Source organism: Klebsiella sp. CN_Kp066, assembly GCF_040065135.1.
Lineage (GTDB): Bacteria > Pseudomonadota > Gammaproteobacteria > Enterobacterales > Enterobacteriaceae > Klebsiella > Klebsiella oxytoca.
This window is the reverse complement of the sequence record NZ_JBEAIU010000001.1, coordinates 114,705-172,375: the sequence shown is the minus strand read 5'-3', so window position 1 is coordinate 172,375 and position 57,671 is coordinate 114,705. Positions and strand designations below refer to the sequence as shown.

The window sequence follows — 57,671 nt, the reverse complement described above, 5'->3', positions numbered from 1 at the left end:
CGGCGCCGTTGAACATATCCCGGCGTACCGGGTCGATGCCGTGGATACCACCGGCTGCGGCGACAGCTACTGCGGCGGCTTTATTGCCGCGCTGGCCCGCGGGCTAAGCGTCAGACAGGCATGCGAGGTGGCTTCCGCCGTCGCCGCGCTGGTGGCGACCGGGATGGGGTCGGATGCCGGGGTAGTGGACTGGCCGCATACCCGACAGTTTATGGCGGCAAACCGGCGCGGTTAACAAGCTTCGCCGCCGCATCGCGCGGCGGCAAAAGCCGGTTAACGCCACTGATAGAGCAGCGGCTCGCCGGCGACATAGCGCTGAAGGTCGGCGGCAATCATCGCCGTATGCTTAGCGATGCTCTCCCGCGTCGCCCCGGCAATATGCGGGGTGATAATGACGTTATTCAACTCGGTGACAAACGGATGATCGCGCCACAGCGGCTCGCGATGGTAGACATCCAGCGCCGCGCCGCCCAGCGGGCCGTGGCGCAGCGCATGAATCAGCGCCTCTTCATCCACGACCGCCGCGCGCGAGGTATTAATCAGCAGCGCGCCCGGCTTCATGCTATTCAACAACGCCGCGTTCACCAGGCCATCGCTGTGCGGGCCGCTGCTCAGATGCAGACTTACGATATCCGCCTCGCGGAACAGTCCCTCAAGGGTCGTTTTTTGCAGCCCCGGCTCGTTAATCTCTTCGGCGGCGACAAACGGGTCCACCACCAGCACCGCCATGCCAAAGGCGCGAGCGATGCGCGCCACGCGGCGGCCAATATTACCGTAGCCAATCAGCCCCAGGGTTTTGTTACGCAGCTCGCTGCCTTTAAACACTTCATAAGGGCTTTGCGGACTGACGTCCCACACCACATCGCGGCGCAGTCCGCTCTGGGTGGCCTGCGCCGCGTTTTCGGCGTGGGTGAATTCGCCGCGCTTCAGCGCCGCGTGCGATTGCGGAATATGCCGCGCCAGGCTCAGCATCAGCCCCAGCGTCAGCTCGGCGGCGGCGTCCGCGTTACGCCCCGGCGTATAGAGCACGCGGATACCGCGCGCCAGGGCGGCTTTGGTATCGATGTTCACCGGATTGGCGCGCGTGCAGGCGATCACCTGCAGACGCGGACAGGCGGCGATCACCGCTTCCGTCACCTCATCGTAGCTGGTCACCAACACCTCGGCGTCGTGGGCCAGCTCGATCAATTGGTCTGCGCTCAGCTTTGGCTTGCCCAGCGCCCAGCCTTCCACCCGCAGTTCGCCCAGTTGCTGAAAAGCGCTGAGGTCGCCGGCGTGTTCGGCGGTAAAAACAATTTTCATATGCGTTGTTCCTGAGAAATACGTTGAAGCGCCTCGCGGCGGGCGTGCCACACCGGCAGCATCTGCTCGCGCAGCAGGCGATAAACCGGATAGAGCGCGACGTAGCGGCTGTGCGCCTGTGGATTGGGCCGATAGCGGGTCTGCTCCAGCGCCGGATAGCGGCTGAGGGCATCAACGCTGCGCGCCGCCAGAATCGCCGCACCGCGCGCGCTAAGCTCGTTGAAAGTACTGGAAACCACCGTTCTGCCGGTACAGTCGGCAATAATTTGCAACCAGGTCGCTGAAGCCGCGCCGCCGCCGGTCAGGTACAGTTCGCCGCCCTGCGGGTAGCCCTGAAGCGAGTCGACGATAGCGTAAGCCAGACCTTCAAATACCGCCCGCTGCAGTTCTGCGCGGGTTGTGTGCTGGCTAATGCCGAAATAGCCTGCCCGCGCCTCGGGGCTGAAGAACGGCGCGCGTTCGCCGTTGAGATAAGGCTGCCAGAAGACGCCGCCGCTGCCCGGTTCAACGCTGGCGATATGCTGTTCCAGCTGCTGTAAATCCGGATCCAGCGAAATCTGCTGCTGGAGCCAGTCGATGTTCGGCGTCCCGGCCTGCATCGGAAAAAGGTTAATAAAGCTGCCCGCTTCGGTGTGGGTAACGTAGCGCGTCCCCTCATTGACCGTCTGGCGACCGTGACAGACGATGCCGGTGCAGCAGGTGGTGCCGAGAATAGTATAAATGTCGCCATCGTTGACCGCGCCGCAGCCCAGCGCCGCGCTGCAGACATCCAGCGCGCCGGCCGCTACCGGTGTGGCAGCGGGAAGCCCGGTCAGCGCCGCGACCTCTTCACGCAGCGCGCCAGCCTGCGCGTCCGGCGCCAGCAGCGGCGGAAACAGAGGTTGTAAATCTGCCAGCCCCATCTCGTTGAGCACCACCGCGGATAGCTTCCCGCTCTGCTGATTCAGCAAAGAGGTGCTGGCATCGGTGAGATCCAGTGCCGCGACGCCGGTGAGGCGAAAGCGGATCCAATCCTTGGCGAAGAACAGATAGCGGGCCGCCGCCAGCCGCTCCGGCTGATGATGCTTGAGCCAGCACAGCTGCATGCTGGTGTTGCAGGGCTGAAGATGGGTACCGGTATCGTCAAAGAAACGGCGGTCAAAACCGGGGCGGCTGAGGAGTTCGTTCATCAGTTCCCGGCTGCGGGTGTCGCTCCACAGGATACCCGGCCCGACCGGTTCGCCCTCGGCGTCGCAGAGCCAGACGCCCTCCCCCTGCCCGGCGAGGCCAATGGCGCGTAAACGCCCGTTTTGCAGCGCCGGATGCCGCGCGATATCGCGCAAAATCGCCACCACCGACTGCCACAGCTGGGCCATATCCTGTTCGGCTTCACCGTTGGCCGACAGGCGCGGGCCGGTGTTCTGCGCCGCGCTGGCGCACGCCTGAAAATGTTGATCAAACAGCACCGCCTTCACGCGCGAAGTGCCGATATCAATTCCGAGATAAAAATCCATGCCTGACCCGTTGATGGAGGGAAATTTAGTCGCGCTCGTAGCGGCGGCGCATCAGCTCGCATTCGAAAAGAAACTCCAGTCCTTCCAGCTGGCGACGGGCTTCGGGAATATCTTTGCCCCAGCAGGTCAGGCCGTGGCCGCGCAGCAGGAAGCCGTAGCGCAGCGGGTGGGTCTGCGCATAATCTTCAATGCGCGCCGCCAGGGCGTCGATATCCTGGTCGTTATCAAAAATGGCGACCGGCACGGTATCAAGATGGCTGTGCTGGCCGGTCAGGGTTTTCTGCATCTCATAACCCTGTAGCGCCAGGGTGGCACTTTTTTCAATCCGCGACAGCACGGTCGCGTTGACGGTATGCACATGCAGTACGACATTCGCTTCCGGGAACAGGCGATACACCAGGGTATGCAGGCCGGTTTCAGCTGAGGGTTTACGCCCGGAAGGCGCTTTATTGCTGGCGATCTCCACCTGCAGGAAATCCTCCGTCGTCAGGCTACCTTTATCGCGCCCCGACTCGCTCAGCCAGCACCAGGTCTCATCCTGACGCACCGACATATTGCCGCCGGTAGCGGGCGCCCAACCTTTCGCACCGATCCAATGACAGGTGGTGACCAGTTGCGCGAGTCTTTCTTGCCACATAGCAGTTCCTTAGTTTAGCGATGTTGTATTTAGCCGTCTAAATGGCTATTTACCCGATACTAACACCGCCGACGTAAGCGAACAATATTTCAGGAAAGACTTACATTTAGAATGGTTATATCAGAAATGCATATGTAATTACGATTTTTAACAACAATACAACTACACATTTTCATGACGCCAAAATTACCGGCTGCGGAGTGTTAAAAAGATGGCTAATCGTTCCAGCGGGAAAAGGCGCAAAATTGACATCATTTGTCGATTCGGCACGGTCTTTCAGGGCGGGTGAGGCGCCAGCCGCCGCCCGGTATTTATGCGGCTACCGTAGCCAACCCCCGCGCCCCGCGATGGTGCAAAACATGGCACTGTGCACAGATTGATGGCAATCGACGACCGAGAAATACGATTTTATGTGCAGATTGCCCACCCTCTTGTGTTATGCCTGCCTTGATTTTTTTGGCATACCTCTTGCTACCCCTCTGCCATCGCTATTCGGATAGCCACTCAGAGGTTCCACCATGTCAAACAGCAATGATTTTCCACTCGTCGAAGCGCCCGCTTCCGGGCGCAAGGGCGTATTTTCCATCTCGATGGTTCTGTTCAGCTTTACCTTTTTCACCGGCACCATGTTCGCGGGCGGCAAGCTGGGCGTCTCTTTCTCCATCGTTAACCTGCTGTGGATTGCGGTAATCGGTAACTTTCTGCTGGCTCTGTACGCCGCGTCGCTCGGCTGGATTGCCGCGCGCAGCGGGCTAAATACCGTGCTGATGGGGCGTTTTTGCTTCGGGGAAATCGGCAGCAAGCTCGCCGATTTTATCCTCGGTTTCGCCGAGCTGGGATGGTACGCCTGGGGTACGGCGACGGTCGCCATCTCGCTGGTCAAAATCCTCGCCCTTCCTGAGGCGCTGACGACTCCGCTGATGATCCTGTTCGGTATCCTGTTTTGCGTCACCGCGCTGGTGGGCTACAAGGGGCTGGATGCGCTGTCGCGCGTATCGGTGCCGCTGATGTTTATTCTGCTGGTGGTGTCGATGTACCTTGCCGCCCATCACGCCGGCGGCTGGCAGGCGATGACCCAAATCGAACCCGGCGAAACCATGAGCTGGTCTGCGGCCATCACCATGGTATTCGGCACCTTTGCCAGCGGCGCGACCCAGGCGACCAACTGGACGCGGCTGGCCAACTCCAGCCGTACCGCCATCGTCGCCAGCATGAGTAGCTTCCTGATCGGCAACGGGCTAATGATTATCGCCGGCGCCTGGTGCGCCATCGTTTACCAGCAGGCTGATATCGTGGAAGTGCTGATTTTGCAGGGGCTGTCGGTCGCCGCGGTGGTGATGCTGTGCCTCAATCTGCTGACCATTCAGGGGCCGACGATTTATAACGTCTCGGCGGCGGCCTGCCATCTGCTGCGCAGCGAGCGTCGCCGCACCCTGACCGTAGTCGCCGCCGGGGTCGGCATTCTGCTGGCCATTGGCGGTATGTATGAAATGCTGATTCCTTTCCTGGTGCTGCTGGGCAGCATCATTCCCCCCATCGGCGGCGTGATCCTCGCCGACTACTGGTTTTATCGCGGCGGCCGCTACCCGCTGCTGCACACCACCCGTTTGCCGCGTTTTAACTGGCTGGGGCTTAGCGCCTACGCCGTGGGCGCGGTGGTGGCCTACCTCTCGCCGTGGATCGCCCCGCTGGTCGGTATCACCGTTTCCGCGCTGGTCTATATCGCGCTGACTCGTCTGAGCAAACGCCAGCCCGCCGCTGATTCCGTCGTGGAACAGTAGTCATGAGCCTGACGGTGGGCGAAATCCTCGCCCTTGATGGGCTTTCCGCCATGCGCCTGCGCGCCGGTAAGCAGGGGCTACAGCTGGCGGTGCGCTGGTACTACGTGGCGGAAAATGAAAATATCGCCGAATGGATTATGGGCGGGGAGCTGGTGTTCATCACCGGGATCAACCATCCCCGCGATGAAGACAACCTGATCCATTTGCTGATGGAGGGCAAGCAGCGCGGGATTGCCGGGATGGTGATCCTCACCGGCGATGCGTACATTCAGGCGATCCCGCCGCGCCTGATTGCGCTGGCCGATGAACTGGGCATACCGCTGATCGAACAGCCCTATCTGCTGAAGATGGTGATCGTGACCGAACGCATCGGTACCGCGCTGGTGCGCAGCGAAAACGCCCTGCAATCGCAGCGCGATATTCTGCTGCAGCTGTTAACCGGCGACTTTCCCGACCTGCAAATTCTGCATCAGCGCGCGCTCCACCAGCAGCTGGACTTTACCCGGCCGCTACGGGTAGCGGCGCTGCGGCTGGAAGGTATCCAACGCCTGTTTCGTCAGTTTCCGCCGGAGCAGGCCGAGGCCTGGCTGCAGCAGGCCCGCCGCACCGTACGCCAGCGCCTGCAGCAGCAGCTCAATCAGCAGGGCAATCCCTTTCCGCTGGTCGAGCGCGGCAATATGTTTCTCTTCCTGCTGCCGGATGAAGAGGGCGAGTTTTATCAGCAGAAAACGTGGCTCCAGACGTGGCTGCATGCGCTGGCGGAGGGCGACGACGGGCTATCGCTGCTGTGCGGCCTTTCGGCGCCGGTGCAGCAGCTACAGGAATATCAGCGCGCGCTGTCGCAGGCCCGTCAGGCGCTGGACCTCAGCGATAGCCTGCGTCCGGCCCAGCGCATCAGCGACTACCAGCAATTGGGCTTTATCAAGCTGCTCTCCGCCGTCGGCGACCCAGGGCTACTGAGCGATTTTATGCACGATACCCTCGGCTGTCTGATCGAACCCGATCGCAAAAGCCCATGGCTGCTGATGGAGACGCTGGAAACGCTGCTTCAGGAGAGCGGCAACGTGGTCCGGGCCGCCGAGCGGCTGGGTATCCACCGCAACACGCTGCATCAGCGTATCCAACGCATTGAAAAGCTGACCCGCTATCCGGTCAGCCACCCGCAGTTTCATCTCAACGCCTCGGTCGCCTTAGCGATCTGGCGTATGTCGCAAAACCATTTACGGGAACAACCATGAAAATTATCAACGCGCGTCTGCGCCAGCAAGAAGCGCTTTATACCCTTGAGCTAGAGGACGGTCTGTTTAAGAGCATCACCGCGCAGACCGCCGTGCAGACGGCTGACGCCGACGATATCGACGCAGAGCAAAAGCTGGCGATCCCGCCGTTCGTCGAGCCGCATATTCATCTCGATGCCACCCTGACGGCGGGCGAGCCGGAGTGGAATATGAGCGGTACCCTGTTTGAGGGCATCGCCCGCTGGAGCCAGCGTAAAGCGAGCGTCACCGTCGAAGATACCCGCCAGCGGGCGCTGAAAACCATCGGCATGCTGCGCGACAACGGCGTGCAGCACGTGCGTACCCACATTGATGTTACCGACCCTTCCCTGACCGCCCTTGAGGCAATGCTGAGGGTGAAAAAGGAGGCGGCTCATCTTATCGATCTGCAGATCGTCGCCTTCCCGCAGGAGGGCATTGAGTCCTTCCCCGGCGGACGCGAGCTGATGACCCGCGCCATCGAAATGGGCGCCGACGTGGTGGGCGGTATCCCGCACTACGAAAACACCCGCGATAAGGGCGTCAGCTCGCTGGTTTTTCTGATGGACCTGGCCCAGCGCCACGGCTGCCTGGTGGACGTGCATTGCGATGAAACCGACGATCCGCAGTCGCGCTTTCTGGAGGTGCTGGCGGAAGAGGCCCGGGTGCGCGGCATGGGCGCGCAGGTCACCGCCAGCCATACCTGCGCTATGGGTTCTTACGATAATGCCTACTGCTCGAAGCTGTTCCGCCTGCTCAAAGCGTCGGGCATCAACTTTATCTCCTGCCCGACCGAAAGCATTCACCTGCAGGGGCGCTTCGACAGTTGGCCGAAACGCCGCGGCGTGACGCGGGTGGCGGAGCTGGACCGCGCCGGGATCAACGTCTGCTTCGCCCAGGACTCCATTCAGGACCCGTGGTACCCGCTGGGCAACGGTAACATCATGCGCATTCTCGACGCCGGGCTGCATATCTGCCATATGCTGGGATACGAAGATTTGCAGCGCTGCCTCGATCTGATTACCGATAACAGCGCCCGCACGCTGTGCCTCGGCGATAACTACGGTATTGCCGAAGGGCGCCCGGCGAACCTGCTGATCCTCGATGCGGAAAACGACTATGACGCGCTGCGCCGCCAGGCAAAAGTGCTGACCTCCATTCGTCACGGCAAAATCATTTTGCAGCGCCAGGCGGAGCAGATTCGCTATCCGGCATAAGCCTGACGTTGGCGCGGTACCTGTGCCGCGTCAACCCGCTGCTCGCCGGAGGATTTATGTGGTACCTTCTTACTACTTTTTCCGTGCCGACGATGGGCTCCTGCGTCGGCGCGGGCTCACTGAGGACAACCCGTACCCTGATACTATGAGCGAAAAAAAATGGATTAAGGCAGAGGACGTTGCCCGGCTCGCTGGCGTCTCCCGTTCCGCAGTTTCCCGCACCTTTACCCCCGGCGCGTCGGTGGCGGAAAAAACCCGCCAGAAGGTTCTCGCCGCGGCGGAAACGCTGGGCTATCAGGTGAATATTATCGCCCGCACGATGAACACCGGCAGCAGCAACTTTATCGGCATCGTCACCGCCGGATTTGATAACCCGTTCCGCAGTAAGCTGCTGTCGCCGCTGGTCCACCAGTTGGCGCTCAACGGTTTTATGCCGCTGCTGATGAACGCCGACGATCCGCAGCAGCTCGCCCCGTCGCTCAGACAGTTGCTGAGCTATCACGTCGCAGGCGTCATTATTACCTCCGGGGCGCCGCCGCTGTCGCTGGCGGAGGAGTATCTGGAGCGAAAAATCCCGGTCACCCTTATCAACCGCCACGCCGACCTGGCCGGCTGCGATCGCGTGTGCAGCGACAACGCGCAGGGCGCGAAGCTGGTCGCCGACCTGTGTACTCAGCGCCAGTGGCGCCAGGCCGGGTTTATCGGCGAAAGTCTGGATAACTTCAGCACCCGCCAGCGCTACGAAGCGTTTGTTGCCCATAGTCAGGGCATGGAGATCGCCGCGCACTTCTGCGACAGCAGCGGCTATCAGGCGGGATTTGCCGCCGCCAGAGAGCTGCTTGCCGCGCATCCGCAGCTGCAGGCGCTCTTCTGCGCCACCGATATGCTGGCGCTCGGCGCCCTGGACGGTCTGCGGGCAGACAACCCCGCCGCTTCGCTACCCGCTATTATCGGCTTCGATGATATCCCGCAGGCGGACTGGCAGCCCTATCAGCTGACTACCGTGCAGCAAAATACTGCCCTGCTCGCCCACCATGCGGTGGATCTGCTGGTCACGCGGATCGCCAAATTCAGTCTGCCGTCACGCCATCGTGAAGTGCCGGTGAAACTGATCGTTCGTCAAAGTGCAAAATGAAAAATTCATTTTATGCCGGAGCGATCACAGAATAATTTTTTTAATCCATCCACACTTATTTTGCCCTTCGGGGCTGTTTTTTTCAGGCAAATTGCACACGTGTGCAAAATAGGGAGTTACGATGAAATCACTGGAATTACATGAACTGCAGGCCCGCTACCGCCTGGCCTGCGAGCTGGCGCAGGCCGGCGCGGAACTGGCGTTCGAATTCTATCAGCAGCGCGACCGGCTGGCGGTGGATCATAAAGGCGATGACCTGCAGGACGTGGTCAGCGTCGCCGATAAACAGGTCGAAGCGTTTGTGAAGCAGCGCATTATGGACGCCTTCCCGCAGGACGGCTTTCTCGGCGAAGAGAGCGGAACGCAGATGCCGGACGCCCGCGTCCTGTGGGTTGTCGATCCTATCGACGGCACCAGCTGTTTTCTTAACGGCCTGCATACCTGGTGCCTGTCGCTGGCTATCGTCGCCGACGGGGAACCGGTTATCGGCGTGGTGTACGACCCCAACCATCGCGAGCTGTTCCACGCCCTGAAAGGCCAGGGCGCATGGCTTAACGATGCGCCTGTCGCGCCGCATCCGGGTGCGACGGTCAAAGAGGGAGTGATGGGCGTCGGCACCTCGCACCGCGTGACGCCTGCGCTCTTTCTGCCCTTCCTCGATGCGCTGCTGAGCGACGGCGGGATGTTTATCCGCAACGGCTCCGGAGCGCTGATGAGCGCCTGGGCGGCGGCAGGCAGGCTTATCGGCTACTACGAACCGCATATGAACCCCTGGGACGGGCTGCCGGGGCTGGTGCTGATGCGCGAAGCGGGCGGCCTTAGCAACGATTATCTGGCAAACGACGGGATTCGTCACGGCAACCCGCTGCTGCTGGCCAGCAAGACGCTCTACCCACAATTAAAAAACATGCTTTGTCACCCATTACCTTAACCGTATCGGGTCAGGCTTTATCTGATTATGTACTCTACACAACGACGATAAACCTCACGGACGAACCACACTAATCAGTCAGGCCTCCGACCTTCGGAGATACCATTATGTCTGGAAGAATTATCGCATTTTTTCGCGCTTCGCCGCCCAAAGCGGGCGGAGAGTTCGATGAGCGGCGCTTTCGCAGCGTGCGCTGGCAAACCTTTATTACCATGACCCTGGCGTACGTCACGTTCTACGTTTGCCGGCTATCGTTCACCGTCGCCAAAAGCGCGCTGGTGGAACTCGGCATAACCCCAACGGAGCTGGGCATGATCGGCTCAACGCTATTTTTCAGCTACGCCATCGGCAAGCTGGTCAACGGCTTTATTGCCGATCATGCCAACGTAGTGCGCTACATGAGCCTCGGGCTACTGCTAAGCGCCGGAATGAACCTGATGATGGGGATGACCAGCAACGCCATGCTGCTGGCAATCTTCTGGGGGATTAACGGCTGGGCGCAGTCGATGGGCGTTGGCCCGTGCGTGGTATCGCTGGCGCGCTGGTACGGCTGTAAAGAACGAGGCACTTTTTACGCGATCTGGTCAACGGCGCATAACATCGGCGAAGCGATGACCTATATGGTGATCGCCGCGGTGATTGCCGGATTCGGCTGGCAGATGGGCTACCTGTCGACCGCCGCGCTCGGTGCCGCCGGGGTGGTGCTGATGCTGTTGTTTATGCGCGACTCGCCGCAAAGCTGCGGCTTCCCGCCCATCAACGTCATTCGCGATGAACCGCAGGAGGAGACGGAAGCCCGCGGCTCGGTATTTAAAAACCAGCTGCTGGCGCTGCGTAACCCGGCCCTGTGGACGCTGGCCCTGGCCTCGGCGTTTATGTATATCGACCGTTACGCGGTGAACTCGTGGGGGATCTTCTTTCTGGAACAGGATAAAGCCTACTCTACTCTCGAAGCGTCCGGGATTATCGGGGTCAACGCTATCGCGGGTATTGCAGGAACCATTATCGCCGGGATGCTCTCCGACCGCTTTTTCCCGCGTAACCGCAGCGTGATGGCCGGGTTTATCAGCCTGCTCAACACCGCCGGCTTCGCGCTGATGCTCTGGTCGCCGCACGGCTACTACACCGATATTCTGGCGATGATTATCTTCGGCGCCACCATCGGAGCGTTGACCTGCTTCCTTGGCGGACTGATCGCGGTCGATATTTCATCGCGTAAAGCCGCGGGCGCCGCGCTCGGCACTATCGGTATCGCCAGCTACGCGGGGGCGGGACTCGGCGAGTTTCTCACCGGCATCATCATCGATAAAACCTCAATGATCGAAAACGGCAAAACGCTATATGACTTCAGTACGCTGTCGCTGTTTTGGGTAGGCACCGGCCTCGTGTCCGCGCTATTCTGTTTTACCACCGCTGCGATTGTCGCCAGGCGACACGCGATAGAACGTCAGACCTCATTCTCGTCATAACCTTTTAACTTATAAGGAAGATTTTATGATGCCTGTACGACATCAGGTTTTGCTACGCCTGCTGCTTGCCTGCGCTCTGCCGCTGCTGGCCGCACCGGGCCATGCCGCCACGCAGTATGCGCTGGAAAAAGTGGTTGAACTCAGCCGCCACGGCATTCGTCCGCCGACGGAGGGCAACCGGGAGGCCATTGAAGCCGCGACCCAGCGTCCGTGGACGCAGTGGACCACCCACGACGGCGAGCTGACCGGCCACGGCTATGCCGCCGTCGTCAATAAGGGGCGCGATGAGGGCGCGCGCTTTCGCCAGCTGGGGCTATTGACGGCAGGCTGCCCGGCGAGCGGTGAGATTTATGTTCGCGCCAGCCCCCTGCAGCGTACGCGGGCCACCGCCCAGGCGCTGGTGGACGGCGCCTTTCCCGGCTGCGGCGTAATGATTCATCACGTCAGCGGCGACGCGGATCCACTGTTTCAGACCGACAAATTTGCCGTCACGCAAACCGATCCCGCCCGCCAGCTGGCGGAAGTGAAGAAGAAGGCCGGCGATCTGGCGCAGCGTCGGCAGGCGCTGGCTCCGGCAATTCAGCTGCTGAAAAACGCGGTCTGCGTACCCGATAAGCCCTGCCCGGTGTTTGATCTACCGTGGCAGGTGGAGCAGAGCAAAAGCGGCAAAACCTCGATTAGCGGGCTGAGCGTGATGGCCAATATGGTTGAGACGCTGCGTCTGGGGTGGAGCGAGAACCTGCCTCTCAGCCAGCTGGCGTGGGGCCATATTACCCGTTCCAGCCAGATAACCGCCCTGTTGCCGCTGCTGACGGAGAACTACGATCTGAGCAACGATGTGTTTTATACCGCGCAAAAACGCGGCTCGATTCTGCTCAACGCCATGCTTGAAGGGGTAAAAGAGAGCGCCGCGCCGAACGTGCGCTGGCTGCTGCTGGTGGCGCACGATACGAATATCGCCATGGTGCGGACGTTAATGGACTTTAGCTGGCAGCTGCCAGGGTACAGCCGCGGCAATATCCCGCCGGGCAGCAGCCTGGTGCTGGAACGCTGGCGCGATACCCGCAGCGGTCAGCGCTACCTGCGCGTCTACTTCCAGGCGCAAAGTCTGGACGATTTGCGCCGCCTGCAAACGCCGGATAGCCAGCATCCGCTGCTGCGCCAGGAGTGGCGTCAGGCGGGCTGCCAGACGACCGATGTCGGGACGCTGTGCCCTTACCAGGCGGCGCTGACCGCGCTGGGCCGCAATATCGATCCGCAGTCCGCTCCGGCGGTGGAGATGGTGCTGCCATAAATAAGTAGAAGGCGAAGCTTTGGCGGTCGCTTCGCTTTTTGGCTCAGGTTCAGGCTTTTTCTGGTTTGAACGCCCCGGCGGCGACCTGCTCCGGGGTGACCACGCCGCTATCCAGCACCCAGCCGCTGACTAACGTTGCGGGCGTGACGTCGAACGCGGGATTGTAAACCGCAGCCTCTTTCGGCGCCCACTGCACCGCGCCAAAGCTGCCGGCGACGCCGGTGACTTCGGCGGCTGCCCGCTGCTCAATCGGGATCGCCGCGCCGTTCGGGCAATGGCGATCCAGGGTAGTTTGCGGCGCGGCTACGTAAAACGGGATCTGGTGATATTTTGCCAGAACCGCCAGCGAATAGGTGCCGATTTTATTGGCTACGTCGCCGTTGGCGGCAATACGGTCAGCGCCCACCCAAACCGCGTCGACCTGGCCCTGCGCCATCAGGCTGGCGGCCATCGAATCGGTAATCAGCCGATACGGCACCCCCAGCTCACCCAGCTCCCAGGCGGTCAGGCGCCCGCCCTGCAACAGAGGGCGCGTTTCATCCACCCAGACATTTGCCACTTTCCCCTGCTGATGCGCCAGCGCAATCACTCCCAGCGCGGTGCCGACGCCCGCCGTCGCCAGGCCGCCGGTATTGCAGTGGGTCAACAGGCGGCTACCCGGCGTCACCAGCGCGCTGCCCGCCTCGGCGATGCTGGCGCAAAGCTGTTTATCCTCGGCGATCAGGCGCAGCGCTTCCGCTTCCAGCGCCTGCGGATAGTGCTCCTCCGCCAGCGCCAGCTTCATGCGATCCAGATTATTCATCAGGTTCACCGCCGTTGGACGCGCGGCGCGCAGCGTCTCCAGCGCCTCAGATAGCGCATCGCGGGTCAGACCGCGCCGGGCCAGCAGCGCCAGCAGCAGGCTGGCGGACAGGCCAATCAACGGCGCGCCGCGTACCCGCAGGGCGTGAATATGGTCCACCAGCAATTCGACGTTATCCGCCGCCAGCCAGCGTTTTTCCTGCGGTAAGGCCTGCTGGTCAAGAATAAAGAGCTGATTTTCGCTTACCCGCAGGCTGGTGGTCTGTAGTGTCTGCATTTAGTTAAATCCCTGTTGCGTTGTTGTATCACATTGTGTCAGGATGAAATCCAGAAGTATAGACGTCTGAACGGCTTAATCAGAATTTTGAGGATCGAGGCAATGTCGCAATACCATACTTTCACGGCCAGCGATGCGGTGGCTTACGCCCAACAATTTGGCGGTATCGATAATCCGACAGAACTGGTGTCCGCGCAGGAAGTGGGCGATGGCAACCTCAACCTGGTGTTTAAAATTTTTGATACCGAGGGCGTGAGCCGGATTATCGTTAAGCAGGCGCTGCCCTACGTGCGCTGCGTAGGAGAGTCCTGGCCGCTGACCCTTGACCGCGCGCGCCTTGAGGCGCAAACCCTGGTGGCTCACCATCAGCACTGCCCGCAGCACACGGTGCGGATTGTGCATTTCGATCCCGAGCTGGCGGTGATGGTGATGGAAGATCTTTCCGATCACCGCATCTGGCGCGGCGAGCTGATTAACAACGTTTACTACCCGCGCGCCGCCAGCCAGCTGGGGGAATACCTGGCCCAGGCGCTGTTCCACACCAGCGACTTTTATCTGCATCCTCACGAGAAAAAGGCCCATGTGGCGCAATTTATCAACCCCGAGATGTGCGAAATTACCGAGGATCTGTTCTTTAACGATCCGTATCAGGTTCATGAGCGCAACAGCTATCCATCAGCGCTGGAAACCGACGTCGCCGCCCTGCGAGAAGATACCCAGCTGAAGCTGGTGGTGGCCGCGCTGAAGCACCGGTTTTTCTCCCATGCCGAAGCGTTACTGCATGGCGATATTCATAGCGGCTCAATTTTCGTCGCCGAAGGCAGCTTTAAGGCCATCGACGCCGAGTTCGGTTTTTTCGGCCCGATTGGCTTCGATATCGGCACCGCCATCGGCAACCTGCTGCTCAACTACTGCGGCCTGCCTGGGCATCTGGGCATTCGCGATGCCGCCGCCGCTCGCGAACAGCGCCTCAACGATATACAGCAGTTCTGGACCACCTTTGCCGAGCGTTTCCAGGCGCTGGCGGCGGAGAAATCCCGCGACGTGGCGCTGGCCTGCCCCGGCTATGCCTCCGCGTTTCTGAAAAAAGTGTGGGCCGACGCGGTCGGCTTCTGCGGCACCGAGCTGATTCGCCGCAGCGTCGGGCTATCGCACGTGGCGGATATCGACGCTATCCCGGACGAAGCCATGCGTCATGAATGCCTGCGCCACGCCATCACCCTGGGTAAAGCGCTGATTGTGATTGCCGATCGCATCGACAGCGTGGATGAGCTGATTGCGCGAATTCGCCAGTACGGTTGAATCTCCGTCCAGCCTTTCCCGGCTCGCGCTGCGCTTAGCCGGGCTACGAGTGCACCGCCGTCTGTGGGCCGGTAGCCCGGACAGGCGCGTCAGGCGCCGCCTCCGGGTATTGGCCTCTTTCCCCGGAGGCGATGCTTCGCATCTGTCCGGGCTACGGGGGCACCACCGTCTGTAGCCCGGTTAAGGCGTTTGCGCCGCGACCCGGGAAGGCAACAACCCACCATCCCCTACCCCAGATACTCAATCACCGACAGCCCGCCGTTATAGTCGGTGCTGTAGATTATTCCCTGAGCGTCGACGAACACATCGCAGGACTGGATCACCCGCGGACGACCGGGGCGGGTATCCATCATTTTCGCCGGCGCGGCGGGCACCAGCGCCCCGGTTTCCACCGGCCGATAAGGGTTGGAAATATCGTAAGCGCGAACGCCCGCGTTCTGATAAGTGGCGAAAATCAGCGTTGAGCTGACAAAGCTGCCGGGGCGATTCTCATGCAGGTTATGTGGACCGAAGTGCGCACCTTTCGCCACGTAATCAGCTTCATCCGGCTGCGGGAAAGTGGCGATACTCACCGGATTTGTCGGCTCGCGAATGTCGAACAGCCAGATCAGCTTCTCCCCATCCTGCTGGTTATCCAGTACCGCCTCATCAAGCACCACCAGCAGATCCCGGTCCGGGAGCGGCAGCGCGGTGTGGGTACCGCCGCCAAACGGCGGGCTCCAGTTACGGTGGCTGATTAGCTTCGGCTGAGAGCGATCCTGCACATCGAGCAGGGTCAGGCCGCCGTCGCGCCAGCTGCCGTAGGCGGTGTCGCCGGCGATAATCGCGTGATGCAGGGCATAGCGCTTACCTTCCGGCCACTGCGCGGTCTCCCCCGCCGCCTGGTTCATCCCCGGCAGCCACCAGCGCCCGGCAACTTCCGGCTTACGCGGGTCGGCCAGGTCGATAGTCAGGAAAATATAGTCGCTAAAGCCGTCAATCAGCGCGGAAACGTAGGCCCAGCGCCCGCCGACGTACCAGATTCGGTGAATACCGATGCCGTTAAGCGACAGAAAGGCGATCTCTTGCGGTTTATCCGGGGTGGAGATATCAAAAATCCGCAGCCCGGCGCTCCAGCCCTTCTCCCGTACGTCGCTGACTGTCTCGCCCACCGAACGGGTGTAATAAACCTTCTCGTCGGCGAAGCGGGCATCGGCGAACAGATCCCGGGCGTTGATCACCAGCAGCAGATCGTCGTGCGCCTGTAAATGGACGTTCCAGGTACCGGGTGGCGCGGCGATGTAATTGACCGTTCGCGGATTTTTCGCGTCACGTACGTCCACTACGGAAAAGCCCTGCGATACCATATGGCCAATATAGGCATAACCCCGATGTACCATCAGCTGGACGCCGTCCGGGCGTCCTCCCTGATCGCTATGTCCAATCAGCCGCATATTGCGGCTGTATTCCGGGCGCGGTAATTCAGCCACATAACCTCCTGTTGCCGGGCAGCGCTGGTTCCCCTCTACCGCTGGCAGAGGATACCTGACAGCCGCCGGACGCTATTATTTGTTTTTCGCTTCGAGAGTGGCAAACCACGGGGCGATAAAGTCTTCAGTCTGGCCCCAGCCTGGAATAATTTTACCCAGCGAAGCGACGTTGACCGCTCCCGGCTGCGCCGCCAGCAGCGCCTGCGGAATCGCCGCCGCTTTAAAGTCGTAGGTTGCAGGGGTTGGTTCGCCGGCAATCTTATTGGCGATCAGACGCACGTTAGTGGCGCCGATAAGCTTCGGATCCACCGCTACGCTCACCTTCCACGGACTGCCGGATTCGCGCATCAGCTGCAGATCCTGGTTAGAAATATCGATGCTGTAGAGTTTGATCTCGCTGCGACCGTTCTCTTTCAGCGCTTTATAAGCGCCCTGGCTGAACGCGTCCCAGGTTCCCCAGATAGCATCAATTTTACCTTTCGGGTATTTCGCTAAGATCGCCCCAACCTTGTTGGCCGTATCGCCCTGCACATCGGATGAGACGGCGCCGATCGATTCCAGCTCTTTGATGCCGGGATTTTGTTTAAGCAGCGTCTGATAAGCCGCCTGGCGACGCTCCATCGGCGGGAAACCCGCGACCCACAGTTTGACGATATTGGCTTTGCCGTTGAAATCTTTCACCAGTTGGCCAAAGGAGAGCTCGGTCAGGGAAGCGTCATCCTGCTGGGTGACGGTGACGCCCGGGATCTGACCGTTTACCGCGGTATCGAAGACCGAGACTTTGATCCCGGCGTCCACCGCTTTTTTCACCAGCGCGGTGGCGTAGGGATCGCGTCCCTGAGAAAGAATAATGCCGTCGTATTTCTGGCTAATCGCCTGGTTAACGAAGTCCTGGAATTTGGCGTCATCACCGTTGCTGAGAAAGGTGCTGATTTTAAAGCCGAGCTTTTTGCCCTCCTGGACCGCTCCGGAGACAAACTGGGTGGTGTTATCGTCGGAGCCCAGGTTGCGGATCACCGCAATGCGAATCGGCCCGCTATGGTCGGCGATCGCTGTCGGAAGCGGCGCCGGGGTTTCAGCAAAAGCTGCCGTCGCGTTAAACAATCCCAGCGCGATGAGTGAAAGCGTTATCTTTTTCATAGTGTTTACCCTGTAAAATTTTAGGTACGGCGCTGAAAATAGGTCAGTGCGAGCGCGCCAGCCAGCACCAGCCCTTTAATAATGTCCATCGCGTAATAGGGAACCGAGAGCATCACCAGTCCATTGGAGAGCACGCCTAAAATGACCGCCCCCACCAGCGTACCGAGCGCGTTCGGCTTACCGGAACCGGCCAGCGAGAAGCCAATCCACGCCGCCGCCACCGCATCCATCAGATAGCCGCCGCCGGCGTTCACCTGCGATGAGCCGATGCGCGACGCCAGCAGAATGCCGCCGAGCCCCGCCAGCAGGGAGGCGATCACGTAAGCGGCGACTTTGTACCGGGTGATCCGCAGACCCGAGAGGCGCGCCGCTTCCGGATTGCCGCCGATGGCGTACATCCGCCGGCCGTGAGTGGTCAAGGAGAGCGCCAGCTGGGCGACAACGGTCACCACCAGCATAATGATGACTATCGTCGGCACCTGTCCGAGCGAACCAAACGCCGCCGGAATCGCGCCTTCCGCCATATCGCCGCTCGGCAGCACCATATTTTCGGTGATCGACCCGCCGTAGCTGTAAGTCATCGCCACGCCCTGAATCACGAACAGGCTGGCAAGCGTCGCCAGCATGTCGGGTATACGCAGGATCACAATCAGAAACGCGTTGAACAGCCCCACTAAGGTACAGAGCGCGAGGGTGACAAGAATTGCCTCGGTGGTGCCGAAGCCGTGCCAGACAAACAGCGAAATCACCAGCGCATTGGCCAGCGAGGCGGTGGAGCCTACGGACAAATCGAAGCCGCCGATGGTCAGGGATATCGATACGCCGATAGCGATCACCGTCACGATGGCGATAGATCGCAGGATATTGATGATGTTAAACGGGTCGAGGAAGTTGTCCGATGCCAGACCAAAAACGGCGATCAGCAGGACGACGGTCAGCAACATGCCCCATTTGTAGAGAAAATCGAAAAATCGCTGACGGCCAGAAACCGCCGCGTTAACTGCCAGGGCTTTACTCACGCTGCTGCTCCTCCGGTGGAGTAATAAAGAATGTTTTCTTCCCGGGCCTCCGCGCCCGCAATTTCCGCCACGATGCGTCCGTCCCACAGCACGCAGATGCGATCGCACAGGCCGACCAGCTCGGCGAATTCGCCCGAGGCGTAAATCACCCCTTTGCCTTCCCGCGCCAGGCCGTCGATCACATTGAATAAATCCGTTTTGGCTTTGACGTCGACCCCTTTGGTCGGCTCATCGAAAATCAGGACGTTGGCGTTGCCGCGCAGCCATTTGCCAATCGCTACCTTTTGCTGATTACCGCCGGAGAGCCGGCGCAGGCTCTGCGCCGGGCCTGAAGTCCGAATGCCTACGCGGGCAATCACCTCTTCCGCCCAGCGCCAGGCCTGACGATGGCCAAACAGGCTCCAGCGGGAGAAGCTGCTATCGGCGCTGACCGCCAGATTCATCGCCACCGGCTCCTCGATAAAAATGCCCTCCTTGCGCCGCTCTTCCGGCACCAGCGCCAGGCCGCGCGCTACCGAGTCCGCCGGGTCACGCGGTCGCCACGGCTGACTATTCAGTTCGCCGCGCGTCAAACGACTTTTGCTGGCGCCAAACAGCGCCTTGCACAGCTCGGTTTTGCCGGCGCCCGCCAGTCCGGCGATCCCCAGAATCTCTCCCTTGCGCAAACGCAGGGAGATATCCTGCAATAACCCTTCGTCGTGCAGCCCTTCCACCTGTAGCAGCACCTCATCGCTATGGGGCGGCCGCTTCGGCGGGAAGATATCGCTCAGCTCATGACCGAGCATTCTCTCGACGATCTGTTCGCCGCTGAGATCGGCCATCGGCCCGCTCTCAATCAGTCGGCCGTCGCGCAGCACCGTCAGGGTGTCGCAAACGGCTTTTAATTCATGAATGCGGTGCGAGATAAACACAATGCCAAGGCCCTGCTGTTGCAGGCGGCGAACCACCGCAAACAGGCGCTCGCTTTCGTTTTGGTCCAGCGGCGCGGTTGGCTCATCGAGGATAAGAAAGCGGCAGTGATGCGACAGGGCGCGAGCCAGCAGGATTTGCTGTTTTTCCGCCAGCGTGCAGCTGTCGATGGAGCGGCGCACATCGAGGCTGACGTCAAGCTGAGCCAGCGCCTCGCGCGCCAGCTGGCGCAGCCGTCCCCAGCGGAAGGCGAGCCCCGGTTCCGCCAGCCTGTCGAGCATGATGTTTTCCGCGATGCTCAGGCCCGGAACCAGCGCCACGTCTACCTCCTGCTGCACCAGATGAATCCCCAGCTGTTTAGCATCGCGCGGCGAGCGAATGCTCACCGGCTGGTTGTTAATCACCACCTCGCCTTCGTAATGGGCGTGGGTGCCGCACAGCACCGCCATTAGCGTGGACTTGCCTGCGCCGTTAGCGCCGGTCAGCGCATGCACCGAGCCCCCTTGCAGGGTAAAAGCCACGTTGCTGAGCGCCCGAAAGCCGGAAAAGGCCAGGCTAATATTTTGCATCTCAAGGCGATTGCCGGTCATCCCCTGCACCCTGTCGATTAATCTTCTGATTTAACGAATTTTTCATAGCTGCCCTTGACTGACAAATGCATAAAAGGCATAAGATAAAGCGAAATAATATTAGCCATCTGGATGTCCAGACATAACATCGGGTTAGCGAAACAGAACAAGGACAGCATGAATGAGTCATAGCGATATCCGCGTGGTCCCCGGCCCCGCCAACTACTATTCCCATCCCGGCAGCCTTGCGCGGCTGCAGGATTTTTATAGCGAAGAACAGCTTTCACGCGCGGTGTGGGTTTACGGCGAGCGGGCTATCGCAGGCGCCCAGGCTTTTCTGCCGGCAGCGTTTAACGCTCCCGGAGCCAAAAAAATCCTCTTTAAAGGCCACTGTAGCGAAAGCGATGTCAGCGAGCTGGCCCGCGCGTCCGGCGACGATCGGTCGGTGGTGATTGGCGTAGGCGGCGGCGCGCTGCTGGATACCGCGAAGGCGCTGGCCCGACGCCTCGGCCTGCCGGTGGTGGCTATCCCCACCATCGCCGCCACCTGCGCGGCCTGGACGCCGCTGTCGGTGTGGTATAACGATGCCGGTCAGGCGCTGCAGTTTGAAATCTTCGACGATGCCAACTTTCTGGTACTGGTGGAGCCGCGCATTATTCTTAACGCGCCGGCGGAATATCTGCTGGCGGGCATCGGCGATACGCTGGCGAAATGGTATGAAGCGGTAGTGCTGGCCCCGCAGCCGGAGACGCTGCCGCTCACCGTGCGTCTTGGCATCAACGGCGCGCTGGCCATCCGCGATGTACTGCTGGAAAGCAGCGAAACCGCGCTGGCCGACCAGCAACGCGGCGAGCTAACCCAGGCTTTCCGCGACGTCGTGGATGCGATCATCGCCGGCGGCGGTATGGTCGGCGGGCTCGGCGAGCGCTATACCCGCGTCGCCGCCGCCCATGCGGTGCATAACGGGCTGACGGTGCTGCCGCAGACCGAGAAGTATCTTCACGGGACCAAAGTCGCCTACGGTATTCTGGTCCAGAGCGCCCTGCTCGGCCAGGACGACGTGCTGGCGCAGCTGGTGCAGGCGTATCAGCGCTTTAATCTGCCAACCACCCTGGCGGCGCTGGAGGTGGATATCAATAACCGCGAACAGCTGGATAAGGTGATTGCCCATACCCTGCGCCCGGTGGAGTCTATCCATTTTCTGCCGGTTGAACTGAACGCCGAAACCCTGCGCGCCGCGTTTGAAAAAGTCGAACGTTTCGCCGGTTAATCCCCGTTTTATTCGCCTCTGCCGCCCGGCGGAGGCGCTTTCGAGCCGCCTCGCAAAGCCGATTTTTCTGCCTTCGCCAGATGACGATTCTGCGTTAGGGTACCCTCATAAGAAAATAGCAAACTTATCTTATAAACTTATTATTTTCTTATGTTCAACTGAGGTGTACAGTGGAGGTACATAGCATGCTCATCTGGTCAAAAGTGGCAAAAAAGGAACTGGCAAATATCGATTATCGCTATCAGCAGAGAATCAAAAGCAGGCTAGCGGATTTAGGTGACCGTACGGCTCCTCGGCCCGATGTCAGAAAGTTATCTAAACCAGAGAATCATTACCGTCTTCGGGTAGGGGATTATCGGATCATTTTCACACGTCAGGGGCTGACGCTGAACGACCTGTTTATCGTGTCCGTTAAGCGCAGAACCTCAACAACCTATTTGCATGAGGAGAATATGCCATATGGCTGTTCAGATAATTAAGGATGATGAAGGGAAAGCGCAGTACGCGGTGATCCCCTACGACGAATACTTCCAGATGTGTTTGCAGCTAGCCGAGCTGGATGATGAAACGGAAGCCGATCTTGAAGATATTCCGGTAGAACACGATATCTACGACAACGTGATGCTGCCGGGTGACGTCTGCGACATCATGGATAAAGAGAAAGTCAGCCTGCAGGCGGCCTGGCGCATTCTGCGCGGCCTGTCGCAGCAGGAGGTGGCCAATAAGCTCGGGATTAGCCAGTCTGCGGTTTCCCAGCTAGAAGCTATCGACTCCCGCCCGCAAAAGCGCACTCGCGAAAAGCTGGCGGCCATTTACGGTTGTACGCAGGAGCAGATCAGCCTGTATCTGCCGAAAGAGGGTTAACAGCACTTCGCGCCGCCTTTACCGCCGTAGCGTGCGTCCTGACGTTCGCGGAAAAACTCTTCATAGGTCATCGGCGTTTGCTCGGGGTGGGTCACACGGATGTGCTCCACGTAGTTGTCGTAATCCGGGACGCCGATCATCATCTTCGCCGCCTGGCCCAGATATTTTCCTGCTTTCGAAAGGGTATCAAACATTTCCAACTCCGCTAACCGCCCTCCTTCTCAAGAAGGAGGGCAACAAAATGATGCTTTAATGGGCGCGTTTCGCCTGAGTGACCAGGCTTTCAGCATCAGCTGGCATCGCCTGGTAAGGGGTCTCTTTCGCCGTCGGTTTGTCCTCTTTCAGCGCCGCCAGCGCGGTCTTAATTGAGAACAGCGCCAGAACCACCACCACTACCATGAAGAAGATGGTCAGCCCGGCATCCAGACGGTTGTTAAACACCAGTTGCGCCAGCTGCGACTCGGTGTACTGCGGCGGAATATTGCCGCTGTCAATCATCGCCTGGAACTTGTTGGCAATCGCCAGGAAGCCCACTTTGGTGTCGGTGCTGAACGACTTCTGCCAGCCCGCGGTCAGGGTACAGATCAGCAGCCAGGAGGTTGGCAGCAGTGCGACCCAGGCATAACGCTGGCGCTTCATCTTAAACAGTACCACCGCGCAGAGCATCAGCGCCATCCCTGCCAGCATCTGGTTGGCAATACCAAACAGCGGCCAGAGGGTGTTGATGCCGCCAAGCGGGTCAACTACGCCCTGATGCAGGAAGTAGCCCCAGGCCAGCACGCACAGCGCGGTCGCAAGAAGGTTCGCCGGCAGGGAGCTGGTTTGCTTGAGCCCCGGGCTGATCACCCCAAGCAGATCCTGCAGCATAAAGCGCGCCGCCCGCGTGCCGGCATCCACCGCGGTCAGGATAAACAGCGCCTCAAACAGAATCGCGAAGTGGTACCAGAAAGAGACGTCCATCAGGCCGCCCAGCGAACCGTGGAGGATATAGGCCATGCCCACCGCCAGCGTCGGCGCGCCGCCCGCGCGTGAAATAATCGACTGTTCCCCTACCTCGTTGGCGATCTGATTGAGCGTATCCGGGGTGACGGTAAAGCCCCAGCTACTCACCACCTGCGCCGCCGACGCCACCACATCGCTCACGCCCGCCGGAGCCAGCACCGCCATTGGGCTGTTCATCGCGAAATAGACGCCCGGGTCGATAATACAGGCCGCCACCAGCGCCATGATCGCTACGAAGGACTCCATCAGCATGCCGCCGTAGCCGATAAAACACGCCTGGCCTTCGTTGGCCAGCATTTTCGGGGTGGTGCCGGAAGCGATCAGGGCATGGAAGCCGGAAACCGCGCCGCAGGCGATGGTGATAAACAAGAACGGGAACAGGCTGCCGCTCCATACCGGCCCGGTGCCATCGATAAATTTGGTCAGCGCCGGCATCGTCAGCGTCGGACGCATGATCAGAATCCCAATCGCCAGACCGACGATGGTGCCGATTTTCAGGAAAGTAGAGAGGTAGTCGCGAGGCGCCAGCAGCAGCCAGACCGGCAGTACGGCGGCGATAAACCCGTAGCCCACCAGAATCCAGGTAAGCTGTACGCCGGTGTAATCAAACCACGGCGCCCAGGTCGGGCTTTCCGCCACCCAGCCGCCGGAGATGATGGCGAACACCAGCATCACCAGACCAATCACCGACACTTCGCCAATGCGCCCGGGGCGCAGATAGCGAATATAAATGCCCATGAATATCGCCAGCGGGATGGTGAAGGCCACGGTGTAGGTGCCCCACGGGCTGTGGGTTAGCGCTTTCACCACGATCATCGCCAGCACCGCAAGGATAATAACCATGATCATAAAGCAGGCCACCAGCGCCAGCACCCCGGCGGTCGGGCCCATCTCCTCTTTCACCAGCTCGCCGAGCGAACGTCCGTCGCGACGGGTTGAGACGAACAGCACCATAAAGTCCTGTACCGCCCCGGCCAGCACCACGCCCGCCAGGATCCAGATCATTCCCGGCAGATAGCCCATTTGCGCCGCCAGCACCGGGCCAACCAGCGGCCCTGCGCCGGCAATAGCGGCAAAATGGTGGCCGAACAGCACTTTCTTATCGGTCGGAACGTAGTCAAGGCCGTCGTTGTGACGCACCGCCGGAGTCATGCGCGTCGGGTCAACCGCCAGCACGTTTTTGGCGATATACAGGCCGTAGAAGCGATAGGCGATCAGATAGACGCAGACTGCCGCGACGACAATCCATAGCGCGTTAATCTGCTCACCCCGGTTTAGCGCGATATAGCCCAGGGCAAAGGCTCCGATAACGGAGAGCAGTGTCCAGATGAGGTATTTCCCTGAATTATTCATCATTGTGTTCCACAGGTAGGGTAATCAGGATGTTACAATTTGTTTCTAGAACACAATACGAGTTTTAACAACTCTGAAACGTTGCAGATGTCGCCTGACGGCAAGGATTTATCTCACATTGCAAGCGAGATCACTTCTGGCAGGAAAATGGATGAAAACAGGGAGGGATATTCTGTAACTGCATCGCAGGTTGTTTCCCCGGAGGCGGCGCTTGACGCGCCTGTCCGGGCTACCGGCCCGCAGACGGCGGAGAACCCGTAGCCCGGTCAGCGCAGCGCCACCGGGAAGAAGCCGCGCCAAAGTCTCAATCCCGGCGTATTCCCCGGGTTGCGGCGTAAACGCCTGACCCGGGAACAGGCTATGCCTCAGCCGAGGACCGCCGTGCCCAGACGGCAGGTGCAGCAGCGCCGTCCTCGCTCGTCGAATATCGCAATTTCCCAGCTCTGGCCCTGACGTCCGAGATGCAGCGCCCGGCATTCGCCGCGGACTTTGCCGCTGGAGACCGCCCGGTGATGGGTGGCGTTGAGCTCGGTCCCCACCACGCACTGCCCCTCTTCGGTCATCAGCCACCCGGCCATCGAGCCGAGGGTTTCCGCCAGCGCCGCGGAGGCCCCGCCGTGCAGCAGGCCAAACGGCTGATGCGTTCGCGCGTCGACCAGCATTTCCGCTTCCAGCACGCCCTCCTCAATCCGGGTATAGACGATGCCCAGATGGGCCACCATCGTATTGCTGCTGGTGGCGTTAAGCTCATCCAGCGTCAGCTGACGTTTCCAGGCCATTTATGCCCCCAGCGTCGAGCCGCCGTCCACCACGATATCCTGCAGCGTGATATGGCTGGCGTGGTCGGAGGCGAGGAACAGAATGGTATTGGCAATCTCCTGCGGGTGGGCGATTTTACCCAGCGGAATCCCCAGCTTAAACTGCTCGCCGAAGCCGCGAATGCGCTGCTGCTCTGCATCATCGCTCACCCACAGCGTCCGCTGCATATCGGTGTCGGTAGAACCAGGAGAAACCAGATTACAGCGTACGCCGCTGCCCGCCAGCTCCAGGCCGACGGTCAGCGCCAGGCTCTTTAGCGCCGCCTTTGATGCGCCGTAGGCGCTCATGCCGATGCGCGGGGTATGCGCAGCGTCGGACGCCACGGTCACAATCGCCCCGCCTTTCTGGCGGCGGAACTGCGCCATCGTCTGCTGGAACAGGTTAAACGCCCCGCCAACATTGACGGCAAAGGTCTGCTGCCAGTCTTCAAGGCTCAGCGCATCGGTCGCCCCCATCCGCAAAATACCGGCCGCATTAACCAACACATCCAGCCGATCGATCCCTGCCAGCAGGCGGCCGCATACCCGCGCCACCTGCTGCGCGTCGGCGACGTTCAGCGTCTCGGTGGCAAACGGATAGCTTTCACCGTCGAACGCCAGATCAAAACCGGTTACCTGCGCGCCGGCCTCAACGAACGCCAGCGCGGTAGCGTAGCCGATCCCCTTACCCGCGCCGGTGATCCACACGGTCTGGCCGTGAAAATCGAGCCCGTTCATTATTTCACCTCGCGAGAAAGCAGCGCCCACCAGGCATCGATGGTCGGTTTTTTCGCCAGCACCACGAAGTCAATATCGCCGTGCACTTTACGCCAGCGCGCGGCGAGCGCCATCATGCGTACCGAATCCAGGCCGTAGTCGATCAGGTTTTCGTCATCCATCGGTTCATCGGATTCATCGAGCAGCGGCAGCACCAGCGCGCGCAGCGCCGCTTTCGATGCCGGCAGCGGCAGCAGCTCTTCCGTCATCACCACGCGACCGGAGCGACCCGCCACGTAGTTGAGCGCCATCAGATGCTCCTCGCGGCTGAAATCAGCCAGCGCATCGGCAACGAAAAATGGCTTAATATCGCGCATAAACGCGTCGGTTGCGGTGGTCATGCAGCCGATATGGGCGTACACGCCGGTGATAATCAGCTGATCGCGCCCCGCCTCTTTCAGTATCTCCTCCAGCGGCGAGCGATGAAACGCGCTGTAGCGCCACTTCACCAGCACGGTGTCGTTATCGTCCGGCGCAAGCGCGGCAATGACCTGCTGCTGTTCAGGAGAACGGGTCAGACCCGGCCCCCACATGTCGTTCAGCAGCGCGCGGTCTTCATCGCTCTGCTCTTTCGGCTGGGCGGTGTAAAAAACCGGAATATTATTCTGTTTGCAGAACTCGCGCAGGGCGGCGATGTTGGCCACCACTTTCTCCATCATCGCGCTGTTTTCGCCCCAGAAATTAAGGAAATACTCCTGCATATCGTGGATCAGCAGCGCGGCACGGGACGGCTCAAATGCCCAGTTCACTTTGTTCGCCGGGATATCGCTGGCTTCCGGCAGCGCGTAAGCCTGTAATTTAGGGATTGCCATTCTGTCTTCTCCTTCAGCCCAGCTTGCGTTCAGCCAGCCACTGACGTAATTGTTTTTTATCGACTTTGCCCACCGGCGTCAGCGGCAGCGCATCAACGCACTCCACGCGGTCCGGCAGTTTAAATTCTGCGACCCCTTGTTCCCGCAGGAAGCGGCGTACCGCCACCGCGCGCAGAGGTTCTTTTACCACCAGATATGCGCAGCTCTTTTCTCCCAGCAGGCTATCTTCCATGCTGACCAGCGCGACGTGGATCACCGCCGGATGGCGCAGCAGCAGGTTTTCGATCTCTTCCGCCGCGATCTTCTCCCCGCCGCGGTTGATCTGATCTTTTTCCCGTCCCTGCACGGTGATATAGCCGTCTTCATCGATCGAGATCAGATCGCCAGAACAGTAGAACCCGTCGGCATCAAAGGCTTCGGCATTATGCTGCGGACTCTTGTAATAGCCGCGGAAGGTGTAAGGACCACGGGTCATCAGCCGTCCGACTTCGCCCCGCGGCAGCGGATTGCCCTGCGCATCGGCCACCCACACTTCATCGTCCGGACACATCGGGCAACCCTGAGTATTGATAATGCGCTCGGGGCTATCGTTGAGGCGGGTATAGTTCACCAGCCCCTCCGCCATGCCGAAGACCTGCTGAAGCTGACAGCCGATTTCCGCCGGAATACGCGCCGCGAGCGTCGCGGACAGGCGCGCCCCGCCAACCTGCAGCAGCCGCAGCGATTGCAGGCGGGCATTGCTGCCGGAATCCTGGATCTCCTGCAGCCACAGGCTGACCGCAGGCGGAACCAGCGAGGTCAGGTTAATCTGGTGTTTTTCAATCAGCGGGAAGCAGAGTGTGGCGCTCGGATCGTGCGCCAGTACCACCACACCGCCGGCGAGGAAGACGCCTAAAGAACCTGGCGAACTCATCGCGTAGTTATGGGCGGCGGGAAGCGCGTTCAGGTAGCGCGTTTCGGCGCTCACGCCGCACAGCTCGTTGCTGCGGCGAATGCTGTAGTCGTAGTCGTTATGGGTACGCGGGATGAGCTTCGGCGTACCGGTGCTGCCGCCGGAAAGCTGGAAAAACGCCACTTCGTCGGCAGGCGTTGGTCCGGCAATGAAATTATCGCCAGGCCGCTCAATGGCTGCCGTCAGGCTCCGTTCGCCGCTGTCGTTGAGCAGCAGAGCCACGCGTATCGAGGGATGCTGGCTGACAAAATCATTCAGAAATTCGTCATCGGCAAACAGCGCGTGTTCGCGATCGGCAATCAGCAAGGCGGGTTCAATCTGGGCGGCGTAGGCGTTGAGCTCGCTACGCTGATGGCTGAACAGCGCATTCACCGGCGCCACGCCGATCCGCAGCAGCGCGAAAAACGTCAGATAAAATTCCGCGACGTTGCCCAGCTGCACCAGCGCCGTTTCGCCGCGCTTCAGGCCCTGACGCTGCAGCGAGGAGGCGAGATTATCAACCAGGCGGTTGAACTCACGATAACTGTAGCGTTTGTCGCCGTCGATAATGGCGGGAGCATCGTTTTCGGCATGACGGGTAATCAGGTTAGTCAGCGGCAGATCCTGCCAGTAACCTTTTTGCCGATAGCGGGCCGCGAACGCTTCCGGCCAGCGGGTAAATTCGATCATCATAGTCCCTTATTGCAAGCCGAATACGTTCAGCATGGTGGTCAGTTTGACGCCGGTTTCGCGCCACTCGCCTAGCGGCGAAGAGGCCGGGACGATCCCTGCGCCTGCAAACAGCCGCAGCGTGCGTTGATGCAGGCGCGCGCAGCGGATGGTGACCACCCACTCGCCGTTGCCTTCATCATCGCACCAGCCGACGATACCGCCGAACAGCTGGCGATCGAACGGCTCCAGTTCGTTAATCAGGCGTTTTGCCGCCTGATGCGGGAAGCCGCTCAGCGCCGGGGTGGGATGCAGCAGACAGGCCAGCGACATGGCATTCTCGTTTGCCAGCGCGGCGCCCTGAATCTGCGTCGCCAGATGCCACAGGGTCGGCGTGGTGATCAGCTGCGGAGAATCCGGCAGGCTTAGCTCGCTGCTGCGCGGTGCCAGTACGGCCTTCATCGCCTGGGTCACCAGCTCATGTTCATGGCGGTCTTTTTCCGACGCCAGCAGCTTGTGCCCCGCTTCGCGGTCCAGCACATCGTCCGGCTGACGGCGGGCCGAACCGGCCAACGGCAGAGAGTAAAAATGCGCCCCTTCTTTACGTAACAGCAGCTCAGGGCTGGCGCCCAGCAGCACGCCGCCGTCCGAAAGCGGCACGTGGAAGTTATAGCTGGCGGGGTTCTGGGCAATCAGGCGCTCCAGCAGCGCACCGCTATCAACCCGCTCACGGGTGGTGATATCAATCAGGCGCGACAGGACCACTTTGTCCACTTCCGGCGTCGCGGTCAGGGCCGCCGCGCGCGTCACCATCGCCATAAAGGTGTCCTGTTCGGGGATCTCCCGGCGCTGAATCACGTCCATGGGCTGCAGCCCCGACGCATAGCGCGCGGAGTGCTGCTTTTCTGGTCGGGAGAAGGTTTCCCAGCTTGTGGGTATAAACAGCTCGGACGGCTCGCTGGTATCAAACGGAATGGCGCCGACCATTATCGGCTTAGCGATCCCGGCAGCCCGCGCCGCTGTAAAGGCGGCGGCCATTTTGTGCTGGAATTCCCCATCCAGATTTTCGCCATCGGCGGCAGGATGAGAAAACCGACTAAAGCAGCCAGCGGTGGTGAAACTGCGGTACGGCGACATAAAGAAGAAGCTTTCCGGCGGCAGAGTCATTTTTTTCTCCCGTACTTCCTCAGCCAAAGACGTTTCCATATCATCCTCCAAAAAAACGATAAAGATATTACGAATAATTATCATTTATATTTTGGTTGGGTAACCTAAAAGGTATTGCGCGCTATGTCAACCGTACAGGTAGCATGTTGTGCGACTTAGGCTTGCATCCACGCGGCGCAAAGCTGAAAATGAGAAGCATTTATCACCACTTAATCAGGATGCGAATACGTGAATTTCTCCACCTTTTGCCGCCGTACCCTCCTCGCCAGCGGTCTGGCGATTTTAGGAATTAGCTCAGCGCTGGCGGCAGACTGGCCGCGGCAGATAACCGACAGCCGGGGAACGCACACGCTGGAAAGCCAGCCCCTGCGAATTGTTTCCACCAGCGTGACGCTGACCGGCTCACTACTGGCGATTGACGCGCCGGTAGTCGCCAGCGGCGCCACGACGCCGAACAACCGCGTCGCCGACGGTCAGGGATTTTTACGTCAGTGGAGCGATGTGGCGAAAGCGCGGAAGCTGTCGCGCCTCTACATTGGCGAACCGAGCGCTGAGGCCGTCGCTGCGCAAATGCCGGATCTGATTCTGATTAGCGCCACCGGCGGCGATTCGGCGTTGACGCTCTACGACCAGCTTTCCACCATCGCCCCAACGCTTATCATTAACTACGATGACAAAAGCTGGCAGGCCCTGCTGACCCAACTGGGGACGATCACCGGCCATGAAAAACAGGCGGCAGAGCGAATTGCGGAATTTGATACTAAGCTGGCGGCGCTGAAAGAGAAGATGAAGCTGCCGCCGCAGCCGGTCACCGCGCTGGTCTACACCGCCGCGGCCCATAGCGCCAATATCTGGACGAAAGAGTCCGCTCAGGGGCAGATGCTTCAACAGCTGGGCTTTACCCTTGCCGATCTGCCCGCCGGGCTGCATGCCAGCCAGAGTCAGGGGAAACGTCATGATATCGTGCAGCTGGGCGGTGAAAATTTAGCCGCCGGACTTAACGGTCAGAGCCTGTTCCTGTTTGCTGGCGACCAAAAAGATGCCGATGCGATTTACGCCAACCCGCTGCTGTCGCATCTGCCCGCAGTCGAAGGTAAACGCGTTTATCCGCTGGGAACGGAAACCTTCCGCCTGGATTATTACAGCGCCGTACTGGTGCTGCAGCGCTTAGCCGCGCTCTTTGCTTAAAACTCTTCTCCCGGCGCGGGTCGCCGGGATCTCATCGCGCATCACTCCTCACATCATCTCTTTGTTATAAAAGCTTATTTTCTCTCACTGTACCTCATCAGCCTCATCGCCGCCTCAGCCGAAATATCATCGCTGCCGGTGTTATTTTGTGATTAGCCCTGGCCGCCGCGTTGCCCGATTATCTGCCCCACACCGCTTGAGGTGGGCATTCAACACAGAAGGAAATTAACGTGGCAACAAGCAAATTGATTCAGGGCGATACGCTGACCGAAACCAGCAACGCCGCAGACGGCTTTAACCCGGCAACCGAAGTGAGCAACTACAGCTATACCTCCGCTCGCGTCGCCAAACCGGTCTATAACAAATACAAAGCCTCAACCAGCAAACCGAAAGTCTTTGGTTACTACACCGACTGGTCTCAGTATGACGGACGTCTGCAGGGCGGCGATGCGAAAGATAACCGCGGTCGCGGCTACGATCTGACTAACGTCTCCCCTACGGCTTACGACAAAATCATCGTCGGCTTCGTCGGCGTCACCGGCTTCCATAAAGTGGATGGGATGTACCGCGATGTGGTTGCCGAAGCCGCCGAGCAGTGCGGAAAAGTCAAATATGAGCCGACCTTCCTCGATCCGTGGGGCGATTTCCAGTCCTACGTTAACGTTGGCCACTCCGTCAGCGGCTGGGACGTCGATCCGAAAACCGTCACTCAGGCGAATACCAAAGGTCTGCTCGGCGGCCTGCGCGATCTGCAGGCCAAAGCGAAGCAGCAGGGTCACGATCTGGTGCTGTCCATGAGCATCGGCGGCTGGACCATGAGTAACAGCTTCCACGAAACCGCAGCTTCTGATTCCGCCCGTAAAACCTTCGCGAAAGGCGTGGTAAAACTGTTCAAACAGTTCCCGATGTTCAGCGAAGTGGATATCGACTGGGAATACCCGAACGCGGAAGGCGCGGGCAATCCTTACGGCCCGGAAGACGGCGAAAACTATGCGCTGCTGATCGGCGAGCTGCGTAAGCAGCTGGATTCCGCCGGTCTGAGCAACGTCAAAATCTCCATTGCCAGCTCCGCGGTAGTGAAGACCTTCGATTACTCCAACGTGAAAGCGCTGCTGCAGGCCGGTCTGTACGGCATCAACGTGATGACCTATGACTTCTTCGGTACGCCGTGGGCGGAAACCCTGACCCATCACACCAACCTGAACGCGCTGGAAGAAGGCGGCTGGGCGGTCAATACCATCGTCGACCATCTGCTGGCCGAAGGCTTCCCGTCAGACCGCATTAATATTGGTTACGCTGCCTATAGCCGTAACGGCCGCAATGCAGAGCTGGAATCTCTGTCTCCGCTCAAGGGTACCTATAACCCGGGCACCGGCACCACCGTGGGTACCTTCGAGTCGGGTACCACCGAATGGTATGACACCATTTATAACTACCTGGATCTGGAAAACCAGAAAGGCCGTAACGGTTTCAACGTCTATACCGACCAGGTGGCCAATGCGGATTACCTCTACAATCCGGAAAGCAAACTGTTCATGTCTCTGGACACCCCGCGTACGGTGAAAGCCAAGGGCGAATACGCAGCCAGCCTCGGTCTGGGCGCGCTGTTCACCTGGACTATCGACCAGGACAACGGCGTGCTGGTGAACGCCGCGCGTGAAGGTCTGGGCTATGAAATGGCCTCTGAAGTTATCGATATGGAGCCGTTCTATTTCGAAGGCATCAACGTCGAACCGACGGATGAAGCGGATGAAACGAATGAAAATGAGGAAGACGACGTTCAGCCTGAACCGGCGGTCAACCACGCGCCGAAAGCAGCCATCGAACTGATGGTGGTTGGCGGCTCCCGCGTGCGTCTTTCCGGCGAAAAATCCTCGGATGAAGATAGCGACGACCTGTCCTTCAGTTGGGGCGTGCCTGCGGCGATCGCCGTGGCGGATAAAACCGCCGCCGTCATCGAGTTCGACGTCCCGAAAGTGAGCGAAGATACCGAGTTCACCTTTACTCTGTTCGTGCGCGATACCTGGGGTGAGCCGTCAACGCAGCAGCGCTTTGTGCTCTCCGTCGTCGCCGCGACCCAGAGCGATGACAGCGAAGACGAGTCGGAAGACAAGAACGATGATGAGCCGGCGGACGACCAGGATAACAGCGATGATCAACCTCAACCGGCGGATGATGATGTAGTGCCGTCAGACGAAACCACGCCTTATCCGCTGTGGAATGCCAGCACCGTGTATGGCAGCAACTGGGGTACCTTTGAAACCGTCAGCTGGAAAGGCCATAACTACCAGGTGAAATGGTGGTCTCAGGGTGACCAGCCGGACCTGAACTGCGGTCAGTTCGCGGTATGGAGCGATCTTGGCGCGTACTAAGCGTTAATCGTCACTGACGAGTAATAGCCAGCCCCGGAGCCATCCGGGGCTTTTTATTGGCGCTCTTTTCGGTTTTCCCGGTGGCGCTAGCGGGCTACTGCAAGTCGATAGCCCGGAATGCGCCGGGATAAATACATCGGCGCGGCTTCTTCCCGGGTCGCGCTGCGCTAACCCGGGCTACGGGTTCACCGTCGTCTGCGGGCCAGTAGCCCGGACAGGCGCGACGCGCCGCCTCCGGGAAGACCGGCGGAACTAGCTTTCGCTGACCGTCTCCGGGCGCTGAAAGCGGCGCAGCTCGCGTAGCAGCCCGACCAGCACCACGCCCACAATCACCAGCGCCCAGCCGCTGGCGCTCGCCGAAGCGGCCGGCGTCAGAATCGCGCCCAACCCCCCCAACAGCGCCGCGCCTATCGCATCGCCGGTCACGTTCTGCGCGGTCCACAGCCCGTTGATGCGCCCGAGCATATTCTCCGGGGTTTGCGTCTGGATCAGCGTATATTGCAGCAGCGAGCTTATTGCGCTCAGCCAGCCAAACAGCGCCAGGCACATCGCGCCCAGCTCCCACACCGGCATCAGGCTGAACAGCGCAATCGCCACAAACGAGCCGACGGTGGTCGCCAGCATCAGCACGCCGGGCTTCGCCGTCTGCGCCAGCTGTCCGCTGGTCAACGCGCCGAACGCCGCTCCCAAAGGGATCGCCGCGTACAGCAGGCCAATCTGCGACGCCGACATCTGCCAGCTTCCGGCCAGCGCCGGATAGAGCACGCGCACCGCGCTGGCCATCGTCAGCAGTCCGCCAAGCAGCGCAATGCCGCCGATAAGCGGGCTGTTAAACAGAAACTTCAATCCCGCGTTCAGCGATTTTAGCGGGTGCTCGCGCGGCTGCGGCGGCGGCGCCAGCCGCGGCAAACGCAGCAGGGTCAGCGTCGTTATAAAAGTACCTGCCGCCGCCAGCCCGTAGTTCCAGGCCACGCCGCCGGTTGCCAGCAGCAGACCGCCGATCATCGGTGAAATGACCGATCCCAGCCGCACCGTCAACATAGTGATCGCCCCGGCCTGCATCAGATTTTCCCGGCCAACCAGCGCTGGGGTCGCCGCCAGCAGCGCGGTCACGCCGATTGAGGCAAACAGGCCGTCCCAGATGCCCAGCAGATAGATTGCGATGAGCGACGGTTCCGGCAGCATAGCGTTGAGGCACAGGCCGACGAAGCCGATGCCGCAGGTGCCGCGCGCCAGCAGGATCAGACGCTTACGCTCATAGCGGTCGGCAAGCACGCCGCCGATCATCAGACCGACAAACATCGAACCGCCGGTTAAGGTGACCGACAGCCCCACTTGCCAGGTCGAATGGGTCATCATCTGGATCTGTACCGGGATCGCCACGCCCAGCAGGCCAAGCGACAGAATTGAGATAAAGCGGGCGATAAAGACGGCGCGAAAGGCCGGGTGGGTTTTCAGCAAGCTGAGATTCAGCAGCCAGGATTGTCGGTTCATGACAGCGCCTTGTTATTATTTTCCATACCATTTTTATGGGTGCACATGCTAACATAACTGGATAGAATCGATAACGATAATTACTATCATTATCATGTCAGGGATGTAAGCCATGTCGTCTTCAACGACCGCGGCGCGCGCCTTTGCCGTGCCGGGTCTTTTAATCGTCTTAATCATTGCGGTTGCGCTCAGCCTGCTGATCGGCGCCAAACCCCTACCGTTTAGCGTCGTCATCGATGCTTTCGCCGGCACCTGCCAGAGCGCCGATTGCACCATCGTCCTTGATGCCCGACTGCCGCGAACCCTTGCCGGGCTGCTGGCCGGCGCCGCGCTGGGCCTGGCCGGAGCGCTGATGCAAACGCTGACCCGTAACCCGCTGGCGGATCCGGGGATCCTCGGCGTCAACTCCGGCGCCAGCTTCGCTATCGTGCTGGGTGCGGCGCTGTTTGGTATCTCCTCACCGCAGGAGCAGCTGCTGATGGCCTTTTGCGGCGCGTTCGGCGCCTCGCTGCTGGTCGCCTTTACCGGCAGCCAGGGCGGCGGCCAGCTGAGCCCGGTTCGCCTGACCCTCGCGGGGGTCGCCCTGGCGGCGGTGCTGGAAGGCCTTTCCAGCGGTATCGCCCTGCTCAACCCCGACGTCTACGATCAGCTGCGCTTCTGGCAGGCGGGTTCGCTGGACGTGCGCACCCTGCAAACGCTTAAAATTGTCCTGATCCCGGTACTCATTGCCGGCCTGGTGACGCTATTGCTGAGCAGGGCCTTAAACAGCCTGAGCCTCGGTAACGATACGGCCACCGCGCTCGGCAGCCGGGTGGCACGTACCCAGCTCATCGGCCTGCTGGCGATTACCGTCCTGTGCGGCAGCGCCACGGCGGTGGTCGGGCCCATCGCCTTTATTGGCCTGATGATGCCGCATATGGCCCGCTGGCTGGTGGGCGCGGATCATCGCTGGTCGCTGCCGGTCACCCTGCTGGCCACCCCTGCCCTGCTGCTGTTTGCCGACGTGCTGGGCCGTCTGCTGGTCCCCGGTGAGCTGCGAGTTTCGGTCGTCAGCGCCTTTATCGGCGCGCCGGTGCTGATCTGGCTGGTCCGCCGCCAGCCGCGCGGAGGTGGAATGTGATGGCCCCGTCCCGCCGCCTGATGTTTAGCTGCCTGCTGCTGCTGATCGCCAGCGCCCTGGTCTCCCTGTGGGGGCTCGGCACCGGCCTGGTACCGTTAAGCGTTGAACAGGTTATCTCCGCGTTGCTCGGCGATGCGCCGCGCAATATCACCCTGGTGGTGACCGAGTGGCGCCTGCCCCGCGTGCTGATGGCGCTGCTGATCGGCGCCGCCCTCGGCGTCAGCGGCGCGATTTTCCAGTCGCTCACCCGCAACCCCTTGGGTAGCCCGGACGTGATGGGTTTTAACACCGGGGCGTGGAGCGGTGTGCTGGTCGCCATGGTCATGTTCGGCCAGAACCTGGCGGCCATCGCCGCGGCGGCGATGGCTGGCGGGATCCTCACCGCGCTGGTGGTCTGGATACTGGCGTGGCGCAACGGGATTGAAACCTTTCGCCTGATTATTATCGGCATCGGCGTCCGCGCCATGCTGGTAGCATTCAATACCTGGCTACTGCTGCGCGCTTCGCTGGAAACCGCCCTCTCCGCCGGGCTGTGGTATGCCGGCTCGCTTAACGGACTGACCTGGGGAAAAACCTGGCCCTCCGCGCCGCTGATTCTCTTGATGCTGGTCTGCGGGGCGCTGCTGGCGCGGCGCATGCGGCTGCTGGAGATGGGTGACGATACCGCCTGTGCGCTGGGCGTGCGGGTTGAGCGTTCGCGCCTGCTGATGATGCTGGTCGGGGTGGTACTGACCGCCGCCGCCACCGCGCTCGCCGGGCCGATTTCATTTATCGCGCTGGTGGCCCCGCATATCGCGCGCCGCCTCAGCGGTACCGCGCGCTGGGGGCTGACTCAGGCGGCGCTGTGCGGCGCCCTGCTGCTGGCCATCTCCGACTACGCCGCGCAGCGTCTGTTTATGCCCTATCAGTTACCGGTGGGCGTGGTGACCGTCAGCATTGGCGGCATCTACCTCATCGTGTTGTTAATTCAGGAGTCCCGCAAAAAATGACCGCTGTTACCTCCCGTTTGCGCGGCGATCGGCTGACCCTGGCGTACGGCAAAAAGACCATCGCCGAATCGCTGAACGTCACCATTCCCGATGGCCACTTTACCGCGATTATCGGTCCCAACGGCTGCGGTAAGTCGACCCTGCTGCGCACCCTGAGCCGCCTGATGACGCCTACCAGCGGTCATGTCTGGCTCGACGGCGAACAGATCCAGCATTACGCCAGTAAAGAGGTGGCAAAGCGCATCGGCCTGCTGGCGCAGAACGCCACCACGCCGGGGGATATAACGGTTCAGGAGCTGGTCGCCCGCGGCCGCTATCCGCACCAGCCGCTGTTTACCCGCTGGCGCAAAGAGGATGAAGAGGCGGTCACCAGGGCGATGAAGGCCACCGGCATTACCGACCTCGCGCAACAAAGCGTCGATACGCTCTCCGGCGGCCAGCGCCAGCGGGCGTGGATCGCCATGGTGCTGGCCCAGGAAACGGCGATTATGCTGCTGGATGAGCCCACCACCTGGCTGGATATCAGCCATCAAATCGATCTGCTGGAGCTGCTGAGCGAGCTGAATCGGGAAAAGGGCTATACGCTGGCGGCGGTGCTGCACGACCTGAATCAGGCCTGCCGCTACGCCACCCACTTGATTGCCCTGCGCGACGGTAAAATCGTCGCCGAGGGCGCGCCGAAGGAGATTGTCAACGCGGCGCTGATCGAGAAGATTTACGGCCTGCGCTGTACGATTATTGACGATCCGGTGGCGCATACGCCGCTGGTAGTGCCGCTGGGTCGCAAGTAGAAATTCCCGGCTCGCGCTGCGCTTAGCCGGGCTACCCAATCTGGCACAAACGGTAGCCCGGGTAAGGCGTCAGCCGCAACCCGGGTGTTCATCTTCCCTAACCGAGTATCTCCCTGACCACCGGACCGATCGTTTCAAAAGCCTGCGGAGAGATAATATCCACGTGGGCGCAATCCTGGCTAAACACCTCCAGCTCGCCGATCCACGGCCCCCACACCACCTGCGGGTCCATCCCGGGTTGCCGGGTCTTCTCCGCCACGAACAGAGTCGCCTTACCGTCAAACTTCGCGCTGTGCGCGGTAGTCAGCAGGCGCACCGCATCGGCATAGTTGCCTTCAATCACGCTGAACAGCTCGCCGGAAGCCTGCCCCTGCTGGGCGGCCAGAAACGCCTCACGTTCGCGGGCAATTTCCGCCAGCACCTCAGGATCCAGACCGTTCGCCTCTTTCTCCGCCCAGTTCTGCGTCTCGGGCGGCCAGGTATCCAGCAGCCCGAGGAAGGCCACCGCTTCGCCGCGCTGGCGTAAACGGGCGGCAATTCCCTGCGCCAGGGTACCGCCGAGCGAATAGCCAAACAGATAGTACGGGCCGCGCGGCTGCTGCGAAAGCAGGGTTTGCAGATGATGTTCGCATACCGCATCCAGATCCGCCGCCGTCGCCATCGGCCCCTGCGGTCGCGGCGACTGAATGCCGACGATCGACCAGCGCGGGCTTAAATAACGCGCCAGCACGCTGAACTGCCAGGCAAAACCGGAAGCCGGATGGAAGCAAAACAGCGTCGGGCCGTCGCTCTCGCGCAGCGGCAGGATCGCGTCGAAGCCCAGCCGTTGCGCCTGCTCATCGCTCAGATCCGATGCCAGTAGCGCGCTCAGCTTGCCGACGGAAGAAGCGACCATTATCTGGCCAGGCGTCACCTGGCGTTCCAGTTCGCGGCTCAACAGCGCCGCCAGGCGCATCGCCAGCAGCGAATGGCCGCCAAGGGCGAAGAAATCGGCGTCGATGTCGTTCACCTCACAGCCGAGCAGCTGGCTGAACGCTGCGGCAACGGCAGTTTCCACGCCCGGCTCCGGCGGACGTCCGCTGCGCTCACTGCTCAACGTGGGTAACGGCAGCGCTTTACGATCCAGCTTGCCGTTGGCGCTTAGCGGCAGCGCCGGCAGCTGAATCAGCACCACCGGCACCATATGCGGCGGTAGCTGTTCGCCAAGCTGCGCTTTGAGCGCGGCGGTGTCCAGCGGCAGACCGGAAGCAGAAACCAGATAGCCCACCAGCTGACGGGCATCGCCGCCGGTCGCCGCCGCCTGGTTGAAGACGCAGGCGTGAGCCACCGCCTGCGCAACGTCCGGCAGCGCAGATAGCGCGCGGTCAATTTCGCCCAGCTCAATTCGCTGGCCGCGTATTTTTAGCTGGTCGTCGCTGCGTCCGAGATACTCGACCGCGCCGTTATCCAGCCAGCGGGCAACATCGCCGGTGCGGTACATCCGCTCGCCCGGCGTGTAGGGGTCGGCAATAAAGCGGCTGGCGGTCAAATCGGGACGCCCCAGATAGCCCTGCGCCAGCTGAATGCCGGTCAGGTAGAGATCCCCCGCCACGCCCGGCGGTACCGGGCGCATGGCGGCATCAAGGATGCGCAAGCCGGTATTCCACACCGGCCAGCCAATCGGTACGCTGGCGCCGGTGACTGCCGCCAGTTCGGGCCCGCAGGCCGGATACCAGCTGACGTCCACCGCGGCTTCCGTCGGGCCGTACAGGTTATGCAGCGGCGCGCCGGTGAGTTGCTCCCATTCACGGCATAGCGCCGTCGGCAGCGCCTCTCCGCTACAGAATACCCGGCGCAGGGTTTGACAACAATCGACGTTTTCCGCCTCCAGCGAGGCAACGAACGCCGCGAGCATCGACGGCACAAAGTGGGTCGTTGTCACGCCGTAGCGGGCAAAAAACTGCTGCATCGCCAGCGGGTCGCGGTGGGCTTCCGGCTCGGCCATCACCAGCTGCGCGCCGGCGATAAACGGCCACCAGAACTCCCATACCGAGACATCAAAGCTGCACGGCGTTTTCTGCGCCACCACATCCTCAGCACAGAGCGGATAGTGGTCCTGCATCCACAGCAGGCGGTTGACGATGGCGGTCTGCCCGACCATCACCCCTTTCGGTCGCCCGGTGGAGCCGGAGGTAAAGATGATATACGCGGTATGCTCCGGCTGCGAGAGCGCCAGCGGCGCGGACTCGCCCGCCGCCAGCGGCTGCTGGTAGCAGAGGCTTTCCAGGCCGGGAATATCGCTAAAGCGCGTCAGTTGATCCTCGGAGGTGATCAGCAGCGACGGACGGGCGTCTTCCAGCATCATCCGCAAGCGGTCGTCGGGATAGCCGGTATCCAACGGCAGCCACGCGGCTCCGGCCTCAACAATGCCGTGCAGCGCCAGCGTCAGGAACACCGAACGCGGCAGCGCGACCGCCACGCTATCGCCCGGTTTGACGCCCCGTGCGCGCAGACGCTCGGCCAGCGCTACCACCTGCTGGCGCATCTCACGGTAGCTAAACTGCCAGCAGCCATCCGCCAGCGCCGGGGCATCCGGGGTTTTTGCCGCCTGCGCCGCCACCAGCGCGCTCAGGGTGGTGAGCGGCAGGTCGACAGCGGTCGCGTTCACCTGCGCCAGGCGTTGGTTTTCCGCCGCCGACAGCATATTCGCCTCGCCGCAAGGCAGAGTGGGATTATCGGCAAACTGAGTCAGCAAAGAAGATAGACGGGCGATATGCCCGCGCAGCGTCTGCTCATCATATCGCTGCTTGTTCGCCAGCACCTCCAGCGATAGACCGCCGGTTTCATCCGGGAAGAGCGCCAGCTCCAGGTCATTGACCGGGCCAGTGGCCAGGGTGTGGGTAATCGCCTGTACGCCGTCGATATCCAGCTGATAGTCGAAGACTTTAATATTGAGCACCGGGCCAAACAGCGGTTCATCGCCCGCCGCCCTGCCGCTGTCGCGGACAATCTGTTCGGCATCATAGCGCTGGTGGCGGCGCATTTTCTTGAGCTGTCCGGCAAGACGCATGGCCAGCTCCGCCAGCGTTTCCCGGGCGTCAATATTGACCGCCAGCGGCAGAACGTTGAGCACCGGGCCGGTAGCGGTTAATGCCGCAGAGCCCATGCGGCGCATGAAAATAAAGCCCGCGGCGTAATCCATTCGGCTGCACAGCCGTCCCAGCCACAGGGCGGTCAGCGCCAGCGCCAGATCCGCGCGCTGGCACTGCGGCGCGCCTGCCGCCAGCCGGCTAAATACGCCGGCGTCGACCTCCAGCTTCATGCGCCAGATATCGGTGCTGGTCGCCCTTCCCGCCAGCGGCGCGTCGGAAAGGGAGGCCGGAGCCGGCAGCGCCTGACGCTGCGCCTGCCAGAACTGTTTATCACGCAGCCAGGCGTCGCTGCCGTAGTAGCGCTGGTACTCTTCCACCACCTCGGCAAACGGCGTGAACGGCGAAGCTGGCGTCTCTTCGCCGCGCTGCCATGCGCGATAAATCGCGGCGATCTGGCGGGTAATGGCCGGGAAACTGAAGCCATCGACCAGCAAATGATGATAACGCTGATACCAGTACCAGCACTTATCCCCCACCCGCAGCAGTTGATGGCAGACCAGCGGATTACCGCCGTCCACGCGCAGGTTTTGCCCGAGGTCGGCCTGCATCAGCGCCAGCGCGGCAGCGTGCGGGTCGTGCGACGTGCGCAGATCCCGATAGTCCGGCTCGGCAAAATGACGATTTTCATCGACCCACTGCCAGGCTTCGCCGTTATCTTCACAAAAACGCATGCTGAGGGTGTCAGCCTGAGAGAGCCCGGTGACAATCGCCCGCCCGAGCAAGGTCGGGTCGATATCGCCGCGCAGCTCAACATAGTGGGCCACGCTCCAGGCGCCGGGCAGCGTCGAGAGGCGCTCCGCCATCCAGATCCCCGGCTGAGCCGCAACCAGCGGTAAACGTGTGGTCATTGTGGGCTCCTCAGGATGCATAGTGCGCGGGGGTAAGCGTTGACCAATTCTCCGCCAGCCAGGCGTTGCACGCCTCTAACGACTGCGGCGGGCACTCTACCGTCCAGCCTTCCGGCAGGGCGCAGTGGTGCGGCCACAGGCTGAACTGCTGCTGGTCATTGCGCAGAATGTAAAACTGCCCTTGCGGATTGTCGAAGGGGTTACTGAATTGCATATCAAATTCCTCGTAAATCGCGCTTTGCTACTCTTCACGGCCTAATGGCTGCCACAGCTGGATGAGCCCGGCCGTCAGCCCGCCGCGCCAGCAAAGCGCATCATGTCCGCCGTCAACCTGACGCCAGAAAATCGTCTGCTGTTCCAGATGCGTCAGCAGCGCCTGGTTCGCGCGAAAAATGATCGGCTCGCGAACGCCGGCCTCCAGCCAGATGCGTAGCCCTTGCGGCTGTATTTCGCCGCGGCTGAGCCGCTCAATCAGCAGGCCCGTCTGCGCGCCGCCGCGATGCGGCCACCAGTAGGAGCCAGACTGGCTGAGCACGCAGCCAAAGCGCCGGGGCCAGTAGAGCGCGGCGAACATCGCGGCCAGGCCGCCAAAGCTCTGGCCTGCCACCACGGTTCGGTCGGCGCTATCGCTGAAAGGTGCTATCCGGTGAACCATCGGCAGCAGCTCTTCCTGAACCGCCAGCCAGAACGTTTCATTGCAGGGAAGCTCTTCGGCGCGATGCTGGTTATCGATAACGTCAATCAGCAGATAAACCGCCTGCGGTAACCGCTTCTCGCGGGTTAATCCTGCTAGCGGCGCCCATACCGGCATGCTTTCAGCCCAGAACTGACCATCAAGCAAAATCGCCAGCGGGCGCGCTTGCGGCTGCGCATCGCCGGTGGCGTAAATCCATATCCGCCGCCGGTTGCCGAGTCGCTGGCTCTGCCATTCAATGCAGACCGGCGGCTGATAAGGTTCATCACGCAGCGCCCAGCCGGGCTGGTCGGGGGCGTCCGGCAGCTCCAGCGCAGAGACCGCGTGGCCGCGCCCGCCCTTCCAGCTTTGCGGATTAAGCGGGTCGGCAATCGCCCGCGGCAGCAGCTTGCGCCAGCCTTCGCGCAGCAGCGCGCGGTCCGGGCTGTCGCCGTTAAAAAGCTGAGGGGAAAAGTCGTCGTCCCGCGCGGAAGGAATAAAGCAGTAGCTGCCGCGCCAGGCGGCAGAGAGAATGGTTTGCCAGCACCAGGCATCGGTACCGGGAATGCGCTGCAGCGTTTGCGGTACGGCGTTTTTATGATGGTCAGTCACGCCGGTAATATAAATCCATACCCGCCGGGTTGGCGAAGAGGCTTCGTTGCCCGCCGGATCGCGCCACCAAAAGGTCACCCGATACGCGTCGTCCACGACCTCAATTTGCGGACCGGAGATATGGCGCCACCAGTCGTCGCATCCTGTCTTATGCATTCCTTTCAACCCTATGTTTATCGTGACATTTATCAACAAACGCATTAATAAACGCAATATTTATTGATAATATTATTGATAACTATTTTCATTTGCAATAGCGTATTAGCGCGCTGTGGGAAGCGCGTCTTTTAAAAAATAAACATGTCAGAGAGAGCTTATGCAGCGCCGGGACTTTCGGGGAAACAATTTAGCCCGAAAGCCGGGTTCTGGTCAGCGACGGAGTGCCTGTGCTCTCTACCGGCAACATTGATACCGCCTCCCCTCCCGACGGGAAGGGGCCTTTGGGGAAGGCGGCGACGAAAAGCAGGATTTACAATGAATAACAGGATCAAATCCCTGGCCTTGCTGGTCAATCTGGGAATCTACGGGGCTGCTTTTCCGCTAAGCGCGGCGGAAACGGTCTCCGATAGCAAAACCGCAACCGCTGATGAAACCATGGTTGTCACCGCCGCCGAGCAGAACCTGCAGGCGCCTGGCGTATCAACCATCACCGCAGATGAAATTCGTAAACGTCCGCCTGCGCGCGACGTATCTGAAATTATCCGTACCATGCCGGGCGTAAACCTGACCGGCAACTCCACCAGCGGCCAGCGCGGCAACAATCGCCAGATTGATATTCGCGGCATGGGCCCGGAAAACACCCTGATCCTGATTGACGGCAAGCCCGTGACCAGCCGCAACTCCGTACGTCTGGGCTGGCGCGGCGAGCGCGATACCCGCGGCGATACCTCATGGGTACCGCCGGAGCTGATCGAACGTATTGAAGTCATTCGCGGCCCGGCGGCCGCGCGCTACGGCAACGGCGCGGCGGGCGGCGTGGTCAATATCATCACCAAGAAGAGCGACGGCGAATGGCACGGTTCATGGAATACCTACATGAACGCCCCGGAGCATAAAGACGAAGGTTCGACTAAACGCACCAACTTTAGCCTCAGCGGCCCGCTGGGGGGCGATTTCAGCTTCCGCCTGCTGGGCAACCTCGACAAAACCCAAGCCGATGCCTGGGATATCAACGACGGACATCAATCCGAGCGTACCGGCGCCTATGCCAATACCATGCCTGCCGGGCGTGAAGGGGTGAAAAATAAGAATATTAACGGCGTCGTGCGCTGGGATTTCGCGCCGATGCAGTCGCTGGAGTTTGAATCCGGCTACAGCCGTCAGGGCAACCTCTACGCGGGCGATACGCAGAACACCAATACTAACGATCTGGTGAAAGAGAACTACGGGAAAGAGACGAACCGCCTCTATCGCCAGACTTATTCCGTCACCTGGAACGGCGGCTGGGATAACGGCGTGACCACCAGCAACTGGGCCCAGTACGAACGTACCCGTAACTCGCGTAAAGGCGAAGGTCTGGCGGGCGGCACGGAAGGTATCTTCAACAGCAACCAGTTCAGCGATATCGACCTCGCCGACGTGATGCTGCACAGCGAAGTCAACATCCCTCTGGATCTGGTGTTTAACCAGAACCTGACGCTGGGCTCCGAGTGGAATCAGCAGCGGATGAAGGATTTGGCGTCAAATACCCAGACCTTTATGGGCGGCGATATCGACGGCTATGACAGCACCGGCCGTAGCCCATACTCGAAGGCCGAGATCTTCTCCCTGTTTGCCGAAGACAACGTGGAGCTGACCGACACCACCATGCTGACGCCGGCGCTGCGTTTCGATCATCACACGATCGTCGGCAACAACTGGAGCCCGTCGCTTAACTTGTCTCAGGGTCTGTGGGATGACTTCACGTTAAAAATGGGCATCGCCCGCGCCTATAAAGCGCCGAGCCTGTACCAAACCAACCCGAACTATATTCTCTATAGTAAAGGCCAGGGCTGCTATGCCAGCGGCAACGGTACCGGTTGCTACATGATGGGTAACGATGACCTGAAAGCCGAAACCAGCATCAACAAAGAGATTGGCCTTGAGTTTAAACGCGACGGCTGGCTGGCGGGTGTGACATGGTTCCGTAACGACTACCGCGATAAAATCGAAGCGGGCTACGCGCCGATTTCACAGACGACGAACGGTAAAGTGAAAACCGATATCTATCAGTGGGAAAACGTGCCTAAAGCGGTGGTTGAAGGTCTCGAAGGCACCCTGAACGTGCCGGTCAGCGAAACGGTGAACTGGACCAATAACATCACTTATATGCTGCAAAGTAAAAACAAGAAAACCGGCGATCGTCTGTCGATTATTCCGGAATATACCCTGAACTCCACTCTGAGCTGGCAGATTCAGGAGGATATTTCGGTGCAGTCGACCTTCACCTGGTACGGCAAGCAGCAGCCGAAGAAATATAACTACAAAGGTGAGCCGGCGGTGGGTTCTGAAACGGATGAAGTCAGCCCTTACAGCATCGTTGGCCTGAGCGCCACCTGGGATGTGACGAAAAATGTCAGCCTGACCGGCGGCGTGGATAACGTCTTCGACAAGCGCCACTGGCGCGCGGGTAATGCGCAAACCACCGGTAGCCTGACGGATGTTTCTTATATGGCTGGCGCTGGCGCCAATACCTATAACGAATCAGGCCGCACCTGGTATCTGGGCGTCAATACCCACTTCTGATTGTCCGGCCGTTCCCCCCGCCCTCTTCCCATAGAGGGCGGAGGGGAGAATCTGTTAACATCCCCCTATGCAAACCCAACGTTCTATCATTCAGCTTGCCGATCGCTCGCTGCAGCGTGTCGATTTCGACCCATTGACCTTTCGGCCTGAAGATCTCCTCTGGCTGCCGCACCATGCCCGGCTAACCGGCTGCGCCCGCAAGCGGCAGAGCGAACATCTTGCCGGGCGTATCGCTGCGGTTTATGCGCTGCGAGAAGTCGGTGAGACAGAGGTCCCTGCCATTGGCGACCAACGCCAGCCCCTATGGCCGCCCCCGTGGTACGGCAGCATAAGCCACTGTGAACGCAGCGCGCTGGCAGTCGTCTCTGTCCGGCCGATCGGCGTTGATATTGAGCGCATCTTGACTCCTGACCTGGCGGCTGAGCTGGAAAGCTGCATCATCAACAGCGCGGAAAAAAGTCTGCTGGACGCCAGCGGCCTGGGCCCCGAGCTGGCGCTCACGCTGGCATTTTCGGCGAAAGAGAGCGCGTTTAAGGCCATCCATCCCGACGTACAGGCGGGCGTCGGTTTTAGCGATTTTACGCTGGCGTATATAAAGGAGGGAAATCTGCTTCTTCGGCTCTCCGCCGGGGAGTATCGGCTGCAATGGATTAAGGCCGGTGACTACGTCATTACGCTCTGCGCGGCGTAAAAACAAAACCCGCGCGGCAGCCGCACGGGTTATCGGTTTAAGCCGGCGTAAAGTCAGCGCATTTTCTGCGCCAGCCCGGCGACGGAAGCGGCATCGAAACCGTGGTGTTTACGCAACCAACCGCGATCTGCCGCCGCCGCATACTCACCATCCGGGATCCCCAGGCGTTTGAGCGGAATTGCCGCCCCGGCCTCAGCCAGCACTTCCGCCACCAGGCTACCCAACCCGCCGTTGACGTTATGCTCCTCCACCGTTATCACCGCCTTGCACGGTTTCAGCGCCGCCAGCAGCGCGGCGGTATCGCAAGGGCGAATGGACGGCACGCTCACCACTTTAGCCTGAATCCCCGCGTCGGCCAGCATCTGCGCGGCATCGACGATCTCATGCACCGTCGATCCGGTAGCGACCAGAGCGATATCCTCGCCTTCCCGCAGCGTAACGACCGCTCCCGGCACGAAGCGATAGCTTTCATCATGCAGTTCCGGCAGCGCCTTGCCGTCAAGACGAATATAGACCGGCCCCTGATAGCCGATGGCGTAATCGATAATCTGCCGGCATTCGCGCGGCGAAGACGGGGCGAAAATCTGGATATTGCCGAAGCCGCGCATCACCGCCAGGTCATCAATCGCATGATGGGTGCTGGCCAGCGGGCCGTAGCTGGCGCCGGCGTTAAGGCCAAATAGCTTAACGTTGGTGTTGTTATAGCAAACGTCGACTTTAATCTGCTCATTGGCGCGGGAAATCAGGAACGGCGCGGCGTTACAGGTGACCGCCACTTTCCCCCCCAGGGCCAGGCCCGCCGCCGTCCCGACCATGCTCTGCTCGGCGATACCCACGTTCACCAGACGCCCGGGGAACTGTTTAATAAACGGCGCGATTTTGGCCGTTGACGTGGAGTCAGCCACCACCGGCACCAGATCGACACCGCTGTCGACCGCATCAATAAAGGCCTGAACCATCACGCTCGCCAGGTGTTCTGCATTACTCATCTTTCAGTTCCTCCAGTGCCAGTGTAATTTCTTCGCCTTTCGGTACCCGGTGGTGCCACTCCGGGCGCCCCTGGATAAAGGAAATACCGGCACCTTTCGTGGTGTTGGCGATAATAACGTTGGGTTTACCTTCCTGCTTCAGTCCTTCCAGGGTCGCCACCACCGACGCCATGTCGTTACCCTGGCATTCGGTAACCGACATTCCGAAGGCCTTCCATTTATCGGCCAGCGGATCGGTATTCATAATTTCCCGCGTCGGCCCCGCCAGCTGGAGATTGTTTTTGTCATTAATAATGACGAGGTTATCAAGGCCGTAGTGCGCCGCAGCCAGCGCCGCTTCCCAGTTGCTGCCTTCCGCCAGTTCGCCATCGCCGGTAATTAAAAAGATGCGGCGGGAGCTGTTGCTTTTTTTCGCAGCCAGCGCCAGCCCCACCGCAACAGGCAAACCGTGGCCCAGCGCGCCGGTGTTGAGTTCAATCCCCGGCGTTTTCTGACGAACCGGGTGACCAGGAAGATGAGAATTCGCATGCTGATAGGTTTCCAGCCAGTCAACCGGGAAGAAGCCCGCTTCGGCCAGCACGCAGTAGTAGCAGCCCACCGCATGGCCTTTCGACTGGATGTAGATATCGCGCTGGTCATCATCCACGCGGTCCGGCGCGACGTTCATAATGCGAAAATAGAGCGCAGTGAGCAGTTCAACCTGCGACAGGTCGGCGCCGGTGTGCCCGCCAGCAGGGCTATTGGCATTCAATCTGACGATATGGCGACGTACGGCGCGGGCTTTACGCTCAAGTGCCTGGACATCATAGCTATAGGGATTCATTTAATACCTCTGAATTTATTTTCAACTTGGAATATTTATTCCGTCAGGGACTAAAAAAACCAGACATCCCCAGGCAACGCATCGTAGGGCTCACGCCGCTGCATCATACTCAGGAACATTCTGCCTCCTTACCACCGGGTATCACTTCACCCGGGCACTTTTCAGTTGACCTGAAATCGCCATGAATATATATTCAACAACGATTCTTTATTCAATTATGCAGCTACTGTTCTGTTTTTGTCCATAGCTGATTTTGAGGATTGGCGAAAGTTAGATATTCATCACACTTAAATGTCTTTTCTTTTCGCGTATGATAATGAGCTCTAAGATAATGGCTGCACGTAAATGATTTTCGGGGAAATATATGGCTAAGCAGGATGAACAACGGCTATTAGTTAAGATTGCCACGCTCTACTATCTCGAAGGACGCAAGCAGTCCGACATTGCTCAACTTCTCTCGCTTTCTCAGTCATTTATCTCCCGAGCGATCACCCGCTGCCAGAAAGAGGGCGTGGTGAAAATTAGCGTTGTTCAGCCATCAAATATTTTTCTTAACCTTGAAAAAGGTCTTGAGGATCGTTACGGAATTAAGCAAGCCATCGTGGTGGATACCGAAGAGGATGCTAGCGATCACACCATCAAGCGCGCTATCGGTTCCGCCGCTGCCCACTACCTCGAAACGCGATTACGGCCAAAGGATCTGATTGGCGTCTCTTCGTGGAGTTCCACCATCCGCGCGATGGTGGATGAAGTACACGCCCAAAACCTGAAAGCCAGCGGCGTCATCCAGTTGCTCGGCGGCGTAGGGCCGAACGGCAACGTGCAGGCCACTATTCTCACCCAGACCCTGGCGCAGCATCTGAACTGTGAAGCCTGGCTGCTCCCTTCACAGAGCATTGAAGGATCCACCGAGGAGAAGAATCGTCTTGTTGCCAGTAAAGATGTCGCCGACGTTATTGCCCGCTTTGATGAAGTCGATATCGCGATTGTCGGGATCGGTATTCTTGAACCTTCGCAGCTGCTGAAAACATCCGGCAACTACTATCACGAAGATATGCTGCAGGTGCTGGCGGAACGCGGTGCCGTGGGTGACATTTGCCTGCACTATTACGATAAAAACGGCAGAGCAGTGTTACGCGATGATGAAGATCCTGTTATCGGTATGGCGCTGGAGAAGGTGAAGAAGTGCCCTAACGTGGTGGCCCTGGCCGGCGGCAGCGAGAAGGTCGCAGCTATCAAAGGTGCGCTTTCGGGCGGTTATATCGATGTTCTGATCACCGATTACCCAACGGCCAGACTGCTTATTGCCGGTTAATTTCCTCACTCAAACACTTTCCCACAGCCTTTACGCTTTGCCAGAAGCGTAAAGGTTACGCAAATAAGTCATTATATTTCAATGACATAAAACTCTCAAATCACCTCCTTTCCCACCCATAGCTGAACGCTTCGCCGATCGGATAAGTGTGATTGCCAGCACAATTGATAACTTTTCCAGTAGCCCGACGGGAAGTTTCTGGCTAAGGTATCAAATAAATAATCACTATCGAATATATATTCAGTGATTAAAAAAGTGAAAACGAATTGTCACATCATGCCCTGCCAGGAAGCAATGCGAACAAGAGGAATGCTCACCTTTTGCCCTCCGCACCAGGACGAAGTGTGACTCAGGAGACTACCTAATGCAGGCAACACCTAAAGAGTTCATCATTGCACTGGACGAAGGCACCACGAATGCCAAAGCCGTCGTGCTCGATAGCCGCGGCCAGGTCGTGGTGAAATTCTCCCAGCCGCTGGCGATTCAAACACCGCGTGAGGGCTGGGTTGAGCAGTCGGGAGAAGTGCTGGTAGAGGCGTCACTGGACGTTATTGCGCAAGCGGTTGAACACGTTGGCGCGGAAAACATCGCTGCCTTAGCCATCAGCAATCAGCGCGAGACGGCGATCGGCTGGTATCGCCAGAGCGGTAAGCCGATCAACGCGGCTATCACCTGGCAATGTACCCGCAGCGCTGCGTTTTGCGATGAACTACGCCGCGACGGTACTGAGCAACAAATTAAGGCCGCTACCGGCCTGCCGATTGCCCCCCTGTTCTCTGCTTCAAAAATGCGCTGGCTGCTGGAATCCATTCCTGAGGGTCGCATGCTGGCAGAGCGGGGAGAAATCTGCCTCGGCACTATCGACAGCTGGCTGCTGTGGAACTTAACCCAGGGCGAAGCGTTTCATTGCGATTATTCCAATGCCGCGCGCACGCAGCTACTGAACCTGCAAACCGGCCAGTGGGACGACGAAATGCTGGCGCTATTCCAGATCCCACGCGCCGCGCTGCCGGAGATTAAACCGTCCAGCGGATTATTTGGCTATACCCGCGGGCTGAATAATATTCCTGACGGTATTCCGGTGATGGCGATGGTCGGGGATTCCCACGCCGCGTTGTTTGGCCACGCACTGGGCGAACTCGGCTGTGTTAAAGCCACCTACGGTACGGGGTCATCGGTGATGGCGCCGGTAAAATCCGCACAGTGCGATATCGACGCGCTGGCCACCACCATCGCCTGGCACGACGGCGACAGCATCACCTACGGGCTCGAAGGTAATATTCCCCATACCGGCGACGCCGTGGCGTGGATGGCCGACAGCACCGGGTTAAGCGAGCTTTCGGATGCCGAACTGGCTCACGAGCTTAACACCCTTCCCGGCTCCGTGGACTCCACTCTTGGCGTCTATTTTGTACCAGCCTTAACCGGCCTCGGCGCACCGTGGTGGGACGACAGCGCCCGCGGCGTGATTTGCGGTCTGAGCCGCGGCGTCAAGCGCGCCCATCTGATTCGCGCCGCGCTGGAATCCATTACCTATCAAATCGCCGATGTCGTCGTCGCCATGCGCCAGCAGGATGACTTCCATTTAGCGGCGCTGATGGTCGACGGCGGCCCGACCAAAAACGACTGGTTAATGCAGTATCAGGCTGACCTGCTCGGCTGCCCGGTGATGCGCAGCGACGTTGCCGAACTGTCGGCGATTGGCGCAGCCCTCCTTGCGCGCAAGGCCCTGAATCCGGGAACGGTCACCGACCTGAAAGCCTTTTTAACCGAACATAGCGAATTTATTCCCGATATGGCCCGCCACCAGCGCCTGCAGAAGAGATGGCAGGAGTGGCGCCATGCGGTGAACAGAACATTATGGAAACCGGCAACGTCCGCCTGACGCCCACCAGGGAATCGCACGCGTGACGCACCTTACTCATCAACAAAAGGAGACCCCCGGCCCATAAACTCGATTTACAGGCCTTACGTTGTTTCACCGTACCCGACAATAACAACCAAGAGAGAAAATTGTCATGAAATTACGTTTAACGCTTTTAACTGCTGCTACCCTGACCGCCTTTTCTTTTGCCGCTCAGGCCGCAGAAAAAGGCACCATTATGATCATGGTTAACTCGCTGGATAACCCGTATTACGCCTCTGAAGCCAAGGGCGCCAGCGAGAAAGCCAAAGAGCTGGGATATCAAACTACCATTCTGTCCCATGGCGAAGATGTCAAAAAACAGAACGAGCTGATCGATACCGCCATCGGTAAAAAAGTTCAGGGCATTATTCTGGATAACGCCGACTCCACCGCCAGCGTCGCCGCCATTGAAAAAGCGAAGAAAGCGGGTATTCCGGTGGTTTTAATCAACCGTGAAATTCCTGTCGATGATATTGCGCTGGAGCAAATTACCCATAATAACTTCCAGGCCGGTTCTGAAGTCGCCAACGTATTTGTCGAGAAAATGGCGGAGAAAGGCAAATACGCCGAGCTGACCTGTAACCTGGCGGATAATAATTGCGTAACGCGTTCAAAATCTTTCCACCAGGTTATCGACCAGTACCCGGATATGGTCAGCGTCGCTAAGCAGGACGCAAAGGGCACGTTAATCGACGGCAAACGCATTATGGACAGCATCCTGCAGGCGCACCCCGACGTGAAAGGCGTGATTTGCGGCAACGGTCCTGTCGCGCTTGGCGCCATTGCCGCGCTGAAAGCCGCTAATCGCAACGACGTGGTGGTGGTCGGTATCGATGGCAGCAACGATGAGCGCGACGCGGTAAAAGCCGGCACCCTGCAGGCCACCGTGATGCTTCAGGCGCAGGCCATCGCCGCTCAGGGAGTGACCGACCTCGATAACTACCTGCAAAAAGGCGAAAAACCGGCCAGGCAGCGCGTGATGTTCCGCGGCATTCTGATCACCCAGGACAATGCAGACAAAGTTCAGGACTTCAATATCAAATCCTGATTCCAGGTTGTTGCGCCCCTTCCGGGGCGCACAGGAGAGTATTATGTATAAAAAAATCTCGCTGATGCTGGTCGTTGTTGCCCTCGGAGGCTGCCGAATTGTTTCTCAGCAGGAGCTGGCCGACCTGAAATCCCCGCCTAATCCGCATATGGCGGATATCGATCGGACATGGCAAGAGCAGGTCGTTCCTCAGGTTGTGGCCAGGGCCCGCCCCGTTGCCGAGTTAATGACTGCCCTGCGCACGGCGAAAGACATTGATAGCGCCTGCAAAGCGTTAGGTTATCGCGCTCAGGATGAGAACCCGTGCGTGTTCTACGTCAAAGTGGAAGGCAATATCAGCAAAATTGATTCCGCTTCCCGCAGCGGAAAAATGACGATCCAGGATACCAGCGGCAGCAACGTGGTGGTGCAGATTGGCCCGACGCTGCGCGGCACGCTTTTACGCGACGGCTACCAGGGCGCCAGCTATCAGGACTTCAACGATCAGGTGCTGTTTGGTGAATATAGCCGGGCGATTAACGAACATGCGGTCAAAATGATCCAGACGGCACAGGTTAAAACCGGTGAAGCGGTGCAGGTATATGGCGTGTTCTCGGCCTGGGATATTCCGCAGACCGTTCCTGATATTACGCCGGCAAAAATTGTTCGTTTGGGAGGACAATAAAATGCAGCGGCAAGAACTCGTCAATTCCCAACCAGTCGAATCTGAAGTTATTATCGAAACCCGTGAATTATCGCGCGTTTATCCCGGCGTCGTTGCCTTAGATAACGTCAATTACCGGGTCTATCGAAATAAAGTAAACGTTCTGATCGGTGAAAATGGTGCGGGTAAATCCACCATGATGAAAATGCTTGCTGGCGTTGAAACACCCTCCTCCGGTCAAATTATTCTTGATGGCGTTCCGGTTACCCTGAGCTCGACTCACCAGGCCGAAAAGCAGGGAATCAGCATCATTTTCCAGGAATTAAATTTATTTCCGAATATGAACGTCATGGATAATATTTTCATGGCTAACGAGTTCTTTCAAAAAGGAAAGATCAACGAAAAATATCAATACGAGTTAGCCAAAAAATTACTCGAGAGGCTGGAGCTCAACGTCGACCCTTATACCCAGCTCGGCGAGCTCGGTATTGGCCATCAGCAACTGGTCGAAATTGCGCGCGCGCTTTCAAAAGACACCCGAGTATTAATTATGGATGAGCCCACCTCTGCGCTCAGCCAGTCGGAAGTCAAAATCCTGTTTAACGTTATTGAACAGCTTAAACGTCGCGGCGTCACCATTATCTATATTTCCCACCGCCTCGAAGAACTGATGGAAATTGGCGACCACATCACCATTTTCCGCGACGGACGCTTTATCAGTGAACGCGAAGTCAGCGACGCCAGTATCCCGTGGATTATCGAACAGATGGTCGGCGATAAGAAAAAACATTTCGACTACCGGCCCGCGCCGAAAGGCGAAGCGGTCCTTGCCGTTGAAGGTTTAACGGCGCTGCACCCGAGCGGCGGCTATAAGCTCAACGACGTGACCTTCACCTTAAGTAAGGGAGAGGTGATCGGCATCTATGGCCTGCTCGGCGCCGGACGCACGGAGCTGTTTAAAGGCCTGGTCGGATTAATGCCTTGCCAAAGCGGTAACGTCCATCTCAACGGCGAAAATATCGAAAAGTCCCCGTTCCAGGCGCGGCTGAAAAAAGGGCTGGCGCTGGTTCCCGAAGACCGCCAGGGAGAAGGCGTGGTGCAGATGATGTCGATTCAATCGAATATGACCCTCTCTGATTTCAGCCTTCAGGGCTTTCGTCGGGCGTGGAAATGGCTGAATCCGCAGAAAGAAATCACCTGCGTCAAAGAGATGATCCGCGAACTGGCGATCAAGGTCAGCGACCCCGATCTGCCCATCACCTCGCTCAGCGGCGGCAATCAACAAAAAGTGGTGCTCGGCAAGGCGTTGATGACCAGGCCCGAAGTGGTGTTTCTCGATGAGCCCACTCGCGGTATCGACGTCGGCGCGAAAACTGACGTGTATCACCTGATCGGCAAAATGGCCCAACAGGGTCTGGCGGTGATGTTCTCTTCATCGGAGCTGGATGAAGTTATGGCGCTGGCAGATCGCATTCTGGTGATGGCCGATGGCCGGATTACCGCCGATTTACCGCGCCATGCGGTTACCCGCGAAAAATTGATCGCGGCTTCAACACCTCAAGATTAATCAGGCTGGAACCCATCATGAACCAGAAATATATGATTTATATGTACCTGCTGAAGGCCAGAACGTTTATCGCTCTGCTGCTGGTTATCGCATTCTTCAGCGTGATGGTACCGAATTTCCTGACCACATCTAACCTGCTGATTATGACCCAGCACGTGGCCATCACCGGCCTGCTGGCCATCGGCATGACGCTGGTTATCCTGACCGGCGGTATCGACCTTTCCGTCGGCGCCGTCGCCGGGATCTGCGGTATGGTTGCCGGGGCGCTCTTAACCAACGGTCTGCCCTTATGGAACGGCAGCGTTATCTTTTTCAACGTGCCGGAGGTGATCCTCTGCGTGGCGCTCTTCGGCGTGCTGGTTGGCTTTGTTAACGGCGCGGTAATCACCCGCTTCGGCGTGGCGCCCTTTATCTGCACCCTGGGCATGATGTATGTCGCCAGAGGCTCGGCGCTGCTGTTCAACGACGGCAGCACCTATCCGAACCTCAACGGCATGGAAGCGCTGGGCAATACCGGCTTCTCCACTCTCGGCTCCGGGACGCTGATGGGCATCTATCTGCCTATCTGGCTGATGATCGGCTTCCTGCTGCTGGGCTACTGGCTGACCACCAAAACCCCGCTGGGCCGCTATATCTATGCAATCGGCGGTAATGAATCCGCCGCTCGCCTGGCCGGCGTGCCTATCGTCAAAGCAAAAATCTTCGTTTACGCCTTCTCCGGCCTGTGCTCCGCATTCGTTGGCCTCATCGTCGCGTCACAGCTGCAAACCGCGCACCCGATGACCGGCAATATGTTCGAAATGGACGCCATCGGCGCTACCGTGCTCGGCGGAACCGCGCTGGCAGGCGGTCGCGGCCGGGTTACCGGGTCAATCATCGGCGCATTCGTCATCGTCTTCCTCGCCGACGGCATGGTGATGATGGGGGTCAGCGATTTCTGGCAAATGGTCATTAAAGGCGTCGTTATCGTCACCGCCGTCGTCGTCGACCAGTTCCAGCAGAAACTGCAGAACAAAGTCATCCTGATGCGCCGCCATGAGGAGAAGCTGGCTGCGGCAGGAGCCACCAGTTAATCACCTATTTATTACCCCGCCGGACGCACTGCCGTCCGGCTTCAATTAGGGATGAAAAACATGCAAAGAAATTTCCAGAACAAAACGGTTGTTATCACCGGCGCCTGCCGCGGAATTGGTGCAGGTATCGCCGAGCGCTTTGCGCGCGATGGTGCGAATCTGGTGATGGTCTCTAACGCCGAGCGCGTCCATGAAACGGCGGAAACCTTACGCCAGCGCTATCAGGCCGATATCCTATCGTTACAGGTTGATGTGACCGACGAAGCGCAGGTGCAGTCGCTGTACGAGCAGGCTGCAGCGCGTTTTGGCACCATCGATGTCTCTATCCAGAACGCAGGCGTGATCACCATCGACTATTACGATCGCATGCCGAAAGCCGACTTTGAAAAAGTGCTCGCCGTTAACACCACCGGCGTCTGGCTGTGCTGCCGCGAAGCCGCCAAATACATGGTTAAGCAGAACCACGGCAGCCTGATCAATACCTCTTCCGGCCAGGGTCGACAGGGTTTTATCTACACCCCGCACTATGCCGCCAGCAAAATGGGCGTCATCGGCATCACCCAAAGCCTGGCGCACGAGCTGGCGCCGTGGAATATCACCGTTAACGCCTTCTGTCCGGGCATTATTGAAAGCGAAATGTGGGATTACAACGACCGCGTCTGGGGCGAGATCCTCAGCACCGAGCAGAAGCGCTACGGTAAGGGCGAGCTAATGGCGGAGTGGGTCGAAGGCATTCCAATGAAGCGCGCCGGCAAACCGGAAGACGTTGCCGGACTGGTGGCGTTTCTCGCCTCCGACGACGCGCGCTACCTCACCGGGCAGACCATCAATATCGATGGCGGCTTGATTATGTCGTAATGCCGCCAGCCTGGCATATTTCAGGTCAGGCTATACAAATCATCTCCCGGAGGCGGTGCTGCGCACCTGTCCGGGCTACCCGAAGGCACAAGCCCCGTAGCCCGGACAGGCGCAACGCGCCGCCTCCGGGAACGCCAACACCGGGCATGCTAAAGAATATTTTTTAGAGAGAAATAACTATGATCGCAAAAGATTTTGCCCAACAGCTATTTAATCTGCAGGACCGCGTAGCCTTTGTCACCGGCGCGGGCAGCGGCATCGGCCAGATGATTGCTTACGGACTCGCCAGCGCGGGGGCCCGGGTCGTTTGCTTCGATCTACGTGAAGACGGCGGCCTTGCTGAAACCGTCAAAAATATTGAGGCGATCGGCGGCGGAGCCTGTTTTTACACCGGCGATGTTCGTCAGCTTAGCGACCTACGCGCCGGCGTCGCGCTGGCGAAAAGCCGCTTTGGCCGCCTTGATGTCGCCGTAAACGCCGCCGGGATTGCTAATGCCAATCCGGCGCTGGAAATGGAAACCGAGCAGTGGCAGCGGGTTATCGATATTAACCTTACCGGCGTGTGGAACTCCTGTAAGGCGGAAGCTGAACTGATGCAGGAATCCGGCGGCGGCTCGATTATTAATATCGCTTCCATGTCCGGCATTATTGTTAACCGCGGCCTCGATCAGGCTCACTACAACTGCTCGAAAGCGGGCGTGATCCACCTGTCGAAAAGCCTCGCGATGGAGTGGATCGGCAAAGGGATCCGCGTTAACTCCATCAGCCCAGGCTACACCGCCACGCCGATGAACACCCGCCCTGAGATGGTTCATCAGACCCGCGAGTTCGAAAGCCAGACGCCGATCCAGCGCATGGCGAAGGTTGAAGAGATGGCCGGTCCGGCGCTGTTCCTTGCCAGCGACGCGGCATCATTCTGTACCGGGGTTGATCTGGTTGTCGATGGCGGCTTTGTCTGCTGGTAAGACGGTATAACAATGCGGGGAGCCTTCTCCGCATTTCCCTCCCTGACGATGATCACAGCACACAGGCAATCATTATGTATCGCCACTATCAGGCCCTGATTTTTGATATGGATGGCACGCTTTTTGACACCGAACCTTTGCACCGCAAAGCGTGGCTAAGCGTATTCGCTGCCGACAATATCGCCATTTCTGAAGAGGAGCTGATTCC

The 57,671-nt window shown here is 59.5% G+C and carries 49 protein-coding genes (2 of these 49 cut by a window edge); 28 read left to right on the top strand and 21 right to left on the bottom strand.

What is annotated here, in order from left to right; all coding sequences use genetic code 11:
* Positions 1-235 carry the final stretch of a sugar kinase gene (locus ABLV75_RS00725; RefSeq protein WP_004100119.1) on the top strand. 710 nt of this gene lie to the left of the window's left edge, so only the last 235 of its 945 coding nucleotides appear in the window; the start codon falls outside the window, past its left edge; the stop codon is at positions 233-235.
* Between the two features lie 38 nt (positions 236-273).
* Here the strand turns inward: ABLV75_RS00725 and ABLV75_RS00720 are convergent, their stop codons facing one another.
* Genes ABLV75_RS00720 through ABLV75_RS00710 form a run of 3 tightly spaced genes read right to left on the bottom strand, consistent with a single transcriptional unit; the run spans position 274 to position 3,432 of the window.
* The gene (locus ABLV75_RS00720) at positions 274-1,302 is read right to left on the bottom strand and encodes a 2-hydroxyacid dehydrogenase (protein ID WP_004100117.1); all 1,029 of its coding nucleotides are present in this window, start codon (positions 1,300-1,302) and stop codon (positions 274-276) included.
* Positions 1,299-2,795, bottom strand: a complete 1,497-nt coding sequence (locus ABLV75_RS00715) for an FGGY-family carbohydrate kinase (RefSeq protein ID WP_004100114.1) — start codon at positions 2,793-2,795, stop codon at positions 1,299-1,301. The genes ABLV75_RS00720 and ABLV75_RS00715 overlap by 4 nt, the downstream gene beginning before the upstream one ends.
* Before the next feature lie 25 nt (positions 2,796-2,820).
* Positions 2,821-3,432 (bottom strand): methylthioribulose 1-phosphate dehydratase, encoded by a 612-nt coding sequence (locus ABLV75_RS00710; protein ID WP_004100112.1) that lies wholly within the window; start codon positions 3,430-3,432, stop codon positions 2,821-2,823.
* Between the two features lie 518 nt (positions 3,433-3,950).
* Between ABLV75_RS00710 and codB the strand changes: the two genes are divergently transcribed.
* The 7 genes from codB (at position 3,951) to ABLV75_RS00675 (ending at position 12,515) form a co-directional block, all read left to right on the top strand.
* The gene (codB, locus tag ABLV75_RS00705; protein ID WP_004100109.1) at positions 3,951-5,213 is read left to right on the top strand and encodes a cytosine permease; all 1,263 of its coding nucleotides are present in this window, start codon (positions 3,951-3,953) and stop codon (positions 5,211-5,213) included.
* A 2-nt stretch (positions 5,214-5,215) separates the two neighbouring features.
* Positions 5,216-6,451 (top strand): PucR family transcriptional regulator ligand-binding domain-containing protein, encoded by a 1,236-nt coding sequence (locus ABLV75_RS00700; RefSeq protein ID WP_004100108.1) that lies wholly within the window; start codon positions 5,216-5,218, stop codon positions 6,449-6,451.
* Positions 6,448-7,686, top strand: coding sequence for a cytosine deaminase (gene codA / locus ABLV75_RS00695; RefSeq protein WP_004100106.1), 1,239 nt, complete (start codon positions 6,448-6,450; stop codon positions 7,684-7,686). Before ABLV75_RS00700 ends, codA begins: the two co-directional genes overlap by 4 nt.
* A gap of 145 nt (positions 7,687-7,831) precedes the next feature.
* Positions 7,832-8,821 (top strand): LacI family DNA-binding transcriptional regulator, encoded by a 990-nt coding sequence (locus ABLV75_RS00690; RefSeq protein ID WP_032704825.1) that lies wholly within the window; start codon positions 7,832-7,834, stop codon positions 8,819-8,821.
* A 121-nt stretch (positions 8,822-8,942) separates the two neighbouring features.
* Positions 8,943-9,752 (top strand): inositol monophosphatase, encoded by an 810-nt coding sequence (locus tag ABLV75_RS00685; RefSeq protein ID WP_004100102.1) that lies wholly within the window; start codon positions 8,943-8,945, stop codon positions 9,750-9,752.
* A 107-nt stretch (positions 9,753-9,859) separates the two neighbouring features.
* Positions 9,860-11,221, top strand: a complete 1,362-nt coding sequence (locus ABLV75_RS00680) for an MFS transporter (RefSeq protein WP_004100101.1) — start codon at positions 9,860-9,862, stop codon at positions 11,219-11,221.
* A gap of 25 nt (positions 11,222-11,246) precedes the next feature.
* Positions 11,247-12,515 carry a histidine-type phosphatase gene (locus ABLV75_RS00675; RefSeq protein WP_004100100.1) on the top strand — a complete coding sequence of 423 codons (1,269 nt, stop codon included), beginning with the start codon at positions 11,247-11,249 and terminating at the stop codon, positions 12,513-12,515.
* Positions 12,516-12,564: 49 nt separating this feature from the next.
* On the opposite strand, the gene mtnA is transcribed toward ABLV75_RS00675, so the two are convergent.
* Positions 12,565-13,593, bottom strand: a complete 1,029-nt coding sequence (gene mtnA, locus ABLV75_RS00670; protein ID WP_004100098.1) for an S-methyl-5-thioribose-1-phosphate isomerase — start codon at positions 13,591-13,593, stop codon at positions 12,565-12,567.
* A 102-nt stretch (positions 13,594-13,695) separates the two neighbouring features.
* On the opposite strand from mtnA, the gene mtnK reads away from it, so the two are divergent.
* Positions 13,696-14,895: an S-methyl-5-thioribose kinase gene (mtnK, locus tag ABLV75_RS00665; RefSeq protein ID WP_004100097.1), complete on the top strand. Its 1,200-nt coding sequence runs from the start codon at positions 13,696-13,698 to the stop codon at positions 14,893-14,895.
* A 227-nt stretch (positions 14,896-15,122) separates the two neighbouring features.
* Here mtnK and ABLV75_RS00660 read toward each other — a convergent pair whose 3' ends face one another.
* The 4 genes from ABLV75_RS00660 to ABLV75_RS00645 all read right to left on the bottom strand — a co-directional run bounded on the left by ABLV75_RS00660 (position 15,123) and on the right by ABLV75_RS00645 (position 20,022).
* Complete coding sequence (locus tag ABLV75_RS00660; RefSeq protein ID WP_004100095.1) at positions 15,123-16,364, bottom strand: LVIVD repeat-containing protein; 1,242 nt, start codon at positions 16,362-16,364, stop codon at positions 15,123-15,125.
* Positions 16,365-16,439: 75 nt separating this feature from the next.
* A complete protein-coding gene (locus tag ABLV75_RS00655; RefSeq protein WP_004100093.1) occupies positions 16,440-17,504 on the bottom strand; it encodes a sugar ABC transporter substrate-binding protein in 1,065 nt (354 codons plus the stop codon).
* 20 nt (positions 17,505-17,524) lie between these two features.
* Positions 17,525-18,523: an ABC transporter permease gene (locus ABLV75_RS00650; RefSeq protein WP_004100091.1), complete on the bottom strand. Its 999-nt coding sequence runs from the start codon at positions 18,521-18,523 to the stop codon at positions 17,525-17,527.
* Complete coding sequence (locus ABLV75_RS00645) at positions 18,520-20,022, bottom strand: sugar ABC transporter ATP-binding protein (protein ID WP_004100089.1); 1,503 nt, start codon at positions 20,020-20,022, stop codon at positions 18,520-18,522. The genes ABLV75_RS00650 and ABLV75_RS00645 overlap by 4 nt, the downstream gene beginning before the upstream one ends.
* A 160-nt stretch (positions 20,023-20,182) precedes the next feature.
* Here ABLV75_RS00645 and ABLV75_RS00640 point away from each other — a divergent pair, with 160 nt between their 5' ends.
* The 3 genes from ABLV75_RS00640 to ABLV75_RS00630 all read left to right on the top strand — a co-directional run bounded on the left by ABLV75_RS00640 (position 20,183) and on the right by ABLV75_RS00630 (position 22,135).
* Positions 20,183-21,271, top strand: coding sequence for an oxidoreductase (locus ABLV75_RS00640; RefSeq protein ID WP_024273899.1), 1,089 nt, complete (start codon positions 20,183-20,185; stop codon positions 21,269-21,271).
* A 185-nt stretch (positions 21,272-21,456) separates the two neighbouring features.
* Positions 21,457-21,750, top strand: a complete 294-nt coding sequence (locus ABLV75_RS00635; RefSeq protein ID WP_004100085.1) for a type II toxin-antitoxin system RelE/ParE family toxin — start codon at positions 21,457-21,459, stop codon at positions 21,748-21,750.
* Positions 21,731-22,135 (top strand): helix-turn-helix domain-containing protein, encoded by a 405-nt coding sequence (locus ABLV75_RS00630; RefSeq protein WP_004100084.1) that lies wholly within the window; start codon positions 21,731-21,733, stop codon positions 22,133-22,135. The genes ABLV75_RS00635 and ABLV75_RS00630 overlap by 20 nt, the downstream gene beginning before the upstream one ends.
* Here the strand turns inward: ABLV75_RS00630 and ABLV75_RS00625 are convergent.
* The 7 genes from ABLV75_RS00625 to entC all read right to left on the bottom strand — a co-directional run bounded on the left by ABLV75_RS00625 (position 22,132) and on the right by entC (position 29,682).
* Positions 22,132-22,329 (bottom strand): YbdD/YjiX family protein, encoded by a 198-nt coding sequence (locus tag ABLV75_RS00625; protein ID WP_004100083.1) that lies wholly within the window; start codon positions 22,327-22,329, stop codon positions 22,132-22,134. The genes ABLV75_RS00630 and ABLV75_RS00625 overlap by 4 nt on opposite strands.
* A gap of 55 nt (positions 22,330-22,384) precedes the next feature.
* Positions 22,385-24,490, bottom strand: coding sequence for a pyruvate/proton symporter CstA (cstA, locus tag ABLV75_RS00620; protein ID WP_016809302.1), 2,106 nt, complete (start codon positions 24,488-24,490; stop codon positions 22,385-22,387).
* A 365-nt stretch (positions 24,491-24,855) separates the two neighbouring features.
* Positions 24,856-25,269: a proofreading thioesterase EntH gene (gene entH / locus ABLV75_RS00615; RefSeq protein WP_047720171.1), complete on the bottom strand. Its 414-nt coding sequence runs from the start codon at positions 25,267-25,269 to the stop codon at positions 24,856-24,858.
* Entirely contained in the window at positions 25,270-26,025 is a 756-nt protein-coding gene (gene entA, locus ABLV75_RS00610; RefSeq protein WP_047720172.1) for a 2,3-dihydro-2,3-dihydroxybenzoate dehydrogenase EntA, read from the bottom strand.
* Positions 26,025-26,876 carry an enterobactin biosynthesis bifunctional isochorismatase/aryl carrier protein EntB gene (entB, locus tag ABLV75_RS00605; RefSeq protein WP_004100078.1) on the bottom strand — a complete coding sequence of 284 codons (852 nt, stop codon included), beginning with the start codon at positions 26,874-26,876 and terminating at the stop codon, positions 26,025-26,027. The genes entA and entB overlap by 1 nt, the downstream gene beginning before the upstream one ends.
* Positions 26,877-26,889: 13 nt before the next feature.
* Positions 26,890-28,497, bottom strand: coding sequence for a (2,3-dihydroxybenzoyl)adenylate synthase EntE (gene entE / locus ABLV75_RS00600; protein ID WP_004100075.1), 1,608 nt, complete (start codon positions 28,495-28,497; stop codon positions 26,890-26,892).
* Positions 28,498-28,506: 9 nt separating this feature from the next.
* Positions 28,507-29,682 carry an isochorismate synthase EntC gene (gene entC / locus ABLV75_RS00595; RefSeq protein ID WP_004100073.1) on the bottom strand — a complete coding sequence of 392 codons (1,176 nt, stop codon included), beginning with the start codon at positions 29,680-29,682 and terminating at the stop codon, positions 28,507-28,509.
* Positions 29,683-29,871: 189 nt separating this feature from the next.
* On the opposite strand from entC, the gene fepB reads away from it, so the two are divergent.
* The gene (gene fepB / locus ABLV75_RS00590) at positions 29,872-30,831 is read left to right on the top strand and encodes a Fe2+-enterobactin ABC transporter substrate-binding protein (protein WP_004100072.1); all 960 of its coding nucleotides are present in this window, start codon (positions 29,872-29,874) and stop codon (positions 30,829-30,831) included.
* 230 nt (positions 30,832-31,061) lie between these two features.
* Positions 31,062-33,203, top strand: a complete 2,142-nt coding sequence (locus tag ABLV75_RS00585; protein WP_064407105.1) for a glycosyl hydrolase family 18 protein — start codon at positions 31,062-31,064, stop codon at positions 33,201-33,203.
* Between the two features lie 252 nt (positions 33,204-33,455).
* Here ABLV75_RS00585 and entS read toward each other — a convergent pair whose 3' ends face one another.
* Entirely contained in the window at positions 33,456-34,697 is a 1,242-nt protein-coding gene (entS, locus tag ABLV75_RS00580) for an enterobactin transporter EntS (protein ID WP_024273897.1), read from the bottom strand.
* A 112-nt stretch (positions 34,698-34,809) separates the two neighbouring features.
* Between entS and fepD the strand changes: the two genes are divergently transcribed.
* The 3 genes from fepD to fepC are packed head-to-tail and all read left to right on the top strand — an operon-like array spanning position 34,810 to position 37,597.
* Positions 34,810-35,817, top strand: coding sequence for a Fe(3+)-siderophore ABC transporter permease (gene fepD, locus ABLV75_RS00575; protein ID WP_004111269.1), 1,008 nt, complete (start codon positions 34,810-34,812; stop codon positions 35,815-35,817).
* On the top strand, positions 35,814-36,806 hold the full coding sequence (fepG, locus tag ABLV75_RS00570) for an iron-enterobactin ABC transporter permease (protein WP_032727937.1): 993 nt from the start codon (positions 35,814-35,816) through the stop codon (positions 36,804-36,806). The genes fepD and fepG overlap by 4 nt, the downstream gene beginning before the upstream one ends.
* On the top strand, positions 36,803-37,597 hold the full coding sequence (fepC, locus tag ABLV75_RS00565; protein ID WP_004111265.1) for an iron-enterobactin ABC transporter ATP-binding protein: 795 nt from the start codon (positions 36,803-36,805) through the stop codon (positions 37,595-37,597). The genes fepG and fepC overlap by 4 nt, the downstream gene beginning before the upstream one ends.
* Positions 37,598-37,694: 97 nt before the next feature.
* Here the strand turns inward: fepC and entF are convergent, their stop codons facing one another.
* Genes entF through fes form a run of 3 tightly spaced genes read right to left on the bottom strand, consistent with a single transcriptional unit; the run spans position 37,695 to position 43,017 of the window.
* Positions 37,695-41,576 (bottom strand): enterobactin non-ribosomal peptide synthetase EntF, encoded by a 3,882-nt coding sequence (gene entF, locus ABLV75_RS00560; RefSeq protein ID WP_348854866.1) that lies wholly within the window; start codon positions 41,574-41,576, stop codon positions 37,695-37,697.
* Between the two features lie 10 nt (positions 41,577-41,586).
* Positions 41,587-41,790 (bottom strand): MbtH family NRPS accessory protein, encoded by a 204-nt coding sequence (locus ABLV75_RS00555; RefSeq protein WP_004100064.1) that lies wholly within the window; start codon positions 41,788-41,790, stop codon positions 41,587-41,589.
* Between the two features lie 27 nt (positions 41,791-41,817).
* The gene (gene fes, locus ABLV75_RS00550; RefSeq protein ID WP_004100063.1) at positions 41,818-43,017 is read right to left on the bottom strand and encodes an enterochelin esterase; all 1,200 of its coding nucleotides are present in this window, start codon (positions 43,015-43,017) and stop codon (positions 41,818-41,820) included.
* Between the two features lie 318 nt (positions 43,018-43,335).
* Between fes and ABLV75_RS00545 the strand changes: the two genes are divergently transcribed.
* Together ABLV75_RS00545 and entD are read left to right on the top strand one after the other, a co-directional pair.
* Positions 43,336-45,585: a TonB-dependent siderophore receptor gene (locus tag ABLV75_RS00545; protein WP_004100062.1), complete on the top strand. Its 2,250-nt coding sequence runs from the start codon at positions 43,336-43,338 to the stop codon at positions 45,583-45,585.
* Positions 45,586-45,652: 67 nt separating this feature from the next.
* Positions 45,653-46,276 carry an enterobactin synthase subunit EntD gene (gene entD / locus ABLV75_RS00540; RefSeq protein ID WP_004100061.1) on the top strand — a complete coding sequence of 208 codons (624 nt, stop codon included), beginning with the start codon at positions 45,653-45,655 and terminating at the stop codon, positions 46,274-46,276.
* Between the two features lie 53 nt (positions 46,277-46,329).
* On the opposite strand, the gene ABLV75_RS00535 is transcribed toward entD, so the two are convergent.
* Both ABLV75_RS00535 and ABLV75_RS00530 read right to left on the bottom strand, forming a co-directional pair.
* Complete coding sequence (locus ABLV75_RS00535) at positions 46,330-47,265, bottom strand: transketolase C-terminal domain-containing protein (protein WP_004100059.1); 936 nt, start codon at positions 47,263-47,265, stop codon at positions 46,330-46,332.
* Positions 47,258-48,088, bottom strand: coding sequence for a transketolase (locus ABLV75_RS00530; RefSeq protein WP_004100057.1), 831 nt, complete (start codon positions 48,086-48,088; stop codon positions 47,258-47,260). Before ABLV75_RS00530 ends, ABLV75_RS00535 begins: the two co-directional genes overlap by 8 nt.
* Positions 48,089-48,452: 364 nt before the next feature.
* On the opposite strand from ABLV75_RS00530, the gene ABLV75_RS00525 reads away from it, so the two are divergent.
* The 9 genes from ABLV75_RS00525 to yqaB form a co-directional block, all read left to right on the top strand.
* On the top strand, positions 48,453-49,403 hold the full coding sequence (locus ABLV75_RS00525) for a sugar-binding transcriptional regulator (protein WP_004100053.1): 951 nt from the start codon (positions 48,453-48,455) through the stop codon (positions 49,401-49,403).
* 364 nt (positions 49,404-49,767) lie between these two features.
* The gene (locus tag ABLV75_RS00520; RefSeq protein ID WP_004100052.1) at positions 49,768-51,288 is read left to right on the top strand and encodes an FGGY-family carbohydrate kinase; all 1,521 of its coding nucleotides are present in this window, start codon (positions 49,768-49,770) and stop codon (positions 51,286-51,288) included.
* 133 nt (positions 51,289-51,421) lie between these two features.
* Positions 51,422-52,357, top strand: coding sequence for a D-ribose ABC transporter substrate-binding protein (locus ABLV75_RS00515; RefSeq protein ID WP_004100051.1), 936 nt, complete (start codon positions 51,422-51,424; stop codon positions 52,355-52,357).
* A gap of 43 nt (positions 52,358-52,400) precedes the next feature.
* Complete coding sequence (locus ABLV75_RS00510; RefSeq protein ID WP_004100050.1) at positions 52,401-53,021, top strand: DUF2291 domain-containing protein; 621 nt, start codon at positions 52,401-52,403, stop codon at positions 53,019-53,021.
* A gap of 1 nt (position 53,022) precedes the next feature.
* Entirely contained in the window at positions 53,023-54,567 is a 1,545-nt protein-coding gene (locus tag ABLV75_RS00505) for a sugar ABC transporter ATP-binding protein (RefSeq protein ID WP_004100049.1), read from the top strand.
* Positions 54,568-54,584: 17 nt separating this feature from the next.
* Complete coding sequence (locus ABLV75_RS00500) at positions 54,585-55,640, top strand: ABC transporter permease (RefSeq protein ID WP_004100048.1); 1,056 nt, start codon at positions 54,585-54,587, stop codon at positions 55,638-55,640.
* A gap of 60 nt (positions 55,641-55,700) precedes the next feature.
* Positions 55,701-56,498 (top strand): SDR family oxidoreductase, encoded by a 798-nt coding sequence (locus ABLV75_RS00495; protein ID WP_004100047.1) that lies wholly within the window; start codon positions 55,701-55,703, stop codon positions 56,496-56,498.
* A 179-nt stretch (positions 56,499-56,677) separates the two neighbouring features.
* Positions 56,678-57,463 carry an SDR family oxidoreductase gene (locus ABLV75_RS00490; RefSeq protein ID WP_004111223.1) on the top strand — a complete coding sequence of 262 codons (786 nt, stop codon included), beginning with the start codon at positions 56,678-56,680 and terminating at the stop codon, positions 57,461-57,463.
* A gap of 74 nt (positions 57,464-57,537) precedes the next feature.
* On the top strand, positions 57,538-57,671 hold the start of the coding sequence (gene yqaB / locus ABLV75_RS00485) for a fructose-1-phosphate/6-phosphogluconate phosphatase (protein WP_017146391.1). It continues 448 nt past the right edge of the window; only the first 134 of its 582 coding nucleotides appear in the window; it begins with the start codon at positions 57,538-57,540; its stop codon lies off the right edge, out of view.

Excerpts from the sequence above, each read along its gene's own strand:
- entC (WP_004100073.1), bottom strand. The coding sequence starts at position 29,682 with ATGGAAACGTCTTTGGCTGAGGAAGTACGGGAGAAAAAAATGACTCTG.
- ABLV75_RS00530 (WP_004100057.1), bottom strand. The coding sequence starts at position 48,088 with ATGAATCCCTATAGCTATGATGTCCAGGCACTTGAGCGTAAAGCCCGC.
- codA (WP_004100106.1), top strand. The coding sequence starts at position 6,448 with ATGAAAATTATCAACGCGCGTCTGCGCCAGCAAGAAGCGCTTTATACC.
- entE (WP_004100075.1), bottom strand. The coding sequence starts at position 28,497 with ATGATCGAATTTACCCGCTGGCCGGAAGCGTTCGCGGCCCGCTATCGG.
- ABLV75_RS00630 (WP_004100084.1), top strand. The coding sequence starts at position 21,731 with ATGGCTGTTCAGATAATTAAGGATGATGAAGGGAAAGCGCAGTACGCG.
- ABLV75_RS00680 (WP_004100101.1), top strand. The coding sequence starts at position 9,860 with ATGTCTGGAAGAATTATCGCATTTTTTCGCGCTTCGCCGCCCAAAGCG.
- entD (WP_004100061.1), top strand. The coding sequence starts at position 45,653 with ATGCAAACCCAACGTTCTATCATTCAGCTTGCCGATCGCTCGCTGCAG.
- fes (WP_004100063.1), bottom strand. The coding sequence starts at position 43,017 with ATGCATAAGACAGGATGCGACGACTGGTGGCGCCATATCTCCGGTCCG.
- ABLV75_RS00715 (WP_004100114.1), bottom strand. The coding sequence starts at position 2,795 with ATGGATTTTTATCTCGGAATTGATATCGGCACTTCGCGCGTGAAGGCG.
- mtnA (WP_004100098.1), bottom strand. The coding sequence starts at position 13,593 with ATGCAGACACTACAGACCACCAGCCTGCGGGTAAGCGAAAATCAGCTC.
- ABLV75_RS00525 (WP_004100053.1), top strand. The coding sequence starts at position 48,453 with ATGGCTAAGCAGGATGAACAACGGCTATTAGTTAAGATTGCCACGCTC.
- ABLV75_RS00625 (WP_004100083.1), bottom strand. The coding sequence starts at position 22,329 with ATGTTTGATACCCTTTCGAAAGCAGGAAAATATCTGGGCCAGGCGGCG.
- ABLV75_RS00645 (WP_004100089.1), bottom strand. The coding sequence starts at position 20,022 with ATGACCGGCAATCGCCTTGAGATGCAAAATATTAGCCTGGCCTTTTCC.
- ABLV75_RS00690 (WP_032704825.1), top strand. The coding sequence starts at position 7,832 with ATGAGCGAAAAAAAATGGATTAAGGCAGAGGACGTTGCCCGGCTCGCT.
- ABLV75_RS00510 (WP_004100050.1), top strand. The coding sequence starts at position 52,401 with ATGTATAAAAAAATCTCGCTGATGCTGGTCGTTGTTGCCCTCGGAGGC.
- ABLV75_RS00655 (WP_004100093.1), bottom strand. The coding sequence starts at position 17,504 with ATGAAAAAGATAACGCTTTCACTCATCGCGCTGGGATTGTTTAACGCG.
- ABLV75_RS00505 (WP_004100049.1), top strand. The coding sequence starts at position 53,023 with ATGCAGCGGCAAGAACTCGTCAATTCCCAACCAGTCGAATCTGAAGTT.
- entS (WP_024273897.1), bottom strand. The coding sequence starts at position 34,697 with ATGAACCGACAATCCTGGCTGCTGAATCTCAGCTTGCTGAAAACCCAC.
- fepC (WP_004111265.1), top strand. The coding sequence starts at position 36,803 with ATGACCGCTGTTACCTCCCGTTTGCGCGGCGATCGGCTGACCCTGGCG.
- ABLV75_RS00635 (WP_004100085.1), top strand. The coding sequence starts at position 21,457 with ATGCTCATCTGGTCAAAAGTGGCAAAAAAGGAACTGGCAAATATCGAT.
- cstA (WP_016809302.1), bottom strand. The coding sequence starts at position 24,490 with ATGAATAATTCAGGGAAATACCTCATCTGGACACTGCTCTCCGTTATC.
- ABLV75_RS00675 (WP_004100100.1), top strand. The coding sequence starts at position 11,247 with ATGATGCCTGTACGACATCAGGTTTTGCTACGCCTGCTGCTTGCCTGC.
- ABLV75_RS00710 (WP_004100112.1), bottom strand. The coding sequence starts at position 3,432 with ATGTGGCAAGAAAGACTCGCGCAACTGGTCACCACCTGTCATTGGATC.
- ABLV75_RS00500 (WP_004100048.1), top strand. The coding sequence starts at position 54,585 with ATGAACCAGAAATATATGATTTATATGTACCTGCTGAAGGCCAGAACG.
- ABLV75_RS00640 (WP_024273899.1), top strand. The coding sequence starts at position 20,183 with ATGAGTCATAGCGATATCCGCGTGGTCCCCGGCCCCGCCAACTACTAT.
- fepD (WP_004111269.1), top strand. The coding sequence starts at position 34,810 with ATGTCGTCTTCAACGACCGCGGCGCGCGCCTTTGCCGTGCCGGGTCTT.
- ABLV75_RS00490 (WP_004111223.1), top strand. The coding sequence starts at position 56,678 with ATGATCGCAAAAGATTTTGCCCAACAGCTATTTAATCTGCAGGACCGC.
- mtnK (WP_004100097.1), top strand. The coding sequence starts at position 13,696 with ATGTCGCAATACCATACTTTCACGGCCAGCGATGCGGTGGCTTACGCC.
- codB (WP_004100109.1), top strand. The coding sequence starts at position 3,951 with ATGTCAAACAGCAATGATTTTCCACTCGTCGAAGCGCCCGCTTCCGGG.
- ABLV75_RS00535 (WP_004100059.1), bottom strand. The coding sequence starts at position 47,265 with ATGAGTAATGCAGAACACCTGGCGAGCGTGATGGTTCAGGCCTTTATT.
- ABLV75_RS00545 (WP_004100062.1), top strand. The coding sequence starts at position 43,336 with ATGAATAACAGGATCAAATCCCTGGCCTTGCTGGTCAATCTGGGAATC.
- entF (WP_348854866.1), bottom strand. The coding sequence starts at position 41,576 with ATGACCACACGTTTACCGCTGGTTGCGGCTCAGCCGGGGATCTGGATG.
- ABLV75_RS00685 (WP_004100102.1), top strand. The coding sequence starts at position 8,943 with ATGAAATCACTGGAATTACATGAACTGCAGGCCCGCTACCGCCTGGCC.
- ABLV75_RS00515 (WP_004100051.1), top strand. The coding sequence starts at position 51,422 with ATGAAATTACGTTTAACGCTTTTAACTGCTGCTACCCTGACCGCCTTT.
- ABLV75_RS00700 (WP_004100108.1), top strand. The coding sequence starts at position 5,216 with ATGAGCCTGACGGTGGGCGAAATCCTCGCCCTTGATGGGCTTTCCGCC.
- ABLV75_RS00495 (WP_004100047.1), top strand. The coding sequence starts at position 55,701 with ATGCAAAGAAATTTCCAGAACAAAACGGTTGTTATCACCGGCGCCTGC.
- ABLV75_RS00555 (WP_004100064.1), bottom strand. The coding sequence starts at position 41,790 with ATGCAATTCAGTAACCCCTTCGACAATCCGCAAGGGCAGTTTTACATT.
- entA (WP_047720172.1), bottom strand. The coding sequence starts at position 26,025 with ATGAACGGGCTCGATTTTCACGGCCAGACCGTGTGGATCACCGGCGCG.
- ABLV75_RS00520 (WP_004100052.1), top strand. The coding sequence starts at position 49,768 with ATGCAGGCAACACCTAAAGAGTTCATCATTGCACTGGACGAAGGCACC.
- ABLV75_RS00720 (WP_004100117.1), bottom strand. The coding sequence starts at position 1,302 with ATGAAAATTGTTTTTACCGCCGAACACGCCGGCGACCTCAGCGCTTTT.
- entH (WP_047720171.1), bottom strand. The coding sequence starts at position 25,269 with ATGGCCTGGAAACGTCAGCTGACGCTGGATGAGCTTAACGCCACCAGC.
- entB (WP_004100078.1), bottom strand. The coding sequence starts at position 26,876 with ATGGCAATCCCTAAATTACAGGCTTACGCGCTGCCGGAAGCCAGCGAT.